The following is a 56,476-nucleotide window of genomic DNA, read 5'->3' on the forward strand; positions in this document are numbered from 1 at the left end:
CTCCGAGTTCTCGCGGCGGCCCCGCTCGTAGCGGGGCAGGGCCGCGGCCCAGTCGTCGCCGGTGGCGTCGAGGCAGCGGTCGAGCTCGACCACGTCCTCGAACGAGGCGTTGGCGCCCTGGCCGTAGAACGGGACGATGGCGTGGGCGGCGTCGCCGATGAGCGCCACCCGGCCCAGCATCTGCCAGGGCGCGCACTTGACCGTGCCGAGCACGCCGACCGGGTTGTGCCGGTAGTCGTCGACCAGGTTCGGGATCAGCTCGAGCAGGTCGGGGTACTGCGAACGGAAGTGCCGCTCGACCGCGGCCGGGCTGCCCAGCGAGGCGAAGCTGCCGGCGCCGGCGTTGGGCCAGAACAGCGTGCCGGTGAACGAGCGGTCGGGGTTGGGCAGCGCGATCATCATCGAGGTGCCGCGCGGCCAGATGTGCAACGCGCCCGGATCGAGGGCGTACTCGCCGTCGCGGGCCGGGATGGTCAGCTCCTTGTAGCCGTAGTCGAGGAAGCTCACCGTCTCGGTGAAGCCGTCCCCCGCGTACGCCTTGAGCAGTCCCCGCGTCGCCGAGCCGGCGCCGTCGGCCCCCAGCACGATGTCGGCCTTGGCGTGGCTGCCGTCGGCGAAGCCGAGCGTGCCCGTCTCGGGGTCGAGCGCGGTCAGCGGGTGGTCGAAGTGGAGGGTCACGCCCGCGGTGGCGCTCGCGGCGTCGAGCAGCGCGTCGTTGAGCGCGCCCCGGCCGATCGAGTTGATCGCCCGGTCGGCCGAGACGCTGTACGGCTGGAAGTTGGTCTCGCCGCCCAGCGGATGCACCATGCGACCGCGCATCGGCAGCGCGTCCGCGAGCACCTGCTCGTCGAGGCCGATCCGCCGCAGCGCGTCGATGCCCCGCTCGGAGAGCGCCAGGTTGATCGAGCGGCCGCGCTCGGCCCCGGTCACCCGCGGGTCGGGGCGGCGCTCGTACAGGTCGACCGTGTAGCCCCGCCGGCCCAGGTAACAAGCGAGCAGGCTGCCGCACAGCCCGGCGCCCACGACCGCGATCCGAGTCACTTGGCCTCCTCCACACAGGCGGCCAGCGCCTCGGCGGCCCGCCGGCAGTCCGCATAGGTCGAATAGAGCGGCACCGGCGCGAACCGCACGACATCCGGCTGGCGCGCGTCGGCGATCACGCCGTACTCGAAGCGGAGCCGCTTGGTGAGCGCGCCCGCGTTGCCCTCGTGCAGGCGGATCGAGAGCTGGCAGCCGTGCCGTTCCGGTTCCCGCGGCGTGATCACCGACAGCGGCCGGGTGGCGACCACCTCGTCCAGCAACTCGCGCAGGTAGGTGGTCAGGCGCAAACTGCGCTCGCGCAGGGCGGGCATCCCGATCTCGTCGAAGATGCGCAACGACGTACGGACCGGGCCCATCGCGAAGATGGGCGGATTGGAGACCTGCCAGGCGTCGGCGCTGCGCGGCGGCCGCGACTCGGGAGTCATCTCGAACCGGGTGGCGGCCTCGGTGCTCCACCAGCCCTCGAATCTGGGGAGAGCGGAACCGTGGTGGCGCTCGTGGATGAACACGCCGGCCAGCGCGCCCGGGCCCGAGTTCAGATATTTGTACGAGCACCAGGCGGCGAAGTCGGCGCCCCATTCGTGCAGGGCCAGCGGCACGTTGCCGGCCGCATGGGCGAGATCCCAGCCGACGACCGCGCCCACCTTCCGGCCCGCCGCGGTGATCACCGGCATGTCCATGACCTCGCCGGTGAGGTAGTTGACGCCGCCCAGCATCAGCAGGGCCACCGTTTCGCCCTCCGCCTCGAGGAACGCGACGATGTCCTCGGTGCGCAGCGTGTCCTCGCCGTCGCGCGGCCGCAGCCGCACGACCGCGGTGTCCGGGTCGAGGCCGTGGAACCGGGCCTGGCTGCGGACGGCGTAGCTGTCCGACGGGAACGCGGCGTCCTCGATGACGATCCGGGTGCGGTCGCCGGCCGGGCGGTAGAACGACACCATCAGCAGGTGCAGGTCGACGGTGAGCGAGTTCATCACCACGACCTCGGACGGCAGCGCGCCGACGAGCCGGGCCGCGGGCTGGGTGAGCAGCTCGTGGTACGGCAGCCAGGGCCGGGCCGCGTCCAGGTGCCCCTCGACCCCGAGCCGGGCCCAGTCGTCGAGGTCCTCGTTGAGCTCGGCCCGGGTCGCCCGGGGCTGGAGCCCGAGCGAGTTGCCGGCGAAGTACGCCACCTCCGGATGATCACCGCCCTCGGCCGGCGGGACATGGAACAGGTGCCGGTGACCCGGATCCTGCTGATCGCGCTCCATCACATCTCCGTCCGCGAGGTCCACAGCTCCGGGAAGACCGGGCGGGCCATGCTGCGCTGCAGGAAGGCCAAGCCGTTCGACCCGCCCGAGCCGCTCTTGGCCCCCATTGTCCGCTGCACCGCCTTGAGGTGCAGATAGCGCCAGTCGCCGAACCGGTCGGCGACCTCGGTCAGCGCCTCCCCCAGCAGCCTAAGGTGGTTGTCCGGGCCCGGGTCACGATAGATGCGCACCCACGCGTCGGCGACGGACGGGTCGGCCTCGTGCTCGTCGGCCACATCGCGGTCCAGCAGCTCGGGCTTGAGGTCGTGGCCGTGCCGGGCGAGCAACGCGATCACCTCGTCCCACAGGCTCGGCCGGTGGAGGGCCGCGGTCAGCTCGTCGTACTCCGGGGTGCCCTTGAACGGGCGGATCAGCGACCGGGTGCGCAGCCCGAGCAGGAACTCGACCTGGCGATACATGGCCGACTGGAAGCCGGAGCCCTCGCCCAGCAGGTCGCGGAACCGGTTGAAGTCGGCCGGGGTCATCCAGCGCAGGGTCTGCCAGGCCGCGTTCAGACCCTCGAGGTGCAGGGCGGCCCGCTTCAGCGGGGCCAGCGCCGGCCCGATCTGGTCGGAGCGCAGGTGGTCGCGGGCCTGCGCGAGCTCGTGGCGGAGGAGGTTGAAGTACAGCTCCATGATCTGGCTGACCACGAGGAACGACATCTCGCCCGGGTCGCCGCTGAGCGTGCGCTGCAGGGTGTGCAGGGTGCTGGCGTGGACGTACGCGTCGTAGGGCACCCGCTGCCCGAACTCCAGGGTGGGTGCTCCGTCGTTGCGGGATCGACGCGCGTCACGCTCGGCGGCGTTGGTGGGCCGCACGGCCGCCGTGTTCACGGATTTCACTGTCTTCTCCTCGCCCTTGACCGGTCCATGATTTCGCTGCGAGGGCCTCCGTCGGAATGCCGGATTAACGGCGCTGACCTCCGGCTACCGGTGATCGTTGGCTAGATTTGCGGAATCACTTAACGATTGCGAAGGTGGCCGGATGGACGCCATGGACTGGGCGCTGCTGCGCGAGCTGCAGGACGACGCGCGCCTGTCCTACAGCGAGCTCTCGCGGCGGGTGCACCTGTCGCCGCCGGCCGTGGCCGAGCGGGTGCGACGACTGGAGGAGACCGGTGTGATCACGGGCTACCACGCCCACGTCGACCTGGCCAAGACCGGGCGCGAGGTGCTCGCCCTGATCCGGATGTCGTGTTACGGCCCGACCTGCGTGCTGCGCGACGACAAAGTGCCCACCTGGCCCGAGGTGCTGGAGATCAACCGGGTGACCGGCGACACGTGTTCCGTGCTCAAGGTCGCGACCGCCTCGATGGAGGCGTTCGAGGAGGTCATCGACCGGTTGGGTGGCTACGGAGCGCCGTCCAGCACGATGATTCTGTCCACTCCGCTGACCTGGCAGCCGATCGCGCCGCCCCTCGACTTGTAGGTACGATCGAACAATGGTCGTGGGTTGACGGGGAGATCGACGTGTCGGAGCCGATCGAGGGGACAACTGCCTCGGCCCAGGTCGGTCCGCGCATCCGCGAGTTCCGCAAGCAGCGCGGTCTCACCCTGCGCAGCCTGGCTGCCCGGGCCGGGTTGTCGATCGGGTTCCTGTCGCAGGTCGAGCGGGGCATCTCGTCGATCGGGCTGACCGCGCTGGGCAGCGTGGCGAGCGCGCTCGGCCACTCGGTGGCCGACTTCTTCGACACACCGGCGGCGGGCGCGGCCGATCCGGTCGTGGTGCCGATGCCCCGGCACTTCACGCTCACCCGGGGCGAGAACGCGGCCGTGCAGTACGTCTCCGGCCAGCAGACCTACCGCATGCTGTCCGATCGCGGGGCCGGCCTGGTGCTCGAGCCCATGGTGGTGCACATCGTCTCGGTGGTCACCCCACGATTGTTCTGAGGGCCCTGTTCACCTACGTGAAATTTGGCGCTCCACCTCGGCCATGGTGGCGGCCCAGATCGGCGAACCGGGCGCGATCACGTCGAAGTGGTCGCCCGCCTGCTCCAGCAGCGTGATCCCGGACGCGGCGGCGAATCGCCGGTTGATGTCGACCAGGTCGAGACCGTCGCCGCTGCCCTGCACGAGCAACGCCGGCGAGGCCAGCGGCAGCCGGGCCATCGGGTCGCTCGCCGCGTAGACGTCGGGCACGTCGTCCGGCCCGCCGCCCAGCGCGGTCGTGATCGCGCCCTCACCCAGGAACCGCCGCTGCCCCTCGCCCAGGTCGATCACCCCGGCCAGCGAGACAGCCAGCGCGAGGTCCGGGTCGTCGGCGGCCAGGCGCAGAGCGAGCTGGCCGCCCGCCGAGTGACCGAACAGCACGATTGGGGCGCCCGGGTGGCGTTGCCGGGCCTTCACCAGGCCCGCGGCGACGTCGGCCGTGGTGGCCGCCCAGCCGTGGCGGTCGGGGCGGCGGTATTCGAGGTTCCAGCTGATCCAGCCGCGGGCGGTCAGGTCGATGGCGAGCGCGTCCATCAGGTCGGCGGCCCAGTTCGACCGCCAGAACCCGCCGTGGAGGAGAATCCCGACCGGCGCCCCGGAGGGGGCGTCCGGCGCGCCGGTCGGGACCCGTTCATCGGCCCACTGCTCCGGGTGGTCGCCGTAGGCGACCCGGGCGGCGGGCTCGCGCAGCCGGTGCACGGCATGCTTGATCGCCCAGGCCAGACCCCACACGCCCCGGCCGTGCAGATGCTGGGGCGACGCGGGTTCGGCGGCGACGGTCAGGTCGTAGAAGACGGTGTTGGCGGGCGCGGCGGCCAGCAACGCCGGATCGGCCGGCGCCACCACGGCCGGGCCGTCGTGAGCGGCCAGCTCCTCGGCGGTTGCGGCGGACACCACCCGCAGGCCCACATCCAGGTCCCAGGCCGTGTTGCCGGCCAGGGAGGTGAGCAGGCCGCGGTCGGCGACCAGCTGCGAGCCGAGCACCAGCAGGACATCCATCGGTGAGCTCCTAACGGGACAGCAGGGGCAGGACTTCGGCGCCGAGCAGTTCTACACCGCGGTCGTCGGTGAGGCCGTGCGGGGTGCCGAACTCGACGCCGAGCAGCATCGGAACCGACGGGGCGCTGCCGCTCGTATCGCAGCACAGAGTCCGGCGCCACTTCGAAAACGCGGCCGGACCACCCCGATCGGTCGCCCCGCAGCAGGCGCGCGACGACCGACGCCGCCTCGGCCAGGGCGGTCAGCGGTGCGGCTGGGGCAGGCCGGCCCGAGCCGCACGCGGCTGGTGGCGCCGGCCATCTCGAGCAGCGGAAAGATCGGCGGCTGGTACATCAGGTCGCCGAACACGGTCAGCACGTCGAAGCCGGCCGCCTCGGCCGAGCGCGCCAGCCGGGCGCACGTGCCCGCGGGTTTGTCGCTCTGCAGGCCGAGCCCGATCTCCGTGCGCATCAGGTCAGGTCCTCGGAGTTCATCGTGCGCCGGCCGGTGCGCTCGACCTTCATGACCAGCCGCTCCTCGGGGTCGGGGCAGATGAAGTGCGAGTCCTGGGCGAGCCGGTCGCCGGCCGGCAGGTCGCGCTGCTTGGCCGCGAGGAGGGGCAGCACGGAGGCCAGGGCGTAGACGCAGAATGCAGCGCCACGCTGCCACCGAGCTGGAGCAGGCCGCAACGACTCGGCAGGAGACTCGCCCGAACAGCCGATGACCAGCGTCGGAAGAGTTCACAAGCGTTCACACACCCGATACAGACGTTCGTTCACGGTAGCGTCGATCCCGCCCCCGGTGGGGCTGAAATCGGCCGTTCGGATCGACCGCCGGTCAGCTCCGCCCACCGGCGAGATCGGCGCCGGTCGCCAGCGCGAGCAGCGTCGGGCGGGGACGGCCGGCGCTCAGCGCGACCAGATCTCCGGCGATCGTCATCGACTGCGCGCCCGGCGGGCGTAGATATGTCTCCCACTGGACGGAGCCGTCGCGGCCGACCGCGACCGCCTGGTTGTCGCCGGCGGAGGCGACCAGCCGGCCGTCGTCCGCGCAGGCCAGCGCGCGCGGGCGCTCCCGCGCGACCCGCAGGGTGTGCACCGGCCGGAACTCGGCGTCGAAACAGGTTGCCTGCCCGTCGAGGCCGCCCACCACCAGCACCGTGCTCGACCAGGTGCAGGCGCTGACCGGCCGGTCGGTCAGCCGGACCCACTCGCCGGGACGCCGCCCGGGACGCCAGAGCCGGGCCCATCCGCTGTCCGTGACCGCCACGACCTCGCTGCCGCGGTAGTGCGCGCCCACAACTGGTCGCCCGCCAGTCAGATCGGCCCGGCCGACGCAGGCTCCGCTGCCGATGTCCCACGCCGAGGCACGGCCGGTTCCGGTCATGCTGAACACCCAGGAACCGCCGGCCACCCAGCCGACGTGCCGCGGCCTGTCCGGCAACGCGGCCCAGCGCGCGACGCCTTCCGGCGCGGAGTCGTCCCGCAGCCGCCAGAGGGCGCCCGACCCGTCGTTCGAGACCGTGGCCAGCAGGTCGGTGGCGGACGGGCTCCACGCCGCCGCGACGATGCCCCGGCCCGTCCGCAGGCGACCGGCCGGTCGCGGACGCGCCGGATCCGAGGTGTCCCACAGCGTCAGCTCGCCGCTGGGGGCGCTGGCCGTGAGCCGGCGCGCGTCGGGACGGAACGCGATCGCCCCGTACGGAGAGGTCTTCACCGGGCTGCTCCCAGGCCAGGACGGGGTGCTCCTCGGTGGCGGCCGCGGAGCACCCCGCCGCCTGTGCGGCCAAGACGTATTGCGCAGCACCGTCCGGCGGCCAATTTCGGAGAACGCAGGTGGGCACACACGCAATCGCGAAATACGCGGCGCGCGGGTGTGCGAACAATTGACTTAACTGTCATTACAGTGACGACCGGGCCGTGCCGATCCCATTCGGAGCGGCGCCGTTTCGCAGCGATCATGGCCTCCGACCAGGCCATGGAGTCATTCAGGCATGCAGTTTTCAGTCCTTGTGGTATCGCAAGCCGCCGCCACAGCAAGGCTCGAACGATGTGCCACTGACATGGTTCTATATCGACCGAAGAAGCGCAAGCGCCGATTCATTACGGCTATCGGAAGGCGGCGCGCCGATCGGAATCCGGTCGATGATAGGTTCGGATCCCCACGCCCACCGGCGGTTGGAGCCTCTTCATGGCGTACGCCCGCAAGCTGGCTGACGGCCAGTCCTGCCGCATCCACATTCACGACATCGCCACGGGCGCCGGCACGCTCGTGCACGCCAGTTCGACGGTTCTTTTCGAGGCGCCCAACTGGGCCGCCGACGGAACCCTCGTGCTCAACGGCGACGGTCTGCTGTGGACCCTGGCCGCCGACGGCTCGGGCGCGCCCCGCCCGGTCCCGCTCGAGGGCATCCCGGAACTGAACAACGACCACGTCCTGGCGCCCGACGGCAAGACGGTCCACCTGTCCGCCGATGACGGGCACACCTACACCGGATCCCTGAGCGGTGGCCCGGTGCGCCGGGTGACCCACGCCGAGCGCCGGCACTTCCTGCACGGAATCAGCCCGGACGGCGCCACCCTCGCCTACGTCGGCGTCGAGCCGGGCGACTGGACGACGGCGAGCCTGTGGACCATCGGCGCCGACGGCGCCGGCGACGGGCCGCTCACCGTCGGCGGCGGCCCCGACGACGGGCCGGAATACACGCCCGACGGCGCCTGGATCTACTTCAACACCGAGCGCTTCTCGACCGCGCCCGGCCATGCCCAGATAGCCCGCATCCGGCCCGGCGGCGGCGATCCCGAGCAACTGACCTTCGACGACCGGGTCAACTGGTTCCCGCACCTCGCCCCGGACGGTGAGCACGCGGTCTACCTCAGCTATCCGCCGGGCACCGAGGGGCACCCGGCCGACCAGCCGGTCGAGCTACGGCTGGTCCGACGGGACGACTGGGGTTCCCCGCGTACGGTCGTCGCCCTGGACGGCGGCCAGGGCACCATCAACGTCAACAGCTGGTCCCCCGACTCCCGACGCTTCGCCTACGTGGACTACCCGGTGATGACATGACAGACGAACACCTGCAGCGCTGTGTGGAGCTGGCGGCCGAGGCGCTGGAAGCCGGCGACTACCCGTTCGGTTCGGTGCTGGCCGGGCCGGCGGGCGCGGTGCTGGCCGAGGACCGCAACCGTGAGGTCACCGACGCCGACCCGACGGCGCATCCCGAACTGGCGCTGGCCCGGTGGGCCGTCACCAACCTCTCCCCCGCGGAGCGGGCGGCCAGCACGGTCTACACGTCGGGCGAGCACTGCCCGATGTGCGCGGCCGCGCACGGCTGGGCCGGGCTCGGCCCCATCGTGTACGCCGGTTCGGCCGCGCAACTCGCCGCCTGGCGAGCCGGCTGGGGGCAGCCGGCGTCGCCGGTCGCCGTGCTGCCGATCACGAGGATCGTTCCCGGGCTGACCGTCACCGGCCCGGTCGCGCCGTTCGACGAGCAGATGCGGGAGCTCCACGAGCAGGCGGCGAAGCGATGACCGGCGAGGTGCGCCAGATGCGGCTGATCGTCGAGGTCGAGGACTTCGACGCCGCCGTGTCGTTCTTCCGCGACACGCTGGGGCTGGGCGAGGAAGCAGCCTTCAGCGGCGACGGCGACGAACGCGTCATGATCCTCGAGGCCGGCCGGGCCACGCTCGAACTGGCCAACCCGGCCCACCACCGCTTCGTCGACGACGTGGAGGTGGGCCGCCCGGTGGCGCCACGGTTCCGCCTGGCGTTCGAGGTGACCGACGCGACCGCCCGTACGGCCGAAGCGGCCGAAGCCGGCGCTGAGGTCGTCGCCCCGCCCACCGAGACGCCGTGGCGGTCGGTGAACTCGCGGCTGGAGGCCCCGGGCGACCTGCACATCACGCTGTTCCAGGAGCTCGATCAGTAGCGAATTCGTGCCCTGCCGGGACTTTCAACCAGATGGTTGACGCCTTGTCGGGCACCGACTAGGGTCACTTTCAACTCGTCGGTTGAAAGATGGAGCGGCCATGGCCCCCGATGTGCTGTCCCAGGTGTTCGCGGCGCTGGCGGATCCCACCCGGCTCGACATGGTGAGCCGGCTGGCTGCCGGCGACGCCACGGTCACTCAGCTCGCGGAGCCCTACCCGATGACGCTCCAAGCGGTCTACAAGCACCTCAAGGTGCTCGAGGGGGCCGGCGTGGTCAGCCGGCCGCCGGGCCCGCAACCACGGGCGGTGCGCCTCGAAGCGGAGGTCTTCGACCTGATGGACAAGTGGATCGAACGCTATCGGCGCCGGGCCGAGGAGCGGCACCGCCGCCTCGACGCTGTCCTGGCGGCCATGAACGAAGAGGAAGGCGTGGCGTGACCGTCAAGACCGAGACCACGATCGAAGCCGACCCGACGGTGCCGATCATTCGTCTGGCCCGCGAGTTCGCGGGCACACCCGAGCAATTGTTCCGAGCGCACACGGATCCCCGGTTGTTCGCCCTGTGGATCGGCCCGAGTTCGCTGGAAACGCGCATCGACCAATGGGACGCCCGCACCGGCGGCACCTTCCGCTATGTGTCCTCCCGCGAGGGCGAGGAGTTCGCCTTCCGCGGCTGCTTCCACGAGATCCGGCCCGATCGCATCGTGCAGACGTTCACCTACGAGGGCGATCCCGACGGCGTGGCCCTGAACACGCTGTGGTTCGACGACCTCGGCCACGGACGCGCCCGGCTCCGGACGCAGTCCCTGGTGGAGAGCTTCGAGGCCCGCGACGGGTGGCTCCGGAGCGGCATGGAGACCGGAGTCGACCAGGGTTACGCCAAGTTGGAGGAGCTGATCACCCATGACGCTGTCTGACCACCCCGCCGAGCGGCACCATGAGATCGGCGGGGTCTTCACCGACCGCGTCCTGGGCACGCGTTCGTGGGATGTGCCGACTCCGGTCGCGGCGTGGACCGCCCGCGACGTGGTCGGCCATCTCGTGACGTGGTTCCCGCCGTTCCTGCGCGCCGGCTCCGGCATCGAACTGCCGCCGGGACCGCCGGTCGCCGACGACCCGGCCGGGGCGTGGCGGGCACAATACGACGCTGTGCAGGCGCTGCTGGACGATCCGGCCACGGCCGGCCGCAAGCTCACCAACCCGCACCTCGGCGAGCTGCCGCTGGACCACGCGATCGACCAGTTCTACACGGCCGACGTCTTCATGCACACGTGGGACCTCGCCCGGGCCACCGGCCAGGACGATCGGCTCGACCCGGAATTCTGCGCCCGCCTGGTGACCGGCATGGAGCCCATGGAGCAGGTGATCCGATCCTCCGGGCAGTACGGCCCCCGCGTTCCGGTGAAGGATGACGCCGACGCTCAGACCAGGCTGCTGGGCTTCATCGGCCGCGATCCGGAATGGAGCGCCCCGGCCTGACTTCGCGACCGGTTCAGAGTGCCGCTCGCGTCGTCACCGACAGGCTTCCGTCGCGACGCCCGACCGCCAGCATCGTCCGGCCGTCGGGCAGGGTCGTGACGACCGCGGCACCCGTCCGGGGCACAGCGGCGATTTGGTCCGGCCAGTAAGATGGCCCGACCGGCACACAACCATGGTGGCGCTCTCCGCGTTTCACTGTCCGAGGTTCCACCACAACCGACCGGGAGAGATCGCCTTGAGAATGTCCGCCGTCATCAGCTCCATCGGCATCGTTGTCGCGGCCGCCACGACGGCCGCCTGCGCCGGGGTGGCCGCGGCGGACGTGCAGGTCGCCCCGGCCGCGCCGGCCCCCGCTGCCACCACCACCGCTGCCGCCGCACCGGCGACCGCCGTCGACGATCGCGACCCGGCGCTGAAGTACCAGCAGGACGGCCGGGTCGTCACCGTCACGAAGAAGGCGGCCAAGGTTGCCACCGTCACGCTGACCTCGGCCGACTACGGCAAGAACTCGGCCCGGATCGTGCTGTCGGTCGCGGCCGCGCGCCCGTTCGTGGTCGACCCGGCGATGTTCACCTTGTACGACGTCGAGGGCTGGGAGAACGACCCCACGCAGACCGGGACGGTGCGGTTCGAGCGCGGTACCGGCTCGCTCACCCTGACCTTCACCGGCACCCCGGCCCGGCCGGTCGCCCTGGGCTGGGTCCCGCAGTACGGCGAGGAGGCCGTCGCCGTCTGGGAACGCGGCTGACGGCAGCCCGGCCCGGCCGCGCATTCCAACCGGCCGGATGATGACATAGAAAGATGCACATGTCTCATTGAGGAAGATCGACGATCTCGCTATCTTCTAGCGGATTGTCTATTTCTCGGGGGAATGTAGTGCATTTTTCAAGAACAAGGCCGCGTCATGCGCGGCGGATCGCGGCTGGGCTGACACTCGCCCTCCTGGGCGCGCTGGCGCCCGCCGCACCGGCCCGGGCCGAGGAGGCGCCGTACGACGCCTCGCTCGCCCGCTGGTGGGCGGCCACTCTGGTGGTCGACGGCACCCCGTCGATCGCCCGGGCCGCGGCCGAGGCGCTGCTCGGCTCGGACGCGGACATCGAGGCCTTCGCGGCCGAGGGCGGCGGCGCCGACGAGGCCTTCGCCGCCGACGCCCGGGCGGCCGCCGAGGCTCTGGCCTCCGTGGACGGCCCGGCCACCAGGACAGCGGCCGAGACGGCCCTGGCCGGTTCGCAACAGAAGATCGAGGACTTCGTCAACGGCGGCTTCGAGCCGGCCTGGGTCACCGACGAGCGGCTCCGGGTGTTCCGGGTGCTGGAGGCCGGCGGCCCCACCACCAAGACCGCTGCGCAGGCGGCGCTGGACGGCACAGCGGCCGACATCACCGAGTTCCTCAGCACCAAGCGCGAGAAGGCCGAGAACGCCGACGACCGGCTGGCCGCGACCCGGATGCTGACCGGCGGGGTGAACAACACCGGCCCGATTCTGAACACGGCCGCCGCCGCGGCGCTGGCCGGGAACGCCGACGACCTGCGGGACTTCCTGGTCAGCGGTCAGTTCGTGGCCCGGGCCCGGGACAAGGAGCTGGCATCCATCACCAGCCTGACCCAGCAGGCCAAGGAGGCCGGCGAGACCACCGCGCGGGAGGCGCTGGCCGCCTCCGATGCCTCGAGGCGGGCGCTGAGCGCGGCCCAGGCGGCCAAGAAGTCGGCCGAGGAAGCCGCGGCCGAGACCAAGGCCGCCGGCGGTGCGGCCAAGAAGGCGTCGGCCGCCGCCGGACGCGCCGCGGATGCCGCCGCCGGCGCGGCCAAGGCTGCCAAGGAGGCCAAGGGCGCTGCCGCCGCCGCGATGCGGGCGGCCTCGATCGCTGAGGACGCGGCACGCCGCGCCACCTCCGCCGCCGCGCTCACCGCGCAGGCCGCGTCCCGGGCGCAGAACGCCGCTGCGGCCGCGCGGACCAACGCCGGCAAGGCATCAGCCGCCCGGCAGGCCGCCCAGGCCGCCAGGGACGCGGCCGACAAGGCCGTCGAGCTGGAGAAGGTGCGCGCCGAGCGGGACCGGGCGCTGTCCCAGGCCAAGGAGGCCCTGACCGCCTCGCAGAACGCGAGCGGGAACGCGACCGCGGCCGCGAACGCCGCCGACGAGGCCGGCGCCCAGGCCGGCGTCTCGGCCGAGCAGGCCCAGCGCGCCCGCAACGCGGCCGCCCAGGCCCGCCGCGAGGCCGCGGCTGCGGCCCGCGCGGCCGAACGGGCCATGAGGTTCGCCCAGGCGGCGGCCAAGGCCTCGGACGAGGCGTTCCAGTTCGCCAAGGACGCCGCCGCCCACGCCTACGCGGCGGCCGCGGCGGCCATCGACGCGGCCGACCACGCGGGCGACGCGGCGAAGGCAGCCGCCGAGTCCACCAAGCACGCCCAGGCCGCGGTCACGGCGGCCGGCCTGGCCGTGCGGGCCGCGAATCAGGCGGTCGAGCTCGAGAAGCTCGCCCGTGAACAAGACGCTCTGCGCCTGACCGAGGCCACCGACCAGGGCATCGAGGACGCCCAGGCGGCCCTCGCGACCCAGCAGGCCCAGGCCGCGGCCGGCGGCGAGCTGGTGGCCTGGAACCGGGACCTGCTCTGGGACACCGAGGAGGAGGACCGGGTCAACTCGACGACCCGGGCCCTGCTGAACGAGGCGACGGCGGCCGGCGCGTCCGACGCGGTGGTCCACGACCGGGGCCGCCGGGCCGCGCTCGCGCTGATGAAGACCGGTGGCGAGTGGACCCGGACGGCCGCGCAGGACGCGGTCGCGGGCACCGATGTGGCGCTGCGCGCGTGGCTGACCAGCGGCCGCCAGGTCGCGGTCGGGCAGGACAACCGGGCCCGGGTCTGGTCGCTGATCGACAAGCTGCCGGCCGGGGCCGAGCGGACCGCGGCGCAGAACGCGGTGAACGGCACCGACGCCGCTGTGCAGACCTTCCTGCGTACGCGGAACTACGCCGGCAAAGCGGCCAAGGACCGGACCGAGGTCTACCGGATCATCGACGCCCACCCGAACTGGGGCAACCTCAAGGCCGCGGCCGAGCGGGCGCTGGGCGGCACCACCGCCGACGTTCACCAGTTCCTGCGGACCGGTCAGTACGCGGCCGCGGCAGCCGACGAGCGGTTCCAGGTCTACCAGCTGATGGAGACCGGCGGCCCCGAGGTCAAGGCGGCCGGGCAGGTGGCCCTGGCCGGTCCGGCGTCGGGTCTGACCTACTTCCTCACCGCCGCGCGCTTCAAGGCGGCCCAGCTCGACTACGAGCAGGCCACTCACGTGGCAGCCGTGCAGAAGCTGATCGCCGAGGCCCAGCAGTACGCCCAGACCGCGGTCACCGACTCCAACGAGGCGTTGCAGACCGCGGCCCTGGCCCGGAAGGCGTCCGCCGAAGCCGACGGTTACGCCAAGCAGGCGGAGATCTCGCGGGGCAAGGCCGCCGATTTCGCGAAGTCGGCGGCCGCGTCGGCCACCGCGGCGCAGAACAGCGCAAACCAGGCCGCCCGGTCCGCGGAAACCGCCCGGGCAGCGGCGGACCAGGCCCGCGCCAGCGCCACCAAGGCGGCGCGGTCCGCTTCGGTGGCCACCGCCGCCGCCAGCCGGGCCGCCACGGATGCCGCGGGCGCCCGGAACGCGGCCGCGGCGGCCAAGGCTTCGGCCGAGGCCGCGGGCAAGGATGCTCTCCTGGCCCAGGAAGCCGCGAACCAGGCCGTCGCCATCTACAACCAGAAGCTGGCGGCGTACGAGAAGCAGCGGCGCAGCGACGAGGCCGGCAGCGGCAGCGACGGCACGGGAACGGCGAACGAGGACCACAAGACGTGGAGCTGCCTCATCCCGGACCAGATGTCGACCGAGTGCGTCAAGGTCTTCACCTCCTTCGCCGACGCGCTCATGCACCCGAACGAGTGCGGCACGACGGCCAACCGGGGCAGCACCGGCTGCCTGATGTTCAACGACATCAAGTCGTTCATCGAGCAGAATCCCGACCTGCTGCTGGACACCCTGCAGTTCGTCCTGATGGCCTGCGGTCTGGTGCCGGGCGCGGGCGAGGCGTGCGACGTGATCGACGCCGGGGTCTCGCTGGCTCGCGGCGACTACGTGGGCGCCGCGCTCAGCGGCCTCGCGACCATCCCGCTCATCGGCATGGGAGCGACCGCTCTCAAGGGCGTCAAGATGAGCGACAAGATGCGCGAAGCCCTGAAGATCTTCGAGAATCTGGCCACCGCGTGCGACAAGAAGAACAGCTTCGGCCGGGGCACCCCGGTGCTGATGGCCGACGGCACGCGCAAGCCGATCGAGCGGGTACGGGTCGGCGACCGGATCCTGTCGACCCAGCCCGGCTCGTGGCGCACCGCGACCAAGGTCGTGACCGCCACCATCCAGGGCACCGGCGACAAAAATCTGGTCGACCTCACCCTGGACACCGACGGTGACGCCGGCACGGCCACGGCCAAGCTGACCACGACCGCCCACCACCTGTTCTGGTCGGCGCGGCAGCGCGGCTGGGTCGAGGCCACCACGCTGGCCGCGGGCATGGCGGTGCGCGGCGGGGACGGCGCGCGGCTCGAGGTCGAGAAGGTCGAGCGCCGCACCGAGCGGGCAACGGTCTACAACCTGACCGTTGCCGACTTCCACACGTACTACGTGGGCGCCGGCAAGGCGTCGGTGCTGACGCACAACTGCCTGCGCTCCGACTTCGACAACCTGGCCAACGGCAACAGCCGGGGCGTGAAGGTGGTGTCGAACGCGACCGAACTGCGGGCTCTGTTCGACAAGTGGAAGGAAGGCGCCGAGCAACTTCCGGCGCGCGGCGAGAAGATCCCCGAGGTCTACAAACTCGAGGACGGTACCGTCATCCAATGGCGCCTGACCTCCGCCTCCGGCGGGGAGACGATCGACATCGTCCGCCCCGGGGCCAGGCAGGAGAAGGTGCACCTCGGATGAGCACGGTCGAGTGGATCGCCGACGAGGTCCTGACCGAGGGCCTCGACGACTGGGTGCTGGTCGACACGCTGATCGCCGTCGCCCATGAAGCGGTCAAGGGCACCGGCGGCGACTTCCGGCCGCCGGCGGCCGCGGCGATCGAGTACCTGATCCGGAACGGGCTGATGGTGGCGGGCGACATCGGGACCACGGGCTTCGAGCCGTGGACCGATCCCCCACCGGCCATGGCCCGTCGCGTGATCGAGAAGTGCGAGTCGTTCGACTGGGTGCCGCTCGGGGACGCCTGCTGGCTGTCGAACACCGATCTGGGCGCCCAGCGCGCCCGGGCCCGGCAAGCCTGAGCCGGACGGAACGCGGGGTCACGCTACGGCGTGGCCCCGCTATCGTTTCGCCAGACGTCTCCGACAGAGGACAGGGTCATGGTCCGCGCCGACGCCCGTGAGAATCGCGCCCGCATCCTGGCGGCCGCCCGGCAGGCGTTCGCCGAGGACGGCAACACCTCGATGAACCAGATCGCCCAGCGGGCCGGCGATCGCCTACGGCCACGAGCCGCGCGACACCCCGTTCACCGAACAGGACTGGACGAACGTGGCGGCCGACATCGCGCCGTACCAGCGATCGAAGACCCTGGCCGAGCGCGCGGCCTGGGATTTCGTGGCCGGCGAGGGCCGCGGGCTGGAACTGGCCACGGTCAACCCGACGGCGGTGCTCGGCCCGGTTCTCGGTCCGGACTACTCCCCGTCGCTCAGCAGCATCGCCGGCATGCTCGACGGGTCGTTGCCGGCGCTGCTGAAGTTCGCCACCGGCTACGTCGACGTCCGGGACGTGGCGTCGTTGCACCTGCTCACCCTCAAGGCGTAGGCAGGAATGCCCTCCGAGCATCACGCCCGGAGGGCCATCCTCCCCCGCCGTCACTGGCTATGACGAGGATGGCGGGTCTCCCGGGCCGGCGCATTGACCGGCGGCGCACGGGCCTTGCCTTTCCCGGCTTGACCGGCCGGGCTCGAGTGACTCCAATGGGGTCATGTCTGCGCCGGAACGCTTCGCCGAATATCGGCAACGCATGGCCCGCCTGCCCGTCGCGGTCGACGTGAGCGGCGATCCGGCCGGCAATTTCCAGTCCGAGGTGCGGACGGTCGCTCTCGACACCGACGTCGAGCTGTCCCTCAACGCCATCCGCGGCTGCCGCATGGTGGCACGCCGCACGCCGGCGATGGTGCGCCGGTCCGATCCGGAGGCGTACCGGCTCCTTCTCGTGCTCCACGGCCGGGCCGACGCGACCCACTGCGGTCGCGGCGGCGCCTTCGAGACCTCCGACATGGGCCTGTACGACACCTCCCAGCCGTTCGAGGTCGCCCGGGCGGCGCAGGCGCTGCCGGCCGCCTTCGCCATGATCACGTTTCCGCGCGCCCGCCTTCCCGTGCCCCACCGGACGGCGGCCGACCTCCTGGGGGCGCGGCTCGACGGTGGGCACGGCGTCGGCGCGGTGGTGGCCGATTTCGTCCGGCGCCTGGCCCGCGAGAGCCGCGACTGCACGCCCGCCGACCGGGCCCGGCTCGCCCGGTCCGCCGTCGACCTGATCGGGGTCGCCCTGGCCCATGAGCTCGACCGCGACCCGCCCCCCACGACCGGGGCCTGGCGCAGCTCCATGGTGACCCGGGCCCAGCATTTCATCGAGGCCCACCTCGACGACCCGGAACTGGGTCCGGCGACTGTCGCCGCGGCCCACCACATCTCCGTACGCCTGCTGCACAAGCTCTTCGAAGAGGCCGGGATCACCGTGTCGGACTGGATCCGCACCCGCCGGCTCGAACGGTGCCGCGAGGATCTGGCCGATCCCCTTCAGCGAGCCCGTCCCGTACGGCTGATAGCAGCGCGATGGGGCTTCCGGAGCGACGCTCATTTCAACCGCGCCTTCCGCGCCGCCCACGGGATGCCGCCCGGCGAATGGCGAGCCGGCCGCCACTGAGCACCCTGGACAGATCGAGGACAATCTCCCCCGATCATGCGCCCGCGGTTGTAATGTGCGGCACGTCGAAGGGCCCTCCGGCAGGTTCGGAACCAGTCCAGACGACGAAACGGGGGCACCACACATGACATTGAACGTCCATCGCACACTCAGCGCTCTGGCCGTGGCCGCGGCGCTGGTGGTGAGCAGCGGCGGCATCGTCGCCGCGGCGGCCGCGCTCGACGCCAAGCCGCTGCGCGCCGAGTTCGCGCCGACACAGCAGATCCACGCCAAGCCGCTGCGCGCCGAGTAGGAAGCACAGCACGCGGGCTGGTCCGGACCAGCCCGCGTGTCTCAGCCGGCGCCACGCTCCTACTTGATGACGCGCACCTCCTGCGGCCAGCCACAGCCTTCCGCGATCTTGCCGGCCCACATCCTGGCCGTCTCCTCGTCGGGCACGTCGACGATGGTGAGTCCGCCCAGGAACTCCTTGGTCTCGACGTAGGGCCCGTCGGAGAACAGCACCGTGCCGCTCGTGGCGTCGGCGCTGAAAATCGGGCCGTCCTCTTCCAGACCACCGGCGAAGACGTACGCTCCGGCCGCCTTGATCTCGTCAACCACCGCCGCGGCGAGGGGTCCGCGGCTGCGGAACCACTCCTCCGTGTGGTCACCCACCCACTGCTGGTTGAAGTAGATCAGGTACTGGGTCATGGTCGCTCCTTCTGCTCGGCCGGACCCGCTGTCCGTCCCACCACGCTACGAACGGCGTCCGGCCGATCCGACACTCCTCGCCGGAAAAGTTGCCGCCCGGCCGCTCAGTCCTCCCGGCCGCAGTGGAACGGCACGACGCCGGCCGCCATCCGCAGGCCGCCCAGCACGTGGGCCAGCAGCAGCGGTTCGGTCCAGTACTCGGCCTTGTGGCCCAGTGCGGTGTAGAAGGCCCGGCCGCCGTCGTAGGGCTGGCACCACGAGATCGGGTGGTGCCGCCCCATGCCGGGCGAGCCGCCGGGCACGCTGTAGCCGCGCGGGTCGTACGTCCGCTCGTCCACCTCGGCCAGCACCCGGACGGTGTGGCGCGGGTTGGTGCGGAAGTTGTACCACTCCTCCTCGCGCACCCAGCGCCGCGGCAGCGGGCGGGTGGCGGCCGTGTCACGGCCGAGAACCTTGACCGTGGCCACCTGGTATTGCGCGTTCACCGAGCCCGGGTGGTCCCGGAAGTACGCGCCGACCAGGCCGCCGTACCAGGCCCAGTCGTACTCGGTGTCGGAGGCGGCGTGGATGCCCGCGTACCCGCCGCCGGCCCGGATGTAGCGCTCGAAGGCGGCCTGCTGGGCGTCGTCGAGCACGTCGCCAGTGGTGCTCAGCCACACCACGACGTCGTAGCGGGCCAGGTTGGCGTCGGTGAACGCGGCCGCGTCCTCGGTCGCGTCCACCTTGAAGTGGTGCCGCGCCCCGAGTTGCCGGATCGCGGTCACGCCGGCCGGGATCGAATCGTGCCGGAAGGCCGCGGTCTTCGAGAAGACCAGAGCGCTGAACCGGGCATGCCCGGACGCCGCCGCCGGTGCGGCCGGGACGGCGAGCCCCGCCGCCACCACTATCGCCGCCATGAACCTGACCAGATGCCGCATGACCCCTCCTCAGCTTCTTCGCGTGCGTACCGGGCCTTCGATCGAAGACTATGACTTCACGCGCGGGGCTGGAAGGGGTTCGCCGGTTTGTCTAGGCGGCTCGGACCGGGCGGCCCACCAGCGCCGGAAGGTCGGCCATGGCCGTGAAGATGTGGGCCGCCCCCGCGTCCAGCAGCGCCTTCGGCGGGTGGTGGGCGGGGCTGTCCGGCGGGCAGTAGCCGAAGACCGTGGCGCCCGCGGCCACCCCGGCGGTCACGCCCGGCACCGTGTCCTCGACGACGGCGGCCCGCGCCGGATCGACGCCCAGGAACGCCGCCGCGGCCAGATAGACGTCCGGCGCCGGCTTGCTGTGCGGCTGATCCATGCCGCTGAACATCTTGCCCGCGAACACCGGGCCGAGCCCCACCTTGCCCAGCTGCAACTGCACCTTGCCCAGGTCGGCCCCGCTGGCGCAGGCGATCCGGCCACCCATCAGGGCGTCGATCCGGTGGACCGCGGCCACCGCTCCGGGAATCGGTTCGAGCCGGGCCGACAGGGCCGCGTTGCGCCGCTCACGGAACTCGAGCAGCCAGTCGTCGGTGACCACGAACCCGGTGTGGGCGGTGATGACGGCGGTCTCGTCCCGCAGGGCCCGCCCGACGAAGAGCCGGAAGCAGTCCTGTTCGCTGACGGCCCAGCCCAGTTCGTGCAGCATCGACCGCAGCACCCCGTTGGTGATGCTCTCGGAGTCGACCAGGACCCCGTCACAGTCGAACAGCACAGCGTCGAACGAACCCGGCTCAGCCATGGCCGCGACCCTACCTCGGCCGCCGGCCCGGGCCGGAAGCGCCGGCGCCGGCATCGGCGGCCGTCGCTATAGTGCCGGATTGATGCTCGGATCGACGAAACGGCGGGTACGCCGCGCCTACCGGAGCGGAACCCGGCTCGACCTCGGCGGCGCGGCGGTCGAGGCCGGCTTCCTGGCCGAGTTGCTGCTCGGCGCGGACGGCGGGGCCTCCGGACGGGTCGCCCGGCTGGATCTGGAGAACGCCCGCATCACCGGCGTGCTCGACCTGACCAGCGCCCGGATCGAGACCCAGCTGCGGCTGCGGCGCTGCGTCTTCGACGGGAAGCTGCTGCTCGACCACGCCGAACTGGTCTCGGTCAATCTCGACGGAAGCACGCTGCCCGGCATCACGGCGGAGGGCATCCGGGTGGCGGGTGTCTTCGGCGTCCAAGACGCCATCGTGGCCGGCGACATCTGGCTGCTCCCGGCCCATGTGCAGGGAATGGTCGAACTCGACCGCAGCACCGTGCACGGGACCCTGTTCCTGCAACGCTCCGACATCGGCGGCGGGGTCCACCTGCGGGGCGTCCGGATCGCCGGTGGGATCAAGCTCTCCGGCTCGCGGATCGGAGGCGATGTCGTTCTGGAGCGGGCCCACTTCGGGCCGGCCCCGGACAACGGCACTGCGGTCAGCGGCTGGGGCATGACTGTCGGCGGGGCGTTGCTGGCCCACGACCTCGTCGCCGACGGGCCCGTCCACCTGATCGGCGCCCAGGTGACCGGCTCCCTGTCGTTCCAAGGCAGCACCTTGCACAGCCCGGACGCCTACTGCCTGCTGCTGATCGAGGCCTCGGCCCGCGTGCTGACGCTGCGCCTCACCGGCGGGTCGGCCGGCACCGTCAGCCTGCGCGACGCCCGCTTCGGGCGGTTCGTCGACGACCCGGTCAACTGGCCGGCCGCGTGCCGCATCGAGCTCGACGGGCTCGCCTACGACCGCCTGACCCGCCGCTCCGAGGACGTCGAGGCGTGGACCGCCCGGCAACGCCTGGACTGGATGGCCGCCTACGCCACGGGGTTCTCCCCCGGCCCGTACGACCAGCTCGCGGCCGCCCTGACCCGGGACGGCCGGGAACAGGAGGCGCGGCAGGTGCTGGTCGTGCGGGAGCGCCGCCGGCACCACGCCATGGGCGTGCTCGGCGGACTCTGGGGCGCTGTCCAGAACGTGGCGATCGGCTTCGGTTACCGGCCCCTGCGGGCACTGCTCTGGTTGCTCGTCGTTGTCGCCGCCGGCACCGGCTGGTTCGCATGGTCCGGCCCGCTGGCCGCGGTCAAACCGGACGAGGCGCCGACCTGGGACCCGTTCCTCTACACGATCGACGTGCTCGTTCCGCTGGTCGACCTCGGCCACGACAAGGCCTGGGACCCGGTGGGCGCGGACAAGGCGGTGACCCTGACCGTGATGGCGGCCGGCTGGATCCTGGCCACGACCGTGGTGGCCGGCGCCGGGCGGGCGCTGCGCCGCTGAAGCGCAGGACTACCTTGCTGGCATGAGTCTTCTTGATGACGTGGCCGAGCGGGACGGCTGGCGGTGCTGGGTGTGCGACGAGCCGGTCGACGCCGACATGTCGGTGAACGACCCTCGCGGTCCCAGCGTCGACAGCCGCACCGCCGACCGGAAGGCCAAGATCACCGAGCGGCTCGCACACCGCGCCTGCAACACGCGCAAGGGCGCGGCCAAGGTGGTCATCGCCTGGCCCGACCGCCTGCACGTGATCGAGCCGGCGCCGTTGATCGCGGTGGCCGAGCGTCTCGAACGCAAGGGCGGCCGCGAGCTGGTGGCCCGGTGCCCGAGCCGCAAGGACGCCCAGGAGGCGGCGGACTGGCTGGTCGACCGGTTCTCCCGGCTGGCGCCGGGCCTGCCGGTGACCGCAACCGTCGACGCCGGCGGCGGCCAGTTCCTGGTCGCCCTGTCCACGCGCCGCTGAGAAGCCCGGCACTGAAAGCCCGGCGCTGAAAGCCCCGGCTGACCCTGACAGGGTGTGGCTGGACCGGCCGGAGCTGCTGATACTCGATTCGAGACAGCAGACGACAGCTCGGTGAGTTCCTGGCGACTCGCCGATCGCAGGTGCGGCCGGCCGATGTGGGTCCGGCCGGGTACGGCGACCGGCGGCGAGCGCGGGCACCTGCACGAGCTGGCGGCCGGCGCCCGGGCCCGGCCACCGGCACGCCGGTCGGCCCCGGAGCGGATGACGGCCGGCTTCGGCCGCCTGTGAACTCGCACCTTCCGGCAGCTCACCTCGGTGGCGGCGGTGCCGATAGGGAGGCGTGCCCGACACGCCCGGCCGTCTGCCGCTCTTCGCCGATCGGGCATTCTCGGCCGTAACGGCGTTGCTGATCGTCAATGTCTCGGCGTTCGCGCTCCAGGAGCACCTCGGCCGGCTGTGGCCGGACGCGGTGAACTGGCTGCTGGTGGTCGCGGTCATCATCCCCACCCTGGTGCTCTGCCGCCGGGTGCAGACCGACCCGGCCTCGACTCCCGTGGTGCGCCGCTACTGGCTCACGGTCAGGATCGGCACATCGCTGTTCGTCGTCGTGGCCGGGCTGCGCATCCTGTTCGAGGTCGGGGCCGGCGCCTGGTTGCTACCCGTTTCCGTCGTGCTGCACCTTCTGGGCGGCATCGTGCTCACGGGCCCGCTGGTCGGCCTGCCGTTCAGCGCCCGCAGCCGCGCCCGCAAGGTGGGTGTCTGGCTCGATCTGGGCACCCTGACCTCGGCCGCCGGCCTGCTGATCTGGCACTTCGTCGCGTCCGGGCAGTTCGCCGACGGCCGGGTCACCGGGCCCCGGGTGCTGGCGGCGGCTGTCATCATGGGCGCCGGTCTCAACGGGGTCTATCTGGCCGCCAAGGTGGTATTGGCCGGGGTCGACTCGTTCACCCGGCGCGGGCTGCACTGGATCGGCGCGTCGGCGCTGATCGGCGGGCTGGGCTCGGCGATCAGCTTCCTGCACCCGCACCAGCCGGACGGCAACCTGCTGGTGCTGGTGCTGCCGTGCGCCGCCTACGCGGCCGCGCTCGGCGCCCGGATGCAGGTGGTGGACACCGCGGCCGGGGCCCGGCCGCAGCGGGCGCCGCGTGGTTACAGCCTGATGCCGTACGTGGCGATCGGGACGGTCGACGCCATGGTGGCCTACGACAACATCTGGGGCGCCGGGAACGGCCTGCTCATCGACGCTGTCGCGGTCGTGCTGACGACGATCGTGGTCATCCGTCAGCTGATCGCCTTCCGGCAGAACGACGCCCTGCTCGCGCGGATCGGCCTGCAGGAGAAGCGGTTCCGTTACGAGGCCACCCACGACATGCTGACCGGCCTGGCCAACCGCTCGCTCTTCACCGAGCGGGTCACCGCCGCCGTGTCCGCAGCCCGCCCCGACACGCTGATCAGCATCGTGCTCATCGACCTGGACGACTTCAAGCTGGTCAACGACACGCTCGGGCACGCCACCGGCGACGCGCTGCTGGTGCACGTGGCCGAGCGGATGCGGGAGGCCGTCCGGTCGGCCGACACCGTCGCCCGGCTCGGCGGCGACGAGTTCGCCATCCTCTTCGAGGGCGTCGACGGCGCCGACGTCGAGCTGGCGCTCACCCGGATCGCGGCCGCCCTGGTCGAACCGGCCCTGGTCGACGGCGAGCCGATGACCGTCAGGGCCAGCTTCGGCGTGGTCGACGGCCGCGGCGGCGACGACGCCGGCGACCTGCTGCGCCAGGCCGACATCGCGATGTACGAGGCCAAGGACCGCGGCGACGGCGGCTACGAGCGGTACAGGCCGGGCATGGAGGCCCGCGGCGCCGAGAACAGCCGCCGGGCCGCCGCACTGCGCGTTGCCCTGCTGGAGGACCAGCTGGTGGTGCACTTCCAGCCGGTGGTGACCCTGCCCGGCGGCCGGATCACCGGCGCCGAGGCCCTGGTGCGCTGGCAGCACCCGACCGAGGGCCTGCTCGGCCCGGGCGCCTTCATCGAGGCCGCCGAACAGACCGGGCTGATCGTCCCGCTCGGCGCCTGGGTGCTGCGCGCCGCGACCCGCGAGGCGGCGACCTGGCCCGGCGAGCAGTCGGTCTCGGTGAACGTGTCGGCCCGGCAGCTGCGCGAGCCCGGCTTCCCGTCCCTGGTGGCCGCGGCGCTGACCGAGAGCGGTCTGCCGGCCCGCCGCCTGACCGTGGAGATCACCGAATCGGTCGCGGTCGGCGGCGGCGCGACGATGGAGAACCTGCGGGGGCTGCGCGATCTCGGCGTACGCCTGTCCCTCGACGACTTCGGCACCGGCGCGTCCACCCTGACCCTGCTCGCCACCTGCCCGGTGCATCAGATCAAGCTGGACCGCTCGTTCGTGCCCGACGGCCGCCCCGACGCGATCGCGGACGCGGTGGCTCAGATGGCCCGCGCGTTCGGCCTGGAAGCGGTGGCCGAGGGGGTGGAGACGGCGGAACAGGCGACCCGCCTGACCCGCCTGGGCTACGAGAAGGCCCAGGGCTTCCACTTCGCCCGCCCCATGCCCGCCGCCGACCTGCGTGCCCGCCTCACCACCACCGTGGCCGTTCCGTAACGGATCAGAGGTACCGGGCGAGGGTGGTGGCGATCTCGGCCCGCATCGGGTCGGGGTTGGCCCAGCTCCAGTTGGGGTGGGCCCGGTTGGTCATCAGCGACAGCACCAGCTTGCGGCGGGGGTCGACCAGCAGCGAGGTGCCGGTGAACCCGGTGTGCCCGAACGTGGTGGGCGCGGAGAGGGCGCCCATGAACCACGGCTGGCGCAGCGTCACCCCGAGACCGTGGTCGGAAGGGCGGCCCGGTCGCTCCGGGTCGACCGCGGGCAGGCCGGCGTTGTGGTTGGTGAGCATCTCCTCGACGATCCCGGCCGACAGGATGCGCTTGCCGCCGTAGACGCCCCCGGCCAGCAGCATCTGACCGGTCAGGGCGACATCGCGGGCCGTGCCGAACAGGCCGGCGCTGCCGATCACGCCGCCCATCTGGGCCGCGATGTCGTCGTGCACGGTGCCGCGCAGCAGGCCCCGGGCCGTGCGGGCGTCGGTGGCGGCCAGGCGGGCCGCCTGGTCGGCCGCGGTGAGCCATTTGCGGGGGTTGAACCCCATGTACCGCGCGCCCAGCGGTGCGGTGATCCCGGTCCGGACGGCCGCGTCGAGGGTGGCGCCGGTGACCTTCTCGACGATCTGACCGGCCACCATCAGCCCGGCGCTCGAGTAGCGGAACGTCTTGCCGGGTGTTGCGCCGCTGACCAGCGGGGTGGTGAGCACCTTGGCTCGCTGGGCGGCGGCCGCGAGGCCCTTCACGCCGGTCACGCCGACCGGCAGCCCGCTCGTGTGGGTCAGCAGCATCCGTACGGTGACCCTGTTCTTGCCCGTGCCGGTGAAGCCGGGCAGATAGCGGGCGACCGGGGCGTCCAGGTCGACCTGGCCCCGGTCGACCTGCTGGAGCAGCGCGATCGACACGTACACCTTGGTCAGCGAGGCCAGATCGAAGATCGAGTCCGTACGCATGGCGACGCGCTTGGCCGCGGCCAGCTCGACCGGGCCGGCGCCGTAACGCAGCGCGTGCCCGACCGCGATGTTCGCCGTGGTCGAGTTGTTCACCATCACGACCAGCGCGGCCCCGGCGTAGGTCGGGTGCTTCGGGTTGGCCGCGGTGGGCTTCAGGTATTTGGTCAGCACCGCCTTGAGCGGGGCGACGTAGGCCGGCGCCGCTGCGGCGGCGGCCGCACCGCCACCCGTGCCGCCGGTGTTCTGCCCGGCGATCCAGCCGCTCCGCTCGCGGCCGCAGCCGGCGACGGCAGCGGTGAGAGCGGCGGCTCCGGCGCCCAGGACGTGGCGGCGAGTCAACGACATGGCCGAGATCATGCCAACAACCGCTCTCCCACGGCAATCGCCCGAACCGGGAATCTATCGACAGTCATCACTCTAAGGCGATGACCGCGGCACCGCAGCTGTTGATCGAGCACGCGTTCATCGAGCGGCCGGGCAGGTCAGATAGGGTGGCGCGATGCCGAGACGCCTTCGCCTTCCGCTCGCGGTGACCGCCGCGGCGATTACGCTCGGTGGCGCCCTGGCCGTCGCCGGGTACTCCGCCGCGGATCCGGACACCAACACGGACACCACGCCCGCCGCGCTCACCTCGCCGTCGGCCCGGCCCTCGACCCCCTCCCCGGCGGCCACAGTGAGCGTCGCTCCGAAGCTGGGGTCGGCCCTGTCCATCACCTCTCCGCCTCCCCGGAAGCCGAAGGCCGCCCCCTTCAAGGGCATCCACGTCGACTGCGAGAAGGGCGACGACGGCAACCAGGGCACGCTGTCCAAGCCGCTGCGCAGCATCCGGGCCGCCACGGCCCGGGCGCTCGACCCGGGTGAGGCGATCGGGCTGGCGCGGGGCTGCACCTGGCAGACGACGGTGCAGCTGCGCGGCGACGGCACCAGGAACAAGCCCGTCCGGCTCACGTCGTACGGCGCCGGGGCGCTGCCGGTCATCGACGGCCGGTCCGGCAACGACGACAGCGTCGTGCTGCTCAGCGGCGCGTACCAGATCCTCGAGAACGTCCGGGTCACCAACGCCACCGCCAACGGCGTCCAGATCATGGGGGCGAACAGCGGCGTACGGTCGGCCACCGTCGACAACGCCGGCGTCGGCGTGCAGTTCCGCGCTCCCGGCAGCTGGGCCGACCGGGTAACGGTCCGCGACCTCAACATGGTGCGCGACACCCCGGGCGGCGACGACGACTACGGCGCGGTCGGCTTCCTGGTCGAGGCCCACGACGTCGAGATCGGCCGCAGCAGCTGCACCAACTGCCGCGCCCCCAGCAACGACTACGGGCACGACGGCGGCTTCGTCGAGGTGTGGAACTACGCCGACAACCTCGACGTGCACGACAACACCGGGACCAACACCCAGGGCATCCTCGAGATCGGCGCCGACCAGCCCGACTCCTCGGCCCGCGGCATCAAGCTGCGCGACAACTCGTTCCGGAACTCGCACGGCGGCCTGGTGCTGCACACCGACAACAACTTCGCCATCGCCCACGCCCGGATCGCCATCACCGGCAACACGATCTCGAGCACCGGCGCCCAGGATCCGCCCATCCTCGACGGCGACCTGAGCACCGTGACGTTCGACGGCAACAAGGTCAGCACGGCGAGCTTCGTGGCCCACTCGGCGCCGGCCAGCCACCGCTGCAACAGCATCACGCTGCGCGGCGGGGCCGAACTCGGCTACCAACGGCACAGCACCGAAAGGCTGGGCGGGAGTGCCACCTGCTCCTGACCGGGGTCCGGCTGCGATAGCGTGAGCGCGGGACCGATGTCAGGAGATCCACGATGACCGAATCCAACGCCACCGCCGGAACCCCGGCCGACGAGAACGAGCCGGTCGAAGAGACCGAGCCCGCTCCGGAGGCCGAGGTCTTCACCAACCGGGCGGCGCGGCGCGCCAAGGGCAAGAGCACGGCGAAGCCCGAGGTCTTCAGCAAGGGTCAGCGCCCGGCCGGCCGGGGCTCTGTGCAGAGCCCTCGCCAGTACGGCAACCGCCGCAGCGGCTGACGCTGTCGAACGGACGCGGGTGCGGACTCTCCATGAGTCCGCACCCGCTTCTGTCGCTGCCTACTGCTGCTGGCGCTTGGCCGCGCCGACTTCGTACGGGATCGGTTCCCACGCGGCGTTCTTGCCGACCGTGTCGTCACCCTCGATCTCAGCCGCGACACGCCGGACGTTGAGGCCGGCGTTCTTGGCCTCGAGCAGGGTCTCGTCGTCGTAGTGCGAGGCCCGGAACGAGTTGACCATGTACGTCCGGGTCTTCATGTACTCGACGTAGCGGTCGTGGTGCGCGTCGTCGAGCCCGAGCGCGGCGAAGATCGCGAGCCGGTCGCCGTCGGCCTTGGCGATGCGCCACTTCGGAATGTTCGGAATGTCCTTGGGCTCCGGGTGCACCCACTTCGGGAATTTGTACAGAACGCCGTTGCCGCTGTGGGTGGTACGCATGCTCCACACGGCGAGATCACCCACGCGGGTACGGACATAAACGTTCTTTCCGTACGAGTGGTCGGCCGTATTGTGCGATTTCGCGCGCAGGTTCAGACCGCCCGTGTGGGACCAGTGGTCCTGCAGATAGATCCCGAACCGCAGCAGGGTGTAGCGCCCGTTCCAGTCCGGACCCTTTCCGTCCTTGCGGTCCACGTTGTCCTTGTGGAAGCCGCGCTGGCCGGAATTGATCGTGTAGGAGCTGTCACCGGAGTACCAGATCTCGTCGCTGCCCAGGAGCTGCCGGGCGACACTGACAAAACGACCGTCGACCAGCACGCTTCGCATCTTCGGGTTGGACAGCAGATCGCCGGGACCGCGGCCGCGCGAGGCCATGGCCGCCTCCCGGAAATTCTTGATCTCGTCGCGCGAGTAGGCATTGCGGATGATCTGGTAACCGTTTTCCCAGAATGCGTTCACATCGACGGTAAGATCTTTGGACATTGATTCCTCACCCGGTTGCTGACCATGTTTTCACCGAAGCAACGAAGCCGGATTCGGCTCCCCCGTTGCACGCAGTGAAGCTTCTGGCCCCGCCGCCCCGGGCACAACGGCCGGAGCGGACGATTCTGGCGATTATCGCGCCGTGAAACCTCATTGAAGCCGAAGTGAAGCCGGGCGGCCCTGTTCGATCGAGGTGGCGTGCCGGCTGTACAACCCGGCCAGCGGGCTCACCCGGTAGCGGTCGTGGTTGAGCTGTTCGACGAGGTGCACCCCGACGAGGCGGTCGAGGTGCCGGCGTACCACCGGGACGGGCAGCAGGGCGACCTCGGCCGCCTGCCCGGTCGTGAACGCCTTGGCGGTGTGCACCGACACCTGGCGCATCAACTCGGCCGCGTCGGGATCGAGCCCCCGGTACGACCAGGACAACGAGCGTGGCAGCGAACCGGCGTCGTCACCGGCGTCGAGCGCGGCCAGCCGGTCGGCCTCGTCGACCAGCTGGGCGATCCACGACGACGGTGACACGTGCGGCAGCCGGGCCATCCGCTCGGCGAGGACGCGCAGGGCCAGGGGCGTACGGTCGCACAGCTCGGCCAGCCGGATCGCCTCTTCGGCGCGGGGGTTCAGGCCGAGCAGGGCCGACGCTTCCGCCGGCTCGAGGCGGGGCACGGTCAGGCGTACCGCGCCGTCGTGCACCACCAGGCCCCGCAGCTGATTGCGGCTGGTGACCACCGCGGTGGCGACGGCCCCGGGCAGCAGGGGGCGCACCTGGTCGGCGTCGAGCGCGTTGTCGAGCAGGACGGCCAGCCGGCGGTTGGCGGTGAGCGTGCGGAAGAGCTGGGCCCGGGCCGCCACCCCGGGTGGCACCTCGGCCGCGGTGACGCCGAGCGCCTCGAGCAGCGCGGCCAGCGCCTCGGACGTCGCCAGGGGCGGCTCGTCGGCGTACCCCCGCAGGTCCAGACAGAACCGGCCGTCGGGATAGTCGGCCGCGTTGTCGTGCAGCCACCGCAGCGCCAGGGCCGACTTGCCGATGCCGGCCGGCCCGTCCAGCACGATCACCGCCGCCGCCTCGTCCCGATGCCAGTCGAGCGTGGCGAACTCCTCGGCCCGCCCGACGAAGTGCAGGGCACCCGCCGGCAGTGTCTGCGGCACCGCGTCCGGCGTGGTCGTGGCCGGAACCACAGCCGCCGCGACCGCCAGCAGCGGATGCGGGCCGGACCCGCGCAGGATCTGCTGGTGGACCTCGCGCAGCTCGGCGCCCGGTTCGACCCCCAGTTCGGCCATGAACCGCTGCGACACCGTGCGGTAGGCGCTGAGCGCCTCGGCCTGCCGTCCCTGCCGGAACAGGGTGGCCATGAGCTGCACCCAGAACCTTTCCCGGAACGGGTGCTCGACGGTCAGCCGCCGCAGCTCGGGGACGATGCCCTCGGTGCGGTGCAGCAGCAGGTCGGCCTCGATGCGCCGCTCCAGCGCGAGCAGGCGGCGCTCGTTCAGCGCCGGCAGGTCCATTTCGTGCAGCCACGGCGAGACCACGTCGGCGCAGGCGGGGCCGCGCCACAGCCCGAGCGCCGCACGCAGCAGGCGGGCCTGAGCGTCCAGACTGGTGGCCGTCCCGGCCTCGGCGACGAGCCGGTCGAACTCGTGCAGGTCGAGCTCGCCGGGCCCGACGGTCAGCGAGTAGCCGGCCGGACCGGTGACGATCGAGCCCGGCCAGGGCAGTTCGTGACGCAGCCGCACGATGTTGGTCTGCACCACCCGGCGCAGCGAGTGCGGGGCGTCGCCGGGCCACATCCGCTGGGCCAGCTGAGCCACCGAGAGCTGCTGGTTGGCGTGCAACAGCAGCGCGGCCAGCACGGTGCGGACCTTGCCCCCGGTCACCGGCCGGGTCTGCTGCTCGTGCTCCACCAGCAGCGGACCGAGAATGTGATACCGCATGCCTACCTCCCCCGTGAGACGCCACTGGCACCCCGGCCGGGGGCACGAACAGGGCAAGAACGCCGCGGAGCCACGGTCGAACGTCTCGATAAACCTGAAACCTGAGCAGACCGTAGACACCTGGACTCCGCCCCGCCACCCCTCTTCGTCCCGCCGGGCGAGCCCGCGCGCCGGCGGCAAAGGAATACGGCCGAGCCGGCCCGGAACCTTTTGTTCACCATTTCGGATGGCGAGAATCGCCGTCGAAGATCAATTCTTGCCGCCCGTGGCCGAGGGCCGCGGCCGCCCGTGTCAGGATCATGAAGAACGGGGTCCTCCCGGGATGACGACGAAGGAACGATGACTTGCTGACCGACCTCTCTCCCGACCAGCTCGCCACCTACCGCAGCACGCAGACCGCGCCCGCCGGCTTCGACGACTTCTGGGCCGAAACCCTGGCCGAGGCCGCGGAACACGACATCGAGGTGCGGCTGAGCGAGGTCCCGACCGGCCTGCGAACCATCTCCACGTACGACGTGACGTTCCGCGGCTACGCGGGGCAGGACGTGCGGGCCTGGCTGCGGGTGCCCGCCCACACCACCGGTCCGCTGCCCACTGTCGTGCAGTACGTCGGGTACGGCGGCGGACGTGGCCACGCCCTGCAGAACCTGTTGTGGGCCTCGGCGGGGTTCGCCCACCTGCAGATGGACACGCGCGGGCAGGGCGCGGGGTGGAGCCTCGGCGTCACGCCCGATCAGGCGCCGTCGTCACCGCAGGTGCCGGGGGTGATGACCCGCGGCATCCTCGACCCGGCCACCTATTACTACCGGCGGATGTTCACCGATGCCGTCCGGGCCGTCGACGCCGCCCGCAGCCTCGACGTGGTCGACAACAGCCGGGTCGCCGTCCTCGGCGGCAGCCAGGGCGGCGGCAACGCGATCGCGGTCGCCGGGCTGCGCTCCGACCTGGCCGCGGCGGTGGCCTTCGTGCCGTTCCTGTGCGACTTCCCCCGCGCGCTGGCGGTGACCGAGTCGTACCCGTACAAGGAGATCATCGACTACCTGATGGTCCACCGCACCGAGGTGGAGCCGGCGCACCGGACCCTCCAGTTCTTCGACGGGGTCAACTTCGCGTCACGCGCGACGGCGCCTGCGCTGTTCTCGGCCGCACTGCGCGACACCGTCTGCCCGCCGTCCACCGTGTACGGCGCCTTCCACGAATACGGCGGCGAGAAGGAGATCGAGGTCTGGCCGTACAACGGGCACGAGGGCGGCGGAATCCTCGACGAGGAGCGGGCCCTGGCCTTCCTGCGCGGCCGGCTCGGCTGATCCCGTGAGTGATGTACCTTCTTGCCGTGACCGCGAAAGAAATGGGTGAGAGTCCGGAGTCGCGCTTTACCGCTCTGCTGGTCGGCGCGGCCCGGCTGCCGGGCGTTCGCATCGATCGGGATGCCTATCTCAGAAGCGCGCTGAGTCGCTATTGCACCGAGGACGACATCCGTCGGGCCATCGACGGCACTCCGGCCGTGGCCAACATTTCGCCCGAAATTCTCGACCGGGCGGCCAACGAGTCGATCCGGTACGAAACGGCCAAGGTCAGCGCCCTCTCGGCCGCGGCCGGCATTCCCGGCCTGCTCTTCCTGCCGGCCACCGTGCCCGCCGACATGGCCCAGTATTTCGGCCACCTGCTCCGCATAGCGCAGAAGCTCGCCTATTTGTACAGTTGGCCGGATCTGCTGTCCGACGACGGCGACGAGCTCGACGACGCGACCAAGGGAGTGCTCACGCTTTTTGTCGGCGTGATGTTCGGGACCCGATCGGCCAATGCCGCCGTGGGGAAAGTCGCCGGCGAGATCTCGAAAACCGTGGCCAGGAAACTGCCGCAGAAGGCGCTCACCCACGGCGTGGTCTATCCCGTCGTGAAAAAGGTCGCCGGATACCTCGGCGTTCAGATGACGAAGCAGACATTCGCCAAAACCGTCGCCAAGGCGATCCCCGTCGTGGGGGCGGTGGTGTCGGGCGGACTCACCCTGGCGACCTATCTTCCGATGGCCACCCGCCTGAAGAAGCATCTCGCGAGCCTCGACCTCACCAAGCCGAAACCTCGGGTCACCGACGCCCGGGTGATCGACGGGGAGGTCGCCTGACCGTCGCGTCCACTGAGGACGCGGGTGTACGGCAAGGTGTTCTCGCCGGCCCTCGAACGCCCTAGCATTCATGATTGTGGATACCGAGACGGACGACAGGCCCGTTCTGGACGTCGGGTTCGACGAACGCGTCCAGCCGCCCAAGCTTCTGCTCTTCGCCGTTCAGCACCTGCTGACCCTGTCCGCGATCTGGGTCTTCCCGGTGCTGATCGGCATCACCCTGGGCCTCGCCACCGGCGACGTCACTCCCATGATCCAGGCCTCCTTCCTGCTGGCCGGCATCGTCACCGTCCTGCAGTCGAGCCGGATCGTGCGCCTGCCGATCGTGCAGGGGCCGACCGCCGCCTTCTTCGCGGCCGTGCTCGCGGCCGGGGCGGCGTACGGTCTCGACGCCGCGTTCGGGTCGATGGTCGTGGCCGGGCTGATCTTCATGGTGCTGACGATCCCGATCGGGCGGTTCGGGGTGCTGATCCACTTTCTGCGCTTCGCCACCGACCCCCTGGTCTACGGCACGATGTGCCTGATCATCGGCGCGCAGCTGGCGACGCTCGGCCTGCCGGGCTGGTTCGGCGCCGAGGGTCAGCCCGGGTACGGCTGGGACCTGTTCTGGATCGGCCTGGTCACCCTGCTCACCGTGGTGGCCTGCCTGCTGTTCGGCGGCTCGACCCTGATCCGGCGGGCCGCCGTGATCATCGGCATGCTGGTCGGGTCGGTGCTCGCCGCCGTGACCGGGCTGTGGAGCATGCCGGACCTGTCGGGCGTCGCCTTCGTCGGACCGCCCTCGCTGCTGCCGTTCGGGTTCGCCGTGGCGTGGCCGGCCGTCCTGCTGATGCTGCTCGCCTTCCTCGAGTCGAGCGCCGAGGCGGTCGGCATGTACACGCTCGTCTCACGCTGGGGCGGCGCCGAACTGACCCGCGAGCGCATCAACCGCGGCCTGTTCACCGAGTACGCGGGATCGGTCGCCGGCGCCCTGTTCGGCGGGATCGGCACCGCCACCTACCCGGAGAACGCCGGCATCGTCCGCGTCACCCGCATCGGCAGCCGGTTCGTCACGATGGCAGCCGGGTTCATCGCCATCGCCCTGGCCTTCCTGCCCGTGTTCAGCACGTTCGTGGCCGGCCTGCCGGGCGCGGTGCTGGCCGCCGCGTCCACGGTGCTGTTCGGCATCATCGCGATGAGCGGCGTCCAGATGATGAGCGCCGTCCGGTGGGACGACCTGAACCTCACGGTCGCCGGCACCGCCTTCATCCTCGCGCTCGGCGGCCAATGGCTGCCCGAGGCGTTCGTCACGACCATGCCGGACTGGGTACGGGCGCTGGTCACCACTCCGATGATGTTCGGCGCGGTGCTGCTGATCCTGCTCAACGCCGCGGTGAACTACGGCCTGCGCCCCCGGCTGGCCCGCCGGTGATCACGCTGCGGCTCAACCACCAGCAGCACGACTTCCTGCAGACGGTCGTCGACCGGGACGTCCACCTCGGCAACGTCGGCGACCTCGTGCGCGCCGCGCTGAGCGACGCCCCCGCCCACCAGCCCGCCCCGGCCACTCCGCACGGCAGGTCAACCCCTTCCCCGCGTACGGCGGAGAAGGAGCACATCCTCGAGCCGGGCACCGGCAAAGCGTTCGAGGTGGCCGCGGGCCAGGTCGTCCGGATCGAGCAGATCGAGGGCCACCAGTGCGTCGATCTCAACGCCTTCGCCCGGCACGACGCCCGCGAGCGGCTGCACGTCGGCCGCACCCGCGGCATGCAGGGACCGCACCCGGGCCCCGGCGACGTGCTGTGGTCCAACGCGCCCTGGGAGCGCCCGATCATGGCGATAGTCGGCGGCACGGCCACCACCGACACCCAGTTCCCGTTCTGCAGCCGCCTCATCTACAGCGCCTTCTTCGGCCTGCACGACCGCACGAACTGCCAGGAGATCCAGAACGAGGCCCAGCGCGAGTACGGCCTCGGTCCGTGGGACATCCACGAGTCGCTCAACCTGTTCATGAACACCGCGACCGACCCCGGCGGCGAAGCGGTGATCCGCCGCAACCGGGCCCGGCCGGGCGACCACATCGAGTTCGTCCCGCTGATCGACCTGCTGGTAGTCCCCAACGTCTGCGGCGACGACCTGTCCAACTGCAGCAACTTCGGCCTGCGCCCGGTACGGGTCACCATCGAACAGGGACGCCCGGCCGACGCCGAACGCGCCCGGGCCGCGTACGACCGGGCCGTCGTTCTGGGCTTGCCGCGCCCCCGCGAGATCGCCGGCGCCCGGCCGCTACGACGCGATCCCGGCTACATGGCCGCCTTCCCGCACCTGCCGCTGCGCCCGGCCGCCGTGCCGGTCGAGGTCGGCGACGCCCTCAACCACCGTTTCGCGCAGGCCAGAAACACCGACCTGTACGGCGATGACGACGCGGCCGCCCTCCGCGACATAGTCCTGTCCTGGGCGATCGAACGTCTCGGCGCCTTCTCCGGCAACGACTGACCACCCGCACAGACGCAGCCGTCCCACCCCGCTCCACCCTGAGCCGGGGCCGTCACGAAGCGAATCCCACCGCACACACGAGAGCGACGCCCGCCGCGGCCCCCGCAGCCGGCCGTCGCTCCCGGACGAGACTGCGGCTGATTGCCGCCCAACGCCCCTTTCCCGGAATCACTGAACGTGCTTGGAGAGCAACTGACCCCGGCCGGCTGCAGCCGAGAGTGGGACCGACTCTCAGACCTGGCCACGCCGGCTCTCGCCAAACGCCGCTTTGCCCAGGCGTCGCAAGCCGCCGCGGCGCATCGACCCTTTCAGACTCGCCGCCGTCGAACGACTGAGCGTCCACGGCGAGTCAGCTGTCCCACCCCGCTGCCGCCGAGGGTGGAACTGTCTCTCTCGGGCCAGGCCGCGCCGGTTGTCGCCCGGCGCCGCTTCTCCGGGTGTCGCAAGCCGAGGCGGCGCATCGCGGATTTCAAACGCGCCGCCGTCGAACGACTGAGCGTCCACGGCGAGTCAGCTGTCCCACCCCGCTGCCGCCGAGGGTGGAACTGTCTTTCTCAGACCAGGCCGCGCTGGTTGTCGGCCGGCGTCTCGGGGCCGGTGGAGGCGGGCGGATCGGGTTCCGGGGGCGTGGTCGTGGCCGGGTCGGTCGGTTCGACGGTCGGCTCGGCGGGCGGCGTGGTCTCGTCCGGGGTCGGCGTCGGCGTCGGCTTCTGCGGCGGCGGAGTGCTCGCCGGCGGGCTGCTCGGCTTGGCCGGCGGGGTGGTCGGCGCAGTCGTGGCGGGAGTGGTCGCCCGAGTCGTGCGCGGCGCCGTCGTCTTCTTCCGGACGTGCACCGTGGTCGACCCGTTCGTCTGGCGGGTCCGCACCGAGGCCGACGGTGACGGCGTCGGGCTGCTGCTGGTCTGCGGCGAGGTCGCCACCGGGCGCGGCCCCTCGACGGCAGCCTCGGCCTCGCGACCACCCGGCGTGACCGTGCCGTTGGCCAACTGCACCCCGACGACGCTCACGATCGCCGCGACGACCGCGGCCGATCCCATCACCAGGGCCCGCCGCCGCGACCGTTGCCGCGACGTGGGCGCAACCGGGACGACAACGGTCGCCCGGTCGGCGGTGTGCGGAGCCGACCGCACCGGCGCGACCGGCCGCACCTGCCGGGTCAGCGGCGCCGGCCGGCTGACCCGCAGGAAGTTGGCGGCGACGTCGGCCGCTGTCGGCCGCCCCTCGGGGTCTTCGGTCGTGCACGCCTCGTAGAGCCGGACGACCTCGCGCGGCAGACCGCTCAGGCGCGGCAGGCGCGGCGCCGGTCGACCGTGCCGGGCGGCCAGAACGGCGCCGATCGCCTCACCCGGCCACGCCCTCGATCCGGTCAGGCATTCGAAGAGCAGCAGCCCTACGCCGTACACGTCGGCGGCGGGGAAGCTCGGTTCGCCGCGCAGTTGCTCAGGCGCCAGATAAGCCGGGCTGCCCCACAACGCGCCGTTGGCGTCGATGCCGTTCTGCCCGGCCACGGCGGCGATCCCGAAATCGAGGACCTTCACACCGTCGGGGGTGAGCATGATGTTGCGCGGGTTGACGTCGCGGTGAACCAGGTTCTGGGCGTGCGCGACGGCCAGCGCGGACGCGGCCTCGCCGCAGATCTCGGCCGCCCGGCGCCACCGGAGGGGCCCCGTGCGGGCGATCAGGTCGGCCAGGGTCTCGCCGCCGACGAACTCCATGACGAGATACGGCGTACGGTCGTCGCCGTCGACAATCTCGCCGTAGTCGTAGATCTGCGCGATGTTCGGATGGCTGAGCCCCGCCGCCGTGCGGGCCTCGGCCAACACCCCGGTTGCCGACACATCGAACATCTTGATGGCAACGGGACGCTTGAGAACGCTGTCGAACCCGTACCGGACCACAGCGCTGCCACCCTGACCGAGGACTTCCCCGACCCGATAACGCCCCGCAAGTTTTTGCACCGCGACCTCCCCCGATGGCCGCCCGGCATCGCCGGCGTGACCATGATCGATCGCAGCATACCCGTGCCCCCCGACAACAAACTGTGTCGCCCACCGCACCAGCTGAACTTCCACGAAACAATCAGGCGTTCCAGGGCAAGCGATCCAGCTCTCCGTGGGGCGATTCCGTAGTACTCGGACAGATCGACGAAGCCCCCGTCCCAGTCGACCGGCTCGGCGTCATACGCGGATCCCCCCGCGGCCCGCGCCCGTCTGCACTCCACCCCGACCCGTAGGCTGTCGCACTTTCTACACGATCGACCGAAACGTACAGCGACCCGGCACCAACCCCGAAGAGTCCGCCGTGCTCCATCTGCACCAGCCGCACGTCCCCGCGTTCCGGATCGACCAGCAGCTCGGCGCCCCGGCCAATGTCCTTACCCAGGCTGCAGCGACTGGCTGACCGGCCCGCGCCGCGCATGATGGGCCGACAGTCTGGATGCGCACGCCGGCTGCCGCTGCGAGCAGATCTCGTTGTACAAGCCGTCCGATCTTCGTGTTGATGTCACCGTTCCCCGGCGCTGGGCGGTCTTCGCGCTCCACGTCAATTGGATGATCATGGCGATGAGCGAAGACCAGGTCGGCCCGCTCGTGGCGCTGGCCGTCCTGCCCCTCAGTCGCACACCTCACGCCCGCGAACACCGCGCCGCGTCAGCCGGCGAAGGCCGCCGCCGCTCAACCGCACCGGGGTGCCGTTCCCCAGTTTCATCGCGCGCCTACTTCACCGTGTGCCTCTGGTTCCGGCAACGCCCGTGGCCCCGCGCTACTGGCTTCGAGCAACCCCACGAACGCTTCCGTCGCCTTGAGCTCCCGGCTTCCGGCAACGCCATGAACGTCCCGGTCACGTTGGGCTTCCGGCTTCCGGTAAACGCCATGACGTCCCTGTCACGTTGGGCTGCTGGCTTCGAGCAACGCCACGAACGCCCTGTCGCGAGGATCGGACAGGCCGTTGTCAGTTGGGTGACATACCGGTGGGTCGCCGCGGTCGTAGGCTCGCCGGCACTCCGACCGGCCCGGCGACGACAGCTGACGGCGCCGGGCACCAGGGGGAAGGTGGAAAGCCCACCCGGCGGGCCGGGTGGGGGAAGGCAGCGGGCGGAGGACCTGCTCACGCTGCGCCGTACGCCGGTCGTGGCCGGCGGTTCGCGGAGGATCGAGGTCAGGCGGAGCCGCTCTCCTGGCGGCGCTCACGCATTTCGTTCTGTCGCAGGGCTTCCTCGAGCTGGTCCTCGAGGATGATGATGCGGCAGGCGGCCTCGAGGGCGGTGCCCTGCTCGACCATCTCTTTCGCTCGCACGGCCAGGCGAAGCTGGTAGCGGGAGTAGCGGCGGTGCCCGCCGGCCGATCGCAAGGGGGTGATCAGCTTCGCCTCCCCGATGCGGCGCAGGAAGTCCGGCGAGGCGCCGGTGATCTCCGCGGCACGCCCCATCGTGTAGGCGGGATAGTCGTCGTCGCCGAACATGTCGTCGGGTTGGGCCATGAACACCTCCGTGACGAGGGCCCCGGCGCAGTAGCGCCGGGGCCCGGGGTTGCGGGTTACAAACACCATCTACCGACAGGTTCGTCGGATTTTCATATCCACACCTGCCGCCATCAGCGACATCGGGTGTGAGGACCGCGTAAGCGTGACCGAAGACCACCTCTCGTTCGATGGAAACTGCGGTGTCCGCGCCCAGGACCAACTGCGTCCGGATTGCGGGCGATCCAACGGTGTCGAGCCCTCCCTTTCCTCCGCTTTCGATTCCTGTTGCTGTCGTGCTACCCGCCGGTGACAGAGCCCCACGCGACTTCATGGCCCCGTACACGTGCGACGAGCTTCGTGCTGCCCCCAAACTGCGGGGCCTTTCCTTGCAAAGTGCAATAAATCCTTGCAACGTGCGATGAACATGGGTCCACCGCTCAGCCGAGCGAGCCCGAGATCTTCCAGGCCCTGCTTGACGCTCGGTCTGTTTCGTCCGCGTCTTCCTTGGATCTCGCTGTCAACGAAAGAAACGTTAGCGGAACCCGCCAAGAAAATCTAGCAACCCGGCCGAGTTTTTCTCGGCGAGTCTTCTCAGCTTCGCGTGCCGCCCGCACGGGCCGAGCACGAGCCGCCCCAGCCGGCGGCCGGGGCGGCTCACTGTCCTTCCGTTGCGGAGCGACGCCGAGCTATTGCGGCGCGACCACCCACAGCAGCTGGTCGTCGACGACGGCTGTCTCACCCGACGCCACGGTGATGATGTCGGCCGAGCCGTAGTCGGGCTTCTGATGCGCGTACTGGGAGCCACCCTCGGAGCTGAACCGCACCTTGTAGCGGCCCGGCTCGAGCAGGCCGCTGAAGTCGTAGGCGCCGTCGGGCCCGGTGGTCGTGTCCGACTGGTTGACGGTGTCGATGTTGATGAAGCTGACGTTCACGCCCCCGGCCGGCGCCCCCGCGGCGTCGGTCAGGCGGCCGGAGATCCCGGACAGGGCGACGGCCCGGTCGGTCACGCGGACGGTCTGCCCCGATCGCACGAAGAATCTCGTGGCCCGGGCCGGGTCGAAGGTGTGCGGCACGTACTGGCCGAGCGGGCCGACCGCGTAGTTGACGATGAACGTCTGATCGGGCCGGACCCGGATCCGGAACGTGCCGTCGGCCGCAGTGACACCGCCGTGCTCGGAGGCGTTGTCCACGTTGGTCACGTTGACCGCCGCCCGGGCAGCCGGCTTGCCGTCCGGGCCGAAGAACCGGCCGGCGATGATTCCGGCCGCGGTGACGACGCTGTTCGCGGTTGTGGTCCGATCCGGCCGCACACGGTAGGTGCGGGCCTGGGCCGGGTCGCTGATCCGGCCCGGCGCCCACTCCGACCAGCCACCGAGGCCGATGCGCACCTGGTACGCGCCGGCCTCCAGGCCCGAGACCGTGAACCGGCCACGGCTGTCGGCCTGCAACTCCTGCACGGCATCGCTGGACGGATCGGCGAAGACACCGATCACGGCGCCCGGCACGGCCGCCCCGCGCGTGTCACGGACGACGCCGGCGAGGCTGCCCGTCGGGTCGTCGGCGAACGCCGGTCCCGCGGCGGACGACGCGGCCACGATCCCGGCCACGGCGGCCAGCACCGACCGTCGACGAATTCTGTTCGACTGCACTTTCGTTCCCCTTCCGTTGTTCAGGTACGGCCGACGTTACGGAGGCTGGACGGCCCGGCCGCAGACGAAACAGGGGATTGGCACGATCTCAGGAGCGCGTGTCCACACGCGATGGACAACTCCGGCACACCGGACCGGTGTCAGCCCGATGCTGACGGGTAGGCAATCATCGATGGCTCGACGAGTTCACCGGCGAGAAACAGCGGCGGCCGCGCTCCAGCGCACCGTTCGCCTGTTTCTCATGCTCGGATTGGCGGCGGCCGCGTACTTCGCCCTGAGCCTCCTCGATCACGCAGCGCGAGCCGACGGGGGCTCATCGGCACAGAAGCTGACCGACGCCGCAACTCCGGCTCCGACCGGCGAGCAGCGGGCAAGCTCAGCGGCGAAGGCCGGAGCAGGGGCTGCGTCTGCACGTCAGTCCGTTTCCTCGAAGCCGGCGCGGCACAGGGCCACACTGCCGCGCAAGGCGCTGCGGCACCAGCCGTCCCCGGTGAAGTCGGAGCGACAGAAGACCGGCAAGCTACGGCCCGGACGACACACGACCGTTACCCGTCAACCCGAGCAACCGAAAGCCAACAACCAGCCAGCCGGACGACACACGGCGGCGCCCGGGCATCGGAAGCAACCGAAAACCGACAAGCTGGCGGCCCGACGACACACGACCGCGCCCGAGCAGGTGGAGCGACCGAAGGTGGTTGTCCTCGAGGCCGGACGGCTGCGGCTCGCGGCTCCCCCGGTCAAGACGCGGATTGTCTCCACCCTGGAGACCGGCGCGGACCGAATCCCGGCGTCACCGGCCATCGCGTGGGAGGCCGCCGACGCCGCCAGGACGTCGACACAGCAAGGAGTACGGGCGGCCGTCAGGGCGACCAGCCGAGCCGAGGTCCTGGGACTCCCGGCCGCCCGCGAAGCGATCACCGCTCGCGTGCCGTCCCGCTCCCCCGAACTGGCAGGCGTGCCCCTCCCCAGGTTCCCGGAGCCGGCAGACGCGCCCCTCCCCACGCTCCCGGAGCCGGCAGATGCGCCCCTCCCCCTGTCCCCGACCGAGCGGATCGATCCGGCGCCGGCTCCCTCCCCCGGCTCGTCGGTCCGGCCGACGTCAGCGCCCACACACCCCGTCGCGCCACCGCCTGCTCACCTGTTCGGACGACAAGCGCTGGCGCCGCTGGGCGTCTCCATGGGGCCGACCGCACAGGTCCGTCCCGCCCCGGCGTATGAATCGGGCACAGACATCAGTCTCACGCCCACACCTCCGCCGCTGCCCTCTTCACCACCGCTGCCCACTTCGCCGCGGTCGCCGGGCGAGCGCTCAGGCGCCGGTAACCACCTCCGAGACTCCGGTGGCGGCGCCTCTCCCCTGACCGGCACAGTCCCGTCGTCCTGGCGGCCGGAGTTCACGGCCACCGCCACCGCCTCACCACCGAACTCGAACGCCCCCGGACGAACCGTCCGGTACAGCGGCCCTCCCAGCTGAATCACGCGGTCCGGAATCGGGCCCACGCCGGTGCAGCGACCCGGCGACGGCCACCAGCCGGCCCTCGGCCACCGAGGAACGCCGGCTTTCCCACCGCGAAGCTCAACCTTGGCTGGGAGGCCATCGTGATCCGCATCCTGCTCGTCGAACCCATGAACCTGCTGCGCGGCGCCCTGGCCGCGACGCTGTCCCAGGAAGAGGACTTCTCCGTCGTCGCCGAACTGGCCTGTCTCGGCGGGGCGGTGGACATGGCCCGTGCCGTGCCGCCGGACGTGGCGGTCGTCAACGTCGAGCTGCTGACCGGGGACGGTCTGCAGGTGTTCACCCGGTTCAGCGCCGAACAGTCCGGCTGCGCCACGCTGCTGCTGGCCGGCCCGGAGGCTTCCGGGCAGCTCAACCGCGCGCTGGACGTGCACGTCCGCGGCGTCATCGGCACCCAGGCCGGGCCGGGCGAGCTGGTGCGGGGCATCCGCCGGCTGGCCCGGGGCGAGCGTGTCATCGACGCCGGCCTGGCCGTGGCCATGGTCGCCGCGCCGCGCAGCCCGCTGTCGGACCGGGAACTGCACGTGCTGAGCGTCGCCGCGTCCGGGGTGCCGGCGGCCGAGGTCGCCGCCGAGCTGCACCTGACGGCCGGCACCGTCCGCAATTACATCTCGGTGATTCTGCGCAAGACGGGCGCCCGCAACCGGCTCGAGGCGGTCCGTGTCGCCGAGCATGCGGGCTGGCTGCACTGATCGGGCCGGAGGTGACTTTTGTCAGCGCGCGTTCCTCACTCCTCTCACCGTCAGCCGATGACAGTGCTCACTGGGGTGAGGGCCCGCGGACATCGAGGCTTGTCGGTGTCAGCAAACAGATCCGATCAGCAGGAGGAACGATGACACCTCGGCAACGGCTCTCGATGATCGTCGTCACTGTGCTCACGGCGCTGGGGCTCGCGTCCGTGGGTGCGAACGCGGCCACCGCCGCCCCGGTCACCCGGGCGCCCGCAACCGCCGCCGTCCCGAGCACTCCGGTCACCGGCAGCTTCACGGACGCCGCCGGCGGAACCGGCTCCTTCGCCGGGAGCTTCACTCCGACCCGGTTCGCCGCGCCGAGCGGACAGCTCGTGGCCGTCGGCACGCTGACCGGCACCCTCACCGACTCGACCGGTGACGCCGTCGGGACGGTCAGCCAATCCGTCAGCGCGCCGGCCGCGATCGCCCAGGCGACGTGCCGCATTCTGGACCTCACTCTCGGCCCGCTGCACCTCGATCTGCTCGGGCTCGTGGTGGATCTGAACCAGGTGCACCTGGTGATCAACGCCGTGCCCGGAGCCGGCAACCTGCTCGGCAACCTGCTCTGCGCGATCGCCGGCCTGCTCGACCCGCTTCCCAGCGCCGGCGCGCTGGCCGCGGTCCTCAACTTCCTTCTGGCCCTGCTCGCCCAACTCTGAGTTCGCCGAGGGAGCCGCGCCCGATCCGGGCGCGGCTCCCAAGCGTCACCGGCGGGCGACGAGCCGAACGACAAGTCACCGGCGGACGACGACCGAACGACGGGTCACCGGCGGAACTGGATCCAGTTCACGTTGACGAAGTCGTTGGGCTGCCCGCTGGTGAAGGTCAGGAACACCGTCTGCCGGCCGGACACGTTCGACACGTTGCCCGGCACGGACCGCCAGCTCTGCCAGCCGCCGGTGTTGCCGAGCGCGAAGCTGCCGATCGGCGCGTTGCTGCGGCTGTCGACGCGCACCTCGACCAGGCCGCTGATGCCGGCCGCGGCCCCCGAGGCCACCCGGGCCACGAAGTCCCGGACGCCACCCGAGCCGAACTCGACGTTGTTGAACTGCACCCAGTCGCCGGAGCGGATCGCGCCGATGTTCTGCCCGCCCTCACTCGCCGTTTCCACGATCACGCCGGACTGGGCGTTGAACGACTCGGCCTGAATTTGCGCGTACGCGTCCCGGACTCCCCCGGGCGGCGGCGTCGTCGGGGGTGTGGTCGGCGGCGTGGTGCCGCCCCCGCCCCGGGTGTAGACCGCGACGTAGTCGACCAGCATCGGGTGACCCGGCACGGTGGCTGCGGTCGGCGTGCCGAAGCCGGCCACACCGTTCGGGAAGCCGCCACCCATCGCGACGTTGAGCAGGATGTGGTAGCCGGCGTGGCTGGTCATGTTGGTCCAGTGCGGCTCGCCGATCTGGTTCTGGTTCACCGCGTGGAACTGCTGGCCGTCCACGTACCACCGCAGCTGGTTCGGCGACACGCTACGGTCCCATTCGAAGGCGTACGTGTGGAAGTTGCCCTGGCAGGTCGAGCCGGGGCAGGCCCGGCTGGCGCCGATGCCGTTGGTCTCGTTGCACGGCCCGCCCGGGTTGACGCCGCAGTGCAGCACGCCCCAGACGGAGTTGATGCCGTTGACGTTCTCCATGACGTCGAACTCGCCGATCGCCGGCCAGCTGTACCGGTCGGCCCGGTAGGGCGCGCCGAGCGCCCAGAACGCGGGCCAGTAGCCGAGCGCCGCGTTGCCGGTGACGTTCGGCATCTGGATGCGGCCCTCCATGCGCAGCACCCCGTTGGCCGGCGCCTTGAAGTCGGTGCGCTGCGTCTCGATCCGCGCTGACGTCCACTGACCGGAACCGTTGCGCAGCGGCGTGATGCGCAGGTTGCCGGAGCCGTCGTGGGCGACGTTGCTGGTGCTGTTGGTGTACGTCTGGATCTCACCGGTGCCCCACTGCGGCGGACCGCCGGGGTAGCTGGTGCCGGTGTCGATGATCCAATTGGCGCCGTTGGGCAGGGTGCCGGCGCCGCCGGTGAAGTCGTCGGCCCAGACCTGGGTCCAGCCGCTCGGCGGCGGGGGCAGGGCGGCGCTGGCGGAGACAGCCATCGCGGCCGAGCCGATGAGGGCGACAGTCGCGGTCGCGACGGCCAGGAGACGGGTGCGGACAGTCATGGGACAGGCCCTTCTGCTAGGGCTTCGCACGCTGGTGAGCGGGGGATGGAGCGCTCTCACAAAGTTTCGAGCGCGTTACGCGGCGTTGTCAAATATGAACGAATGTCGATGCCCGTTCGGGCAATGGGAGCCCGGCGCGCGCTGCGGCAGAATGCACCGCCATGGACTCGCCATTGACCACCGTCGGGCTGCCCGTCGCGCTCGGCATCATCATGCTCGGCCTGGGCCTCGGGCTCACGGTGGCCGACTTCCGGCGCGTGGTGAGCTACCCCCGGGCCGCCCTGATCGCGCTCGGCTGCCAGGTGCTGCTGCTGCCCGCGCTCTGCTTCGCCCTGGTGGTCGCGCTCGACCTGCCGCCCGCTCCGGCCGTCGGCATGATGCTGCTCGCGGCTTCGCCCGGCGGCACCACGGCCAACCTCTACAGTCACCTGTTCGGCGGGCACGTCGCCCTCAACGTGACCCTCACCGCCGTCAACTCGGTGCTGGCGGTCGTCACGCTGCCGATCATCGTGAACCTCTCGGCGGCACACTTTCTCGGCGACGCCGCGTCCCTGGGCCTCCAGTTCGACAAGGTGCTCCAGGTCTTCGCGATCGTGCTGCTGCCGGTTGCCCTGGGCATGGCACTGCGCGCGAGGTTCCCCGGCCTGGCCGACCGCCTGGCCCGGCCCGTGAAGATCGTGTCCGTCGTCGTGCTGGTCGCGGTCATCGCCGGCACGGTGCTGCGGGAGCGCGACAACATCGCGGACTACTTCGTGGCCGTGGGCGTGGCGGTCCTCATCTTCAACGTGGTCAGCCTGGTCATCGGGTACGGCGCGCCCCGCCTGGCCGGCGTCGGCCGCCGCGAGTCGATCGCCGTCGGCATGGAGATCGGCATCCACAACAGCACCCTGGCCATCACGATCGCGATCAGCCCCGCTTTGCTGAACAACACCGAGATGGCCGTACCGGCCGCCGTGTACGGCATCGTCATGTTCTTCACCGCCGCCGCCTTCGGCTACCTCGTCACCCGCCAGCGCGAACGCGAACCGGCAGCCTGAGGCAGTATCTCGTCACCTAGCAGCGCGAACGCGAACCGGCGGCGTGAGGCGGTACCTCGTCACCTAGCAGCGCGAACGCGAACCGGCGGCGTAAGGCGGTACCTCGCCACCCGGCGGCGAAAAGCGTGAGCCGGGGACCTGAACGCCAGGCCGCCGGCAGCCGGGCCGCAGCGGAGGCACGGCACAGCCACAAGATCGACGGCCGGCTCAGTCGAAGGTGACGCGCACCGTCAGCCCACCCGACGGGCCGGGAGCCGCGGTCGCCGTGCCGCCGTGGGCGCGAGCCACCGCTCGGACGATCGACAGGCCCAGGCCCGTGCCGGTGGCCGAGCCGACCCGATCGGTCAGGCGCTGGAACGGCTCGAACAGGCGCGGGATCTCGAAGGCGGCGATCACCGGGCCGGTGTTGGTCACGGTCAGCTCGCCCGGCGCGCAGCTCACGGTGACCGAGCCGCCGGCGACGTTGTAGGCGACCGCGTTCTCGACCAGGTTCTGCACCAGGCGCTCCAGCAGCACCGGGTCGCCCGTCATGGGCGACGGCGCGGTGGTGACGGTCATCGTCACCGGACCGGCCGGGACCAGGGTGACCACGTGCTCGGTGACGGCCGCGAGGTCGACCGGAATCGGGTCGGCCAGTTCCTGGTCGCCCCGGGCCAGCAGCAGCAGGCCGTCGATCAGCCGTTCGTGCCGGGCGTTGACGACGAGCAGCGTCTCGCCGAGCCGGCGCACGTCGGGCGAGGCATCGGGGTGCGACAGCGCGACCTCGATCAGGGTGCGGTTGATGGCCAGCGGGGTCCGCAGCTCGTGCGACGCGTTGGCGGCGAACCGGCGTTGCGACGCGAACGCCGTGTCCAGCCGCGCGAGCATGTCGTCGAACGTGTCGGCGAGCCGGCGCAGTTCGTCGCGGGGCCCGGTCAGGCCGATCCGCTCGTGCAGGCTGCGGCCGGCGACCCGGCGCGCGGTCGCGGTGATCTCGGCGATCGGGCGTAGCGTCCGCCCGGCCGCGAACCAGGCCGCCGCCACGCCGGCGACCGCCACCCCGGCCAGGGCCAGGCCGCCCTGCTGGAGCAGCGACGTCAGGGTGGCCGCCCGGAAGTCCGACTGGAGGTCGCGCGCCACCTCGGTGCTCCGCGCCAGGTCGATCTGCCCGGACACCGGGGCGGTGAGCTGCGCCGCGACTGACGACGTGCCCGCCGGCGCGTGGGCGATCGCCAGCACGGCCGACGCGCTGACCGGCTGCCGGTTGAGCGCTTGCCCCAGCAGCAGGTAGGTGATGGTCAGCAGAGCCGCCCCGGCCAGCACGAAGAGGCCACCGTAGAGGACGGTCAGGCGCAGGCGGACGGTCCAGCGGTGGCTCATCGGATCTGGTACCCGACGCCGGTGACGGTCTCGACCACCGTAGGCGGGCCGAGTTTGCGGCGCAGCGTCATCATGGTCACCCGCACGACGTTGGTGAACGGGTCGGTGTGCTCGTCCCAGGCCCGTTCCAGCAACTGCTCGGCGCTGACCACGGCGCCGTCGGCCCGCAGCAACTCCTCGAGCACCGCGAACTCCTTGCGGGAGAGCCCGACCACCCGGCCGTCCCGGAACACCTCGTGGTGGGCGGTGTCCAGGCGCAGGCCGGAACGTTCCAGCACCGGCGGCGCCGCGGGCCGGGCCCGGCGGCCCAGCGCGCGTACCCGGGCCACCAGCTCGGCGAAGGCGAACGGCTTGGCCAGGTAGTCGTCCGCGCCCAGGCCCAGCCCGCCGACCCGGTCGGCGAGCTCGCCGGCGGCCGTGAGCATCAGGATGCGGACGTCGCCGCCCGCGACCGCCCGGCACACGTCGTCGCCGTGCACGCCGGGCAGATCCCGGTCGAGCACCAGGACGTCGTACTCGTTGACCGAGAGCCGCTGGAGGGCCGCGCCACCGTCGTGCACGGTGTCCACGGCGAGCGCCTGGAGCCGCAGCCCCTCGGCGATCGCCTCCGCCATCATGATCTCGTCCTCGGCGATCAGCACACGCATCCGGACATGGTTACCGGTCCGGCTATAAGAATTCTGTAAGCGTCCGCGCTGATGATGATCTTACGAGCGCCTCGGTGTGCTGGGCCGCATGAGACGAATCCTCGTGCCCCTGACGGTGCTGAGCCTTGCCCTGGCCGGCTGTTCCCTGCCCGGGAGGGACGCGGCGCCGGTTCCGTCGGCCTCGCCGGCCGATGAGAAGAGCCAATTGCGGGCGTACGCGAAATGCATGCGCGCGAACGGGGTCGACATGCCCGACCCGAACGGTGACGGGGCGCTGGGCGTCCCGGCCATGAAGGCCGGCTCGCCCGAGCTGAAGAAGATGGATGCGGCGATCGAGAAATGCCGTGACCTGATTCCGGGCGGCGCCGGCGGCGAACCGCAGAAGGTCTCGGCCGAGGACCTGGAGAGGGCGCGAGCGCTGTCGAAATGCATGCGGGAGAACGGAATGCCGGACTTTCCCGACCCGGATCCGGAAACGGGCGCGGTGGCGCTCTCCGAGGAGACCGTCGATGTGAAGAAGATGGCCGCGGCGGGCGAGAAGTGCGGCGGCGTAGTCCCCCTGACGAGGGCCCGGTGATGCGACGCCGGATCATCGCCGGCGCCACCGCGGCCGTGGCGGTGCTGGCCGTGGCTCCGGTGGTCGCGTTCCGGAGCAGGGGCGGCCCGGCCGACTCCGCTCCCCCGGCGGCCGGTGCGACGGCCACGGTCCGCCGCGAGACCCTGTCCGGATCGGTCACGGTCGACGGCGAGCTCGGGTACGGCGAACAGGTGCCGATCATCGCCAAGGCGCCCGGCACGGTCACGTGGCTGCCCCGGGTCGGCGACACGATCGAGCGGGGCGAGCCCGTGTTGCGTGCCGACAACCTGCCCGTCGTTCTGCTCCACGGAGTGTTGCCGATGTACCGGGAGCTGCGGCCCGGCGCCGAGGGCCCGGACGTCGCCCTGCTGGAGCGCAACCTGCGCGACCTCGGGTACGCCGGTTTCACGGTCGACGACGAATACACCGGGCTGACTGCCCGGGCCGTCCGCCGCTGGCAGAAGCACCTGGGACGGGAGGAGACCGGCATGGTGGACCCGTCGTGGCTGTCGTCGCGGACGGCGCGATCCGGGTGGCCGCGCTCCCGGTCCGGCCGGGCGCGGCGGCGACCGGCGAGGTGCTCGAGTACACGGGGGCGGAATCAGTGGTCACGGTCGACGTCGAGGCCGGCGGGGCGGGGTGGGCGCGGCCCGGCGTCAAGGTCACGATCACGCTGCCCGACGGCAGGCGGACTCCCGGCGCCGTGGCATCCATCGGCGCCAAGGCCTCACCGCCGGAGTCCGGCGATGAGCCCACGATCCCGGTGACGGTGGCGCTGACCTCCGCGGCCGCGCTGGGGAAGCTGCGCGAGGGGCCGGTCACCGCGACCTACGTCAGCGAGCAACGCCGGAACGTGCTCACCGTCCCGGTCGCCGCGCTGGTCGCGCTGGCCGAGGGCGGCTACGGCGTGGAGGTGGTCGAGGGCGGCGCGCGGAGGTTCGTACCGGTCGAAGTGGGGTTGTTCGCCGGGGGCAAGGTCGAGGTGCGCGGCGACGGGCTGGCCGCGGGCACGACAGTCGGGATGCCCACGTGATCACGATGAGCAACGTCCGCAAGGTCTATCCGGGCGGGGTGACCGCCCTGGACGACGTGTCGCTGTCGGTGTCACCGGGCGAGTTGCTGGCCGTGGTCGGACCGTCCGGGTCCGGCAAGTCGACGATGCTGCACCTGCTCGGGGCGCTCGACCGTCCGTCCGCCGGCACCGTGCGGATCGCCGGCCACGACGTCGACGCCCTGCCCGACCGGTCGCTGAGCGCGCTGCGGGCCCGCACCGTCGGCTTCGTGTTCCAGCAGTTCCACCTGGCGGCCGGGGTGTCCGCTCTGGACAACGTGGCCGACGGCCTGCTCTATGCGGGCGTGCGGCGCCGCGAGCGCCGCTCCCGCGCGGCTGCCGCCCTGGAGCGGGTCGGCCTGATCCACCGCGCCCACCACCGGCCGCACGAGATGTCCGGCGGCGAGCGGCAACGGGTGGCGATCGCCCGCGCGGTGGTGGCCGGTCCCGCGCTGCTGCTGGCCGACGAGCCGACCGGCAACCTCGACTCGGCGTCGGGCGCGGTGGTCATGGACCTGCTGCACGATCTGCACCGGGCCGGCACGACCACGGTCGTCATCACCCACGACCGCGACATCGCCGCCGCCCTCCCCCGCCGGGTGGCCCTGCGCGACGGAAGGCTGGTCGCCGCATGACGGCCCGCCTGCGTCCGGCCCGGCTGGCCGGCTCCGATGTGTTGCGGCTCGGGGCGGCGGGCCTGCGCGCACGGCCGCTGCGGATGGTGCTGTCGGCAGCCGGGATAGCCATCGGCATCGCGGCGATGCTGGCCGTGGTCGGTCTCTCGGCGTCCAGCCGGGCCGGCCTGGACCGGGCGCTGGCCGCGCTCGGCACCAACCTGCTCACCGCCGCGCCCGGCCAGACCCTGACCGGCGAACAGGCGTCCCTGCCCCCGGAGTCGCTCGCCATGGTCCGGCGCATCGCCGCGGTCCGGACAGTCAGCGCCACCGCGAAGCTGACCGCGCGCGTCTACCGCAACGAGTTCGTCCCGGTCGCCGAGCACGGCAGCATCAGCGTGCTGGCCGCCCGGCCCGATCTGCTGCCGGCGCTCGGGATCGGCACGGCCCGGGGACGGTGGCTCACCGCCACCAGGCCGGGCGCCCCCACGGTTGTCCTCGGCGCCGGCGCGGCCGACCGGCTCGGCGTCCGGGCCCCGGGCGGACGGGTGTGGCTGGGAGGGCAGTGGTTCTCGGTGGTGGGAATGCTGACGTCGTCACCGCTGGCGCCCGAGATCGACTCGGCGGCCCTGGTCGACTGGACCACGGCCACGTCGTTGCTGGGCTTCGACGGCCACCCGACCACGGTCTACACGAGATCCGACGAGGCGGCCGTCGAGCAGGTGCGGCGCGTGCTCGGCGCCACGGTCAACCCGGCCGCGCCCAACGAGGTCAAGGTGTCCCGTCCGTCCGACGCGCTGGCCGCGGCCCGGGCCACCGACGCCGCGCTCAACGGCCTGCTGCTCGGGCTGGGCGCCGTGGCCCTGCTGGTCGGCGGGGTGGGCGTGGCCAACACGATGGTCATCTCGGTGCTGGAACGTCGCGGCGAGATCGGTCTGCGCCGCGCTCTCGGTGCCACCGGATGGCACGTGTGCCAGCAGTTCCTGACGGAGTCGCTGCTGCTGGCCACGGCCGGCGGCCTGGCCGGGGCGGCCGTCGGAGCCCTCGTCACGGCGGCCTGGTCATGGTGGCGCGCCTGGCCGGTGGCGCTGCCGCTCTGGGCTCCAGCCGGCGGCCTGGCCGCGACCGTCCTGGTCGGCGTGGTCGCGGGTCTCTACCCGGCGGTGCGGGCGGCCCGCCTGACCCCGACCGAGGCGCTGGCGAGCTAGGGTCGAGGCGGCTGGAGATTCGGACATGTCAATGAGGTGATCGATGCCGCACGAGGCGTTCGCCGCGCTGCCCGATCCGGCTCAGGCCGGCAGCCTCGACGACGTGGCCGAACGGCTGCGGCTGCTCAAGGTTTGGGCCGGCGACCCGTCCTACGACACGATCAAGAACCGGGTGAACGCGGCCCGGACCGCGGCGGGCCGGCCGGCAAGCGAGCTGACCAGCAAATCCACCGTGGCCGACTGCTTCCGGGCCGGGCGGCGGCGACTGAACACCGCCCTCGTCGTGGCCGTCGTCGAGGCGTTGCACCCGGACCGGGGGTACGTGGATCAATGGCGGCAGGCGCTGCGGGCGGTCGACGCCGAGATCGACGCCGGGTCGCAGGTCCGCGTGCAGGACGCCCTGCCGCAGGACCTGGCCGAGTTCACCGGCCGCACGTACGAGCTGGACCGGCTGCGCCGCGCGCTGGAGGAGGCCCGGCAGGACGGCGGCGCGGTGGTGATCTCGGCCATCGCCGGGATGGCCGGTGTCGGCAAGACCCAGCTCGCCGTGCACGCCGGCCATCTGCTGCTCCGGGACGAACGGTTCGACCGGGTGTTGTTCGTCAATCTCCGCGGCTTCCACCCCGGCCCGGCACAGCCACCGGCCGACCCGGCGGCGGTGCTCGACGGCTTCCTGCGGGTGCTCGGCGTGTCGGGCCACAGGATTCCGTACGGGCTGGACGCCCGCGCCTCGGCCTACCGCGGCCTGCTGGCCGGCACCCGTACGTTGGTGGTGCTGGACAACGCGGCCACGGTCGAGCAGGTCAGGCCGTTGCTGCCGGACACCGCGGGCTGTCTGGCGCTCATCACGAGCCGGCGGACCCTGTCCGGGCTGCCGTCCGCCACCGCGCTCACCGTCGACGTGTTCACTCCCGAGGAGGCCGAGACCTTCCTGCGGGGCTCGGGCGTGGGCACGGACGCGGAGGCGCTGAGCCGCATCGCCGCCCGCTGCGGGCACCTGCCGCTGGCGTTGAGCCTGGTCGCCGGTCATATCCGCGCCTTCCCGGACTGGACGTCGTCCGACCACGCCGACCGGCTGGACGACCGCCACCGGGACCGCCGCCTGGAGTCCGGGGTCGAGCTGGCGCTCGACCTGTCCTATCAGGATCAGCCGGCCGACCGGCAGCACCTGCTGCGGCTGGCGGCGCTGCATCCGGGGCAGGATTTCGACGCGTACGCCGTGGGCGCCCTGACCGGCACCGACCCGGCCGCCGCGGCCATCCGGCTCGACCAGCTCCTCGACGACCACCTGCTGCAGCCGAGCGGCCCGGGGCGCTACACCTTCCACGACCTGGTCCGCGCCTACGCCGCCGACCGCGCGCACGACGAGGACTCGCCGGCCGCCCGGCGCGCGGCCCTGACCCGGTTGTTCGACTTCTACCTGGCCACCGCCGGGGCGGCCATGAACACGCTGCACCCGGCCGAGGCCGACCAGCGGCCGCCCCTGCCTCCGACCGCCGCCCCGGGGCCCGTCCTGGATGATCCCGGCACGGCTCTGGCCTGGTTGGACACCGAGCGGCCGACCCTGGTCGCGGTCACGCACGATTCGCCGGCCCATGCCGTCCGCCTGGCGCGGACCCTGTCGCGCTACCTGAAGGGCGGCCACCACGGCGATGCCCTGACCGTGCACGGCCACGCGCTGCGGGCCGCCCGGGCCGCCGGCGATCTCACCGGCCAGGCGCATGCCCTCAACGGCCTCGGCGTCGCCCACCGGCGGCTGGGCTCGCCGAAGCGGGCCACCGACGACCTCGAGGAGTCCCTGGAGCTGTTCCGCCGGACCGGGGACGACGCCGGCCAGGCGGCCGCTCTCTACGATCTGGCCACGGTCATGCAGTGGGTGGGCCGCTACCCCGACGCCCTCGACTACAAGCAGCAGGCGCTCGCGATGTACCGGGCGGCCGGCGACCGCTACGGCGAGGCCACCATGCTCAGCGGCCTCGCCCTCGTGCTGGAGCGGATGGGCCGCCTGCCCGAGGCGATCGACCATTGCGAGCAGGCCCTGGCGCTCGACCGGCAGACCGGAAACCGGCACGGCCAGGCCCAGGCGCTCAACATTCTCGGCGACGTCGAGACGCGGGCGGGCCGGCACGAAGCCGCCGCCGACCACCTGCAGCAGGCGCTGGTCCTGTTCCGGCAGCTCGGCAACCGCAACAACGAGGCCGGGGCGCTCGACAGCCTCGGCCTGCTGTACAACCGCCTCCGTCAGCCCGCCCAGGCCATCAGCTACTTCGAGCCGGCGCTGGCCCTCTTCCGCGAGCTCGGCAACAAGGGCGGCGAGATCGGGTCGCTCAACGGTCTCGGCGAGGCCGCCCTGGCCGCCGGGCGCACGGCCGACGCGCTCGCCCACCACGCCGAGGCCCTGACCACGGCGATCGACGTCGACATGCCCGACGAGCAGGGCGTCGCCCACGCGGGACTGGGCCACGCCCACCGCGCCCTCGGCGACCACGAGCGGGCGCGCGAGCACTACCAGCAGGCCCTGACCCTGTTCACCGCCCTCGGCATTCCCGAGGCCGACGAGATCAGAGCCCTCCTGCAGCCCTGAGACGGCCGGCGTCGAGCCGCCTTTCCGACTCCCGGCCGCATCGGTATCGGCGCGGCCGGGCCGACCGTACGCTGATCTCCGGATGGCACCGATGCGACCCTCGCGTCACCGTCGTCAACCCGCTGGCCGCCAACGACGAGGAGACACCCCGCACCCGGCCGCCCTTCCGCAACCCGGACAACACCAACGCTGACATGACGGTCGGGTTCACGTTCATCGACCACGACCTGACCTTCGACCCCGGGTCGACGCGCGCGAGGCGGACCCGAACGACCTGCGTGGCGGACGCCGGTCCGCGCGCCGGTTCGTCGAGTGGGACACGTTCTTCGACTTCGGCACCAAAATCGTCGAGGCCGACAGCGGGAAGGTCATCGACAAGGTCCGGAGGAACAAGCGGATCGACACGTTCCTCTCGTCACCGCTGTTCGACCTGCCGGTGGGTCCCGGCCTCGTCGGTCCCGACGACAGCCTGCGGTCGCTGGCCGGTCGCAACCTCGAGCGGCACCTGCAGCACCGGATCGCCTAACGTCGAGGGCGGATGGGCGCCGGACCTTCCCCGCCGCGACGGCCCCGCGGACAGTACGTTCACGATGACGGACCTGCTCACCTTCGCCGGCGTGGCCTGAGGTGAGGGGTCAGGGGACGTAGACTTCGGCCATCGCGGTGACGGTGCCGTTGGTCGTGGTCACCTCGACCAGGCCGTTGTCACCGAGCCGCTGGGCCAGCTTCTCGGGGGCGATGGCGCAGGTGCCGACGGTGACCGGGTCTTCCGCGCAGCGCCCCGGGTCGTCGAACGTGCTGGTGAGTCCGGGGCGGGCCGCGGTCGGCAGGGTCACGACCATGCGGCTGTCCTCGGTCAGCCAGGCCTGCTCGCAGGGGGCGTCCGACGTGGACTTGACCTTGAAGGTGTCGCAGTACTCGTCACCGGTCATGAACAGCACCGGCTCCACCACGACGGATCTCGCCTTCGGGTAGTACCCGTGCACCTTGACGATCGACTTGGTGTTTCCCCGCCGGACGTCGGTGAAGGGGGGCACCGTCCCGGCGGACGACGGGACCGCAGCCTCGATCGGCCTGATCTCGGCCCGGGTGACGTGGGCGCCGGCCAGGGCGTCCTGGTCCTTCGCCTCGTCGGTCGGGCCCACGCCGAAGGCCACCTTGCCGGCCGGCAGGCTCGGATCGGTCAGCTTCCGCTCGAGCACGACAGCGCCGTCGACCGAGACCGACGCGACCTCGTCGCGAAGGCTCAGCACCACGGCGCGCCGCTTACCGGGGGCGAACAGGGCTTGTTCGGCCGAGCCGACCATGGTGTTCCGGACGGCGCCCTCGTGACGGATCCGGATGACCCGCGGGCAGAGGTCGAGCCAGTAGGAACTGTCGCCCGCGGAGCGGAACTGGACCTCGGCACAGGACCGGGCGTTGTCGAGACTGACGTCGACGGAGATCGACTGGTCACCGGCGAAGCTCCGGGTCGTGCCCGGGCACACCATCGCGAAACTGGGGGTGGTCATGGCCAGGCCGTTCTTGAACGAGCAGCGGCCACCGTAGTCGTCGGTGGAGGCCCGCCACTGCCCCGGCCGGTCGAGAGCGTCGACCACCCACGGGCCCCGCACCGCCCCCGGCACCGGCATGGTGGTCAGCGCCGGCGGCGGCTGAGCCGCGGGCTCGAGGTCCTGGCGGCTGAACAGGCCGACGCCGGCCGCGAGCAGGGTCACCGCGGTGGCGGCGGCGATGATCGCCCAGGTGCGGCGGCGGCCGCCCCGCCGTTCGGGGCGCAGGCCGGCGCCGGAGACATGGCGGCCGGAAAGCTGGGCCGCTTCGGCGGCTTCCCGCAGCGGACGGCCGATCGCGCCGGAGCCGGTGTTCTGGGCGAGCAGCAGGTTGAGCAATTCGTGCGCGGTCGGCCGATCCTCCGGGGCCTTGGACAGCGCGAGCGCCACCAGATCGGCCAGCGGCCCGGTGAGACCGGTCAGATCCGGCGGCTGGGTCAGGATCCGAGCGGCGGTGGCGACCGGTGAGTCGGCCCGGAAGGGGGTGCGCCCGGTGCCGGCGTACGCGATGACCGCGCCCCACGCGAACACGTCAGCCGCCGGCGTGATGTCCCGGTGATCGCCGTCGAACCGTTCCGGCGCCATGTACGCGACCGTGCCGACCATCTGATCGGGATGCGTGTGCTGACTGGTCACCTCGAGCGCGCGGGCGATCCCGAAGTCGATCACCTTCGGCGTGCCCAGCGCGAACAACACGTTCTGCGGCTTGAGATCCCGGTGGATCACGCCGGCCCCGTGGATCGCGGTCAGCGCCGTGGCCACCCCGACGGCCACACCGTGCAGGCGGCTGTCGGCCAGCGGACCCTCGTGGCTGACCACCTCGTCCAGGCTGGGACCGTCGACGTACTCCACGACCAGGTACGGCGTCCGGTAGTCGGGGTCGGCGTCGACAACCGCGGCGGTGCAGAACGGCGGCACCTGCCACGCGCGCTTCACCTCGCTGCGGAACCGGCCGCGGAACTCCTCGTCGTGAGCGTACTCAGGCTTGATCATCTTGATGGCGACCAGCGGCCCGTCGTCCCGCCGGCCGAGGAACACCGACCCCATGCCGCCCTCGCCGAGCCGGGCCAGCAGTCGGTAGCCGCCCAGCGACGCCGGGTCGCCCGGGCGCAGCGGGCTCTTCATCAGCTCAACCCATCGAAGATCGCGGACCTGGACCCGCATACAGTACGGCTCGCGATCTACGCAGAACGCTCCGGTCCACCAGAGCGGGGACCGGAGCGTCGTGGAACGCGTCGCTACTCCGCCTTCTGGGCGGAGGTCTTGCTGGTGTCGACGGTGGTGTCGTCGTTGGTGTCGACCTCGGCGGTGGTGTCGTCGGCGGCGCCGGACGCCGAGTGGCGCGGGTTGTGCTTCGGG

At 71.7% G+C, this 56,476-nt stretch carries 52 protein-coding genes and 1 pseudogene (2 of these 53 running past the window's edge); 33 read left to right on the forward strand and 20 right to left on the reverse strand.

From position 1 onward, the window contains the following. The 3 genes in view from KXC43_RS08285 to KXC43_RS08295 are tightly spaced (each overlapping or abutting the next) and all read right to left on the reverse strand, a layout consistent with a single transcriptional unit that may run on beyond the window. Positions 1 to 1,041, reverse strand: the 5' portion of a protein-coding gene (locus tag KXC43_RS08285) for an FAD-dependent oxidoreductase (protein WP_221375373.1). Its footprint begins 270 nt before the window's first position; the window shows 1,041 of its 1,311 coding nt (coding positions 1-1,041); the start codon lies at positions 1,039 to 1,041; its stop codon lies off the left edge, out of view. Further along, positions 1,038 to 2,288 carry a kynureninase gene (kynU, locus tag KXC43_RS08290; RefSeq protein WP_221375374.1) on the reverse strand — a complete coding sequence of 417 codons (1,251 nt, stop codon included), beginning with the start codon at positions 2,286 to 2,288 and terminating at the stop codon, positions 1,038 to 1,040. Before kynU ends, KXC43_RS08285 begins: the two co-directional genes overlap by 4 nt. Continuing rightward, positions 2,288 to 3,169 carry a tryptophan 2,3-dioxygenase gene (locus KXC43_RS08295; RefSeq protein WP_438870858.1) on the reverse strand — a complete coding sequence of 294 codons (882 nt, stop codon included), beginning with the start codon at positions 3,167 to 3,169 and terminating at the stop codon, positions 2,288 to 2,290. Before KXC43_RS08295 ends, kynU begins: the two co-directional genes overlap by 1 nt. A gap of 142 nt (positions 3,170 to 3,311) precedes the next feature. Here KXC43_RS08295 and KXC43_RS08300 point away from each other — a divergent pair, with 142 nt between their 5' ends. Together KXC43_RS08300 and KXC43_RS08305 are read left to right on the forward strand one after the other, a co-directional pair. After that, positions 3,312 to 3,755: an Lrp/AsnC family transcriptional regulator gene (locus KXC43_RS08300; RefSeq protein WP_221375375.1), complete on the forward strand. Its 444-nt coding sequence runs from the start codon at positions 3,312 to 3,314 to the stop codon at positions 3,753 to 3,755. 41 nt (positions 3,756 to 3,796) lie between these two features. After that, entirely contained in the window at positions 3,797 to 4,216 is a 420-nt protein-coding gene (locus tag KXC43_RS08305; RefSeq protein WP_308129009.1) for a helix-turn-helix domain-containing protein, read from the forward strand. A gap of 9 nt (positions 4,217 to 4,225) precedes the next feature. Here the strand turns inward: KXC43_RS08305 and KXC43_RS08310 are convergent, their stop codons facing one another. From KXC43_RS08310 to KXC43_RS08320, 3 genes are all read right to left on the reverse strand, one after another. Next, entirely contained in the window at positions 4,226 to 5,254 is a 1,029-nt protein-coding gene (locus KXC43_RS08310) for an alpha/beta hydrolase family protein (protein ID WP_221375376.1), read from the reverse strand. 449 nt (positions 5,255 to 5,703) lie between these two features. Continuing rightward, positions 5,704 to 5,922, reverse strand: coding sequence for a TIGR04076 family protein (locus tag KXC43_RS08315; protein WP_255643708.1), 219 nt, complete (start codon positions 5,920 to 5,922; stop codon positions 5,704 to 5,706). Between the two features lie 148 nt (positions 5,923 to 6,070). Then, the gene (locus tag KXC43_RS08320; protein ID WP_221375377.1) at positions 6,071 to 6,949 is read right to left on the reverse strand and encodes a WD40 repeat domain-containing protein; all 879 of its coding nucleotides are present in this window, start codon (positions 6,947 to 6,949) and stop codon (positions 6,071 to 6,073) included. A 474-nt stretch (positions 6,950 to 7,423) separates the two neighbouring features. Between KXC43_RS08320 and KXC43_RS08325 the strand changes: the two genes are divergently transcribed. From KXC43_RS08325 to KXC43_RS08380, 12 genes are all read left to right on the forward strand, one after another. Continuing rightward, the gene (locus KXC43_RS08325) at positions 7,424 to 8,299 is read left to right on the forward strand and encodes a TolB family protein (protein WP_221375378.1); all 876 of its coding nucleotides are present in this window, start codon (positions 7,424 to 7,426) and stop codon (positions 8,297 to 8,299) included. Continuing rightward, a complete protein-coding gene (locus tag KXC43_RS08330; RefSeq protein ID WP_221375379.1) occupies positions 8,296 to 8,763 on the forward strand; it encodes a nucleoside deaminase in 468 nt (155 codons plus the stop codon). Before KXC43_RS08325 ends, KXC43_RS08330 begins: the two co-directional genes overlap by 4 nt. Further along, positions 8,760 to 9,161, forward strand: a complete 402-nt coding sequence (locus KXC43_RS08335; protein WP_255643709.1) for a VOC family protein — start codon at positions 8,760 to 8,762, stop codon at positions 9,159 to 9,161. Before KXC43_RS08330 ends, KXC43_RS08335 begins: the two co-directional genes overlap by 4 nt. A gap of 100 nt (positions 9,162 to 9,261) precedes the next feature. Further along, on the forward strand, positions 9,262 to 9,600 hold the full coding sequence (locus tag KXC43_RS08340) for an ArsR/SmtB family transcription factor (protein ID WP_221375380.1): 339 nt from the start codon (positions 9,262 to 9,264) through the stop codon (positions 9,598 to 9,600). Continuing rightward, a complete protein-coding gene (locus KXC43_RS08345; RefSeq protein WP_221375381.1) occupies positions 9,597 to 10,079 on the forward strand; it encodes an SRPBCC domain-containing protein in 483 nt (160 codons plus the stop codon). Before KXC43_RS08340 ends, KXC43_RS08345 begins: the two co-directional genes overlap by 4 nt. Beyond that, positions 10,066 to 10,641 (forward strand): TIGR03086 family metal-binding protein, encoded by a 576-nt coding sequence (locus tag KXC43_RS08350; protein ID WP_221375382.1) that lies wholly within the window; start codon positions 10,066 to 10,068, stop codon positions 10,639 to 10,641. The genes KXC43_RS08345 and KXC43_RS08350 overlap by 14 nt, the downstream gene beginning before the upstream one ends. 241 nt (positions 10,642 to 10,882) lie before the next feature. Then, complete coding sequence (locus KXC43_RS08355) at positions 10,883 to 11,389, forward strand: hypothetical protein (RefSeq protein WP_221375383.1); 507 nt, start codon at positions 10,883 to 10,885, stop codon at positions 11,387 to 11,389. Positions 11,390 to 11,517: 128 nt separating this feature from the next. Continuing rightward, the gene (locus KXC43_RS08360; protein ID WP_221375384.1) at positions 11,518 to 15,597 is read left to right on the forward strand and encodes a polymorphic toxin-type HINT domain-containing protein; all 4,080 of its coding nucleotides are present in this window, start codon (positions 11,518 to 11,520) and stop codon (positions 15,595 to 15,597) included. After that, the gene (locus tag KXC43_RS08365; protein WP_221375385.1) at positions 15,594 to 15,938 is read left to right on the forward strand and encodes a hypothetical protein; all 345 of its coding nucleotides are present in this window, start codon (positions 15,594 to 15,596) and stop codon (positions 15,936 to 15,938) included. The genes KXC43_RS08360 and KXC43_RS08365 overlap by 4 nt, the downstream gene beginning before the upstream one ends. A 190-nt stretch (positions 15,939 to 16,128) precedes the next feature. Then, the gene (locus tag KXC43_RS08370; RefSeq protein ID WP_369076948.1) at positions 16,129 to 16,458 is read left to right on the forward strand and encodes an NAD-dependent epimerase/dehydratase family protein; all 330 of its coding nucleotides are present in this window, start codon (positions 16,129 to 16,131) and stop codon (positions 16,456 to 16,458) included. A gap of 163 nt (positions 16,459 to 16,621) precedes the next feature. Beyond that, the gene (locus tag KXC43_RS08375; protein WP_221375387.1) at positions 16,622 to 17,566 is read left to right on the forward strand and encodes a helix-turn-helix domain-containing protein; all 945 of its coding nucleotides are present in this window, start codon (positions 16,622 to 16,624) and stop codon (positions 17,564 to 17,566) included. 124 nt (positions 17,567 to 17,690) lie between these two features. Continuing rightward, on the forward strand, positions 17,691 to 17,858 hold the full coding sequence (locus tag KXC43_RS08380) for a hypothetical protein (protein WP_221375388.1): 168 nt from the start codon (positions 17,691 to 17,693) through the stop codon (positions 17,856 to 17,858). Positions 17,859 to 17,917: 59 nt separating this feature from the next. On the opposite strand, the gene KXC43_RS08385 is transcribed toward KXC43_RS08380, so the two are convergent. The 3 genes from KXC43_RS08385 to KXC43_RS08395 all read right to left on the reverse strand — a co-directional run bounded on the left by KXC43_RS08385 (position 17,918) and on the right by KXC43_RS08395 (position 19,960). After that, entirely contained in the window at positions 17,918 to 18,256 is a 339-nt protein-coding gene (locus KXC43_RS08385) for a YciI family protein (protein WP_221375389.1), read from the reverse strand. A gap of 104 nt (positions 18,257 to 18,360) precedes the next feature. Beyond that, on the reverse strand, positions 18,361 to 19,173 hold the full coding sequence (locus tag KXC43_RS08390; protein ID WP_221375390.1) for a ThuA domain-containing protein: 813 nt from the start codon (positions 19,171 to 19,173) through the stop codon (positions 18,361 to 18,363). A 91-nt stretch (positions 19,174 to 19,264) separates the two neighbouring features. Beyond that, entirely contained in the window at positions 19,265 to 19,960 is a 696-nt protein-coding gene (locus KXC43_RS08395; RefSeq protein WP_221375391.1) for an HAD family hydrolase, read from the reverse strand. A gap of 82 nt (positions 19,961 to 20,042) precedes the next feature. On the opposite strand from KXC43_RS08395, the gene KXC43_RS08400 reads away from it, so the two are divergent. From KXC43_RS08400 to KXC43_RS52630, 4 genes are all read left to right on the forward strand, one after another. Beyond that, positions 20,043 to 21,464 carry a hypothetical protein gene (locus tag KXC43_RS08400; protein WP_221375392.1) on the forward strand — a complete coding sequence of 474 codons (1,422 nt, stop codon included), beginning with the start codon at positions 20,043 to 20,045 and terminating at the stop codon, positions 21,462 to 21,464. A 22-nt stretch (positions 21,465 to 21,486) separates the two neighbouring features. Then, positions 21,487 to 21,924 carry a hypothetical protein gene (locus tag KXC43_RS08405; RefSeq protein WP_221375393.1) on the forward strand — a complete coding sequence of 146 codons (438 nt, stop codon included), beginning with the start codon at positions 21,487 to 21,489 and terminating at the stop codon, positions 21,922 to 21,924. A gap of 153 nt (positions 21,925 to 22,077) precedes the next feature. Further along, positions 22,078 to 22,212, forward strand: a complete 135-nt coding sequence (locus KXC43_RS50645) for a hypothetical protein (protein ID WP_255643710.1) — start codon at positions 22,078 to 22,080, stop codon at positions 22,210 to 22,212. A 52-nt stretch (positions 22,213 to 22,264) separates the two neighbouring features. Beyond that, positions 22,265 to 24,538, forward strand: a complete 2,274-nt coding sequence (locus KXC43_RS52630) for a putative bifunctional diguanylate cyclase/phosphodiesterase (RefSeq protein ID WP_221375394.1) — start codon at positions 22,265 to 22,267, stop codon at positions 24,536 to 24,538. 4 nt (positions 24,539 to 24,542) lie between these two features. Here the strand turns inward: KXC43_RS52630 and KXC43_RS08415 are convergent, their stop codons facing one another. Further along, positions 24,543 to 25,832 carry a serine hydrolase domain-containing protein gene (locus tag KXC43_RS08415; protein WP_255643711.1) on the reverse strand — a complete coding sequence of 430 codons (1,290 nt, stop codon included), beginning with the start codon at positions 25,830 to 25,832 and terminating at the stop codon, positions 24,543 to 24,545. Between the two features lie 154 nt (positions 25,833 to 25,986). Here KXC43_RS08415 and KXC43_RS08420 point away from each other — a divergent pair, with 154 nt between their 5' ends. Next, positions 25,987 to 27,255 (forward strand): right-handed parallel beta-helix repeat-containing protein, encoded by a 1,269-nt coding sequence (locus KXC43_RS08420; protein WP_221375396.1) that lies wholly within the window; start codon positions 25,987 to 25,989, stop codon positions 27,253 to 27,255. A gap of 53 nt (positions 27,256 to 27,308) precedes the next feature. Next, the gene (locus KXC43_RS08425; protein ID WP_221375397.1) at positions 27,309 to 27,530 is read left to right on the forward strand and encodes a hypothetical protein; all 222 of its coding nucleotides are present in this window, start codon (positions 27,309 to 27,311) and stop codon (positions 27,528 to 27,530) included. Positions 27,531 to 27,590: 60 nt separating this feature from the next. On the opposite strand, the gene KXC43_RS08430 is transcribed toward KXC43_RS08425, so the two are convergent. Both KXC43_RS08430 and KXC43_RS08435 read right to left on the reverse strand, forming a co-directional pair. After that, a complete protein-coding gene (locus tag KXC43_RS08430; protein ID WP_221375398.1) occupies positions 27,591 to 28,451 on the reverse strand; it encodes a phytanoyl-CoA dioxygenase family protein in 861 nt (286 codons plus the stop codon). Between the two features lie 150 nt (positions 28,452 to 28,601). Next, positions 28,602 to 30,383 carry an AfsR/SARP family transcriptional regulator gene (locus KXC43_RS08435; protein ID WP_221375399.1) on the reverse strand — a complete coding sequence of 594 codons (1,782 nt, stop codon included), beginning with the start codon at positions 30,381 to 30,383 and terminating at the stop codon, positions 28,602 to 28,604. Positions 30,384 to 30,727: 344 nt separating this feature from the next. Here KXC43_RS08435 and KXC43_RS08440 point away from each other — a divergent pair, with 344 nt between their 5' ends. The 4 genes from KXC43_RS08440 (at position 30,728) to KXC43_RS08455 (ending at position 34,983) form a co-directional block, all read left to right on the forward strand. Further along, positions 30,728 to 31,690, forward strand: a complete 963-nt coding sequence (locus tag KXC43_RS08440; RefSeq protein ID WP_438870859.1) for an acetylxylan esterase — start codon at positions 30,728 to 30,730, stop codon at positions 31,688 to 31,690. Positions 31,691 to 31,716: 26 nt separating this feature from the next. Further along, positions 31,717 to 32,508, forward strand: a complete 792-nt coding sequence (locus tag KXC43_RS08445; protein ID WP_221375400.1) for a hypothetical protein — start codon at positions 31,717 to 31,719, stop codon at positions 32,506 to 32,508. A 76-nt stretch (positions 32,509 to 32,584) separates the two neighbouring features. Then, complete coding sequence (locus tag KXC43_RS08450) at positions 32,585 to 33,919, forward strand: uracil-xanthine permease family protein (protein WP_308129010.1); 1,335 nt, start codon at positions 32,585 to 32,587, stop codon at positions 33,917 to 33,919. Then, complete coding sequence (locus KXC43_RS08455) at positions 33,916 to 34,983, forward strand: DUF1989 domain-containing protein (RefSeq protein ID WP_221375402.1); 1,068 nt, start codon at positions 33,916 to 33,918, stop codon at positions 34,981 to 34,983. The genes KXC43_RS08450 and KXC43_RS08455 overlap by 4 nt, the downstream gene beginning before the upstream one ends. A 554-nt stretch (positions 34,984 to 35,537) precedes the next feature. Here the strand turns inward: KXC43_RS08455 and KXC43_RS08460 are convergent. The 3 genes from KXC43_RS08460 to KXC43_RS08470 form a co-directional block, all read right to left on the reverse strand. Next, positions 35,538 to 36,941 carry a serine/threonine-protein kinase gene (locus KXC43_RS08460; protein ID WP_221375403.1) on the reverse strand — a complete coding sequence of 468 codons (1,404 nt, stop codon included), beginning with the start codon at positions 36,939 to 36,941 and terminating at the stop codon, positions 35,538 to 35,540. Between the two features lie 1,198 nt (positions 36,942 to 38,139). Then, entirely contained in the window at positions 38,140 to 38,460 is a 321-nt protein-coding gene (locus KXC43_RS08465; protein WP_221375404.1) for a MerR family transcriptional regulator, read from the reverse strand. A 668-nt stretch (positions 38,461 to 39,128) separates the two neighbouring features. After that, positions 39,129 to 40,091 (reverse strand): carboxypeptidase-like regulatory domain-containing protein, encoded by a 963-nt coding sequence (locus KXC43_RS08470; protein ID WP_221375405.1) that lies wholly within the window; start codon positions 40,089 to 40,091, stop codon positions 39,129 to 39,131. Positions 40,092 to 41,690: 1,599 nt separating this feature from the next. On the opposite strand from KXC43_RS08470, the gene KXC43_RS08475 reads away from it, so the two are divergent. Both KXC43_RS08475 and KXC43_RS08480 read left to right on the forward strand, forming a co-directional pair. Further along, positions 41,691 to 42,299, forward strand: a complete 609-nt coding sequence (locus tag KXC43_RS08475) for a response regulator transcription factor (protein WP_221375406.1) — start codon at positions 41,691 to 41,693, stop codon at positions 42,297 to 42,299. Between the two features lie 140 nt (positions 42,300 to 42,439). Continuing rightward, positions 42,440 to 42,997 (forward strand): hypothetical protein, encoded by a 558-nt coding sequence (locus tag KXC43_RS08480; RefSeq protein WP_221375407.1) that lies wholly within the window; start codon positions 42,440 to 42,442, stop codon positions 42,995 to 42,997. A 104-nt stretch (positions 42,998 to 43,101) separates the two neighbouring features. Here KXC43_RS08480 and KXC43_RS08485 read toward each other — a convergent pair whose 3' ends face one another. Then, positions 43,102 to 44,490: a carbohydrate-binding protein gene (locus KXC43_RS08485; protein ID WP_221375408.1), complete on the reverse strand. Its 1,389-nt coding sequence runs from the start codon at positions 44,488 to 44,490 to the stop codon at positions 43,102 to 43,104. 161 nt (positions 44,491 to 44,651) lie between these two features. On the opposite strand from KXC43_RS08485, the gene KXC43_RS08490 reads away from it, so the two are divergent. Further along, positions 44,652 to 45,527, forward strand: coding sequence for a bile acid:sodium symporter family protein (locus tag KXC43_RS08490; RefSeq protein WP_221375409.1), 876 nt, complete (start codon positions 44,652 to 44,654; stop codon positions 45,525 to 45,527). A 207-nt stretch (positions 45,528 to 45,734) separates the two neighbouring features. Here the strand turns inward: KXC43_RS08490 and KXC43_RS08495 are convergent, their stop codons facing one another. Together KXC43_RS08495 and KXC43_RS08500 are read right to left on the reverse strand one after the other, a co-directional pair. Continuing rightward, positions 45,735 to 46,886, reverse strand: coding sequence for a sensor histidine kinase (locus KXC43_RS08495; protein ID WP_221375410.1), 1,152 nt, complete (start codon positions 46,884 to 46,886; stop codon positions 45,735 to 45,737). After that, the gene (locus tag KXC43_RS08500) at positions 46,883 to 47,533 is read right to left on the reverse strand and encodes a response regulator transcription factor (protein WP_221375411.1); all 651 of its coding nucleotides are present in this window, start codon (positions 47,531 to 47,533) and stop codon (positions 46,883 to 46,885) included. The genes KXC43_RS08495 and KXC43_RS08500 overlap by 4 nt, the downstream gene beginning before the upstream one ends. 88 nt (positions 47,534 to 47,621) lie before the next feature. Between KXC43_RS08500 and KXC43_RS08505 the strand changes: the two genes are divergently transcribed. The 6 genes and pseudogenes from KXC43_RS08505 (at position 47,622) to KXC43_RS08530 (ending at position 53,567) form a co-directional block, all read left to right on the forward strand. Then, a complete protein-coding gene (locus KXC43_RS08505) occupies positions 47,622 to 48,110 on the forward strand; it encodes a hypothetical protein (RefSeq protein WP_221375412.1) in 489 nt (162 codons plus the stop codon). 320 nt (positions 48,111 to 48,430) lie between these two features. Further along, a pseudogene (locus tag KXC43_RS53205) lies at positions 48,431 to 48,553 on the forward strand (peptidoglycan-binding domain-containing protein); the annotation flags it as partial. 59 nt (positions 48,554 to 48,612) lie between these two features. Then, positions 48,613 to 49,143, forward strand: coding sequence for an efflux RND transporter periplasmic adaptor subunit (locus tag KXC43_RS50655; protein WP_255643712.1), 531 nt, complete (start codon positions 48,613 to 48,615; stop codon positions 49,141 to 49,143). A gap of 5 nt (positions 49,144 to 49,148) precedes the next feature. Continuing rightward, entirely contained in the window at positions 49,149 to 49,796 is a 648-nt protein-coding gene (locus tag KXC43_RS08520) for an ABC transporter ATP-binding protein (protein ID WP_255643763.1), read from the forward strand. After that, positions 49,793 to 50,983, forward strand: a complete 1,191-nt coding sequence (locus KXC43_RS08525) for an ABC transporter permease (protein ID WP_221375416.1) — start codon at positions 49,793 to 49,795, stop codon at positions 50,981 to 50,983. Before KXC43_RS08520 ends, KXC43_RS08525 begins: the two co-directional genes overlap by 4 nt. Before the next feature lie 43 nt (positions 50,984 to 51,026). After that, on the forward strand, positions 51,027 to 53,567 hold the full coding sequence (locus KXC43_RS08530; RefSeq protein ID WP_221375417.1) for a tetratricopeptide repeat protein: 2,541 nt from the start codon (positions 51,027 to 51,029) through the stop codon (positions 53,565 to 53,567). 635 nt (positions 53,568 to 54,202) lie between these two features. Here the strand turns inward: KXC43_RS08530 and KXC43_RS08535 are convergent. Together KXC43_RS08535 and pgfA are read right to left on the reverse strand one after the other, a co-directional pair. Beyond that, entirely contained in the window at positions 54,203 to 56,242 is a 2,040-nt protein-coding gene (locus tag KXC43_RS08535; protein WP_221375418.1) for a serine/threonine protein kinase, read from the reverse strand. Positions 56,243 to 56,355: 113 nt separating this feature from the next. After that, positions 56,356 to 56,476, reverse strand: partial view of a cell envelope lipid trafficking protein PgfA gene (gene pgfA / locus KXC43_RS08540; protein ID WP_221375419.1) — the final stretch only. It continues 971 nt past the right edge of the window; the window shows 121 of its 1,092 coding nt (coding positions 972-1,092); the start codon falls outside the window, past its right edge — the gene reads right to left on this strand; its stop codon occupies positions 56,356 to 56,358.

This window comes from Paractinoplanes polyasparticus, from assembly GCF_019710575.1.
GTDB classification, from domain to species: domain Bacteria; phylum Actinomycetota; class Actinomycetes; order Mycobacteriales; family Micromonosporaceae; genus Actinoplanes; species Actinoplanes polyasparticus.

Bases quoted from the DNA above. Each gene is read 5' to 3' on its own strand.
- kynU (WP_221375374.1), bottom strand. From the start codon at position 2,288: ATGGAGCGCGATCAGCAGGATCCGGGTCACCGGCACCTGTTCCATGTC.
- KXC43_RS08300 (WP_221375375.1), top strand. From the start codon at position 3,312: ATGGACGCCATGGACTGGGCGCTGCTGCGCGAGCTGCAGGACGACGCG.
- KXC43_RS08310 (WP_221375376.1), bottom strand. From the start codon at position 5,254: ATGGATGTCCTGCTGGTGCTCGGCTCGCAGCTGGTCGCCGACCGCGGC.
- KXC43_RS08325 (WP_221375378.1), top strand. From the start codon at position 7,424: ATGGCGTACGCCCGCAAGCTGGCTGACGGCCAGTCCTGCCGCATCCAC.
- KXC43_RS08330 (WP_221375379.1), top strand. From the start codon at position 8,296: ATGACAGACGAACACCTGCAGCGCTGTGTGGAGCTGGCGGCCGAGGCG.
- KXC43_RS08335 (WP_255643709.1), top strand. From the start codon at position 8,760: ATGACCGGCGAGGTGCGCCAGATGCGGCTGATCGTCGAGGTCGAGGAC.
- KXC43_RS08340 (WP_221375380.1), top strand. From the start codon at position 9,262: ATGGCCCCCGATGTGCTGTCCCAGGTGTTCGCGGCGCTGGCGGATCCC.
- KXC43_RS08350 (WP_221375382.1), top strand. From the start codon at position 10,066: ATGACGCTGTCTGACCACCCCGCCGAGCGGCACCATGAGATCGGCGGG.
- KXC43_RS08355 (WP_221375383.1), top strand. From the start codon at position 10,883: ATGTCCGCCGTCATCAGCTCCATCGGCATCGTTGTCGCGGCCGCCACG.
- KXC43_RS08365 (WP_221375385.1), top strand. From the start codon at position 15,594: ATGAGCACGGTCGAGTGGATCGCCGACGAGGTCCTGACCGAGGGCCTC.
- KXC43_RS08375 (WP_221375387.1), top strand. From the start codon at position 16,622: ATGTCTGCGCCGGAACGCTTCGCCGAATATCGGCAACGCATGGCCCGC.
- KXC43_RS08380 (WP_221375388.1), top strand. From the start codon at position 17,691: ATGACATTGAACGTCCATCGCACACTCAGCGCTCTGGCCGTGGCCGCG.
- KXC43_RS08385 (WP_221375389.1), bottom strand. From the start codon at position 18,256: ATGACCCAGTACCTGATCTACTTCAACCAGCAGTGGGTGGGTGACCAC.
- KXC43_RS08390 (WP_221375390.1), bottom strand. From the start codon at position 19,173: ATGCGGCATCTGGTCAGGTTCATGGCGGCGATAGTGGTGGCGGCGGGG.
- KXC43_RS08395 (WP_221375391.1), bottom strand. From the start codon at position 19,960: ATGGCTGAGCCGGGTTCGTTCGACGCTGTGCTGTTCGACTGTGACGGG.
- KXC43_RS08400 (WP_221375392.1), top strand. From the start codon at position 20,043: ATGCTCGGATCGACGAAACGGCGGGTACGCCGCGCCTACCGGAGCGGA.
- KXC43_RS08405 (WP_221375393.1), top strand. From the start codon at position 21,487: ATGAGTCTTCTTGATGACGTGGCCGAGCGGGACGGCTGGCGGTGCTGG.
- KXC43_RS50645 (WP_255643710.1), top strand. From the start codon at position 22,078: ATGTGGGTCCGGCCGGGTACGGCGACCGGCGGCGAGCGCGGGCACCTG.
- KXC43_RS08415 (WP_255643711.1), bottom strand. From the start codon at position 25,832: ATGTCGTTGACTCGCCGCCACGTCCTGGGCGCCGGAGCCGCCGCTCTC.
- KXC43_RS08420 (WP_221375396.1), top strand. From the start codon at position 25,987: ATGCCGAGACGCCTTCGCCTTCCGCTCGCGGTGACCGCCGCGGCGATT.
- KXC43_RS08425 (WP_221375397.1), top strand. From the start codon at position 27,309: ATGACCGAATCCAACGCCACCGCCGGAACCCCGGCCGACGAGAACGAG.
- KXC43_RS08430 (WP_221375398.1), bottom strand. From the start codon at position 28,451: ATGTCCAAAGATCTTACCGTCGATGTGAACGCATTCTGGGAAAACGGT.
- KXC43_RS08435 (WP_221375399.1), bottom strand. From the start codon at position 30,383: ATGCGGTATCACATTCTCGGTCCGCTGCTGGTGGAGCACGAGCAGCAG.
- KXC43_RS08465 (WP_221375404.1), bottom strand. From the start codon at position 38,460: ATGGCCCAACCCGACGACATGTTCGGCGACGACGACTATCCCGCCTAC.
- KXC43_RS08480 (WP_221375407.1), top strand. From the start codon at position 42,440: ATGACACCTCGGCAACGGCTCTCGATGATCGTCGTCACTGTGCTCACG.
- KXC43_RS08485 (WP_221375408.1), bottom strand. From the start codon at position 44,490: ATGACTGTCCGCACCCGTCTCCTGGCCGTCGCGACCGCGACTGTCGCC.
- KXC43_RS08490 (WP_221375409.1), top strand. From the start codon at position 44,652: ATGGACTCGCCATTGACCACCGTCGGGCTGCCCGTCGCGCTCGGCATC.
- KXC43_RS08495 (WP_221375410.1), bottom strand. From the start codon at position 46,886: ATGAGCCACCGCTGGACCGTCCGCCTGCGCCTGACCGTCCTCTACGGT.
- KXC43_RS08500 (WP_221375411.1), bottom strand. From the start codon at position 47,533: ATGCGTGTGCTGATCGCCGAGGACGAGATCATGATGGCGGAGGCGATC.
- KXC43_RS08505 (WP_221375412.1), top strand. From the start codon at position 47,622: ATGAGACGAATCCTCGTGCCCCTGACGGTGCTGAGCCTTGCCCTGGCC.
- KXC43_RS08520 (WP_255643763.1), top strand. From the start codon at position 49,149: ATGAGCAACGTCCGCAAGGTCTATCCGGGCGGGGTGACCGCCCTGGAC.
- KXC43_RS08525 (WP_221375416.1), top strand. From the start codon at position 49,793: ATGACGGCCCGCCTGCGTCCGGCCCGGCTGGCCGGCTCCGATGTGTTG.
- KXC43_RS08530 (WP_221375417.1), top strand. From the start codon at position 51,027: ATGCCGCACGAGGCGTTCGCCGCGCTGCCCGATCCGGCTCAGGCCGGC.
- KXC43_RS08535 (WP_221375418.1), bottom strand. From the start codon at position 56,242: ATGAAGAGCCCGCTGCGCCCGGGCGACCCGGCGTCGCTGGGCGGCTAC.